A 57,671-nucleotide genomic window follows, 5' to 3' on the forward strand; every position below is an offset into this window, starting at 1 on the left:
CGGACGCAGAGCGTCCAGAACTGCATGCGACGCAGAGCGCCGCACGATAGTGAGGTGATCGTTCCTCACGCTCCAGCGTGGGAATGCCGTGGGTGATGCTCTGCGTCACAAATCTGCGCCGCGCCGCCCGCTCAAGATCGGACGCAGAGCGTCCAGAACTGCATGCGACGCAGAGCGCCGCACGATAGTGAGGTGATCGTTCCTCACGCTCCAGCGTGGGAATGCCGTGGGTGATGCTCTGCGTCACAAATCTGCGCCGCGCCGCCTGTTCAGGATCGGACGCAGAGCGTCCAGAACTGCATGCGACGCGGAGCGCCGCACGATAGTGAGGTGATCGTTCCTCACGCTCCAGCGTGGGAATGCCGTGGGTGACGCTCCGCGTCACAGATCTTCGTCGCGCCGCCTGTTCAGGATAGGACGCAGAGCGTCCAGAAAGGCGCTACCACGCGGAGCTTGGGAGCGATAACCCCGCTTCGTCACCGCCAGACACATCAGGTGCACCTTTTTTCACTTCGTTCAGCTGGCTTCCATCGGTAGCCGCTAGAGCATCCTGCCGGGCTCCGGTAACATGCGCGCCTGATTCAATCGCTCGCAAGGGTGTTCCAATTGAGGAGTCGCAATGCTGCCTTACCCGCAGATTGACCCGGTAGCCGTCGCTATCGGCCCGCTGCAAATTCACTGGTACGGGTTGATGTACCTGGTCGGCATCGGTGGCGCCTGGCTGCTCGCGTCGCGTCGTCTCAACAAATTCGACCCGACCTGGACCAAGGAAAAACTCTCCGACCTGATTTTCTGGCTGGCTATGGGCGTGATCGTCGGCGGGCGGCTGGGCTATGTGCTGTTCTACGACCTGTCGGCCTACATCGCCAATCCTCTATTGATATTCGAGGTCTGGAAGGGCGGCATGGCGTTCCATGGCGGCTTTGTCGGTGTGATGATTGCGGCCTGGTGGTTTGGCAAACGCAACGGCAAGAGCTTCTTCCAGCTGATGGACTTCGTCGCCCCGCTGGTGCCTATCGGCCTGGGTGCCGGGCGTATCGGCAACTTCATCAATGCTGAGCTGTGGGGCAAGCCGACCGACGTGCCGTGGGCCATGGTTTTCCCGCCGTTCAGCGACCCTGCGCAACTGGCGCGTCATCCTTCGCAGCTGTATCAGTTCGCACTGGAAGGCGTTGCGCTGTTCATCATCCTGAATCTGTACGCCCGCAAGCCGCGTCCGACCATGGCCGTTTCCGGCATGTTCGCGCTGTTCTACGGGATCTTCCGCTTTGTGGTCGAGTTCGTCCGCGTTCCTGACGCCCAGTTGGGCTACCTGGCGTGGGGCTGGGTGACCATGGGTCAGATCCTCAGCCTGCCGATGATCATTGCCGGTCTGTTCCTGATCTGGCTGGCCTACAAGCGCGAACCGTCTGCCAGCAAGGCAGCGGCTTAATACCGAAACGCCGGGTGTCAGCACCCGGCGCGTTCAACAAGGCAGGTGATTTATGAAGCAATATCTGGAACTGGTCGCACATGTGATCAAGCACGGGACCTTGCAAGCCAACCGTACCGGCGTGAACACCATCAGCTTTCCGGGTGCGATGCTGCGTTATGACTTGCAGGAAGGCTTTCCGGCCATCACCACACGGCGCATGGCCTTCAAATCGGCCATCGGCGAGATGGTCGGCTTCCTGCGTGGCGTGAACAATGCTGCCGAATTCCGCGAGCTGGGCTGCAAGGTCTGGGACCAGAACGCCAACGAAAACGCCCAGTGGCTGAACAACCCGTTCCGCAAGGGCGAGGATGACCTTGGCGAAATCTATGGCGTGCAGTGGCGCAAGTGGCCTGCCTACAAGCGTATCGATGCCGGCAATGTCGCAGCCATCGAACTGGCGCTTGGTCAGGGTTATCGCCAGATTGCCGAATCGGAAGAAGACGGTCAGTCGTTCGTAGTGCTGTACAAGGCCATCGACCAGATTCGCCAATGCGTCGACACCATCATCAATGACCCAGGCAGCCGCCGGATCCTGTTCCACGGCTGGAACTGCGCACAGCTCGATGAAATGGCCCTGCCGCCGTGCCACCTGCTGTACCAGCTGCACCCGAACCCGCAGACCCGCGAAATCTCGCTGACGCTGTACATCCGCTCCAACGACCTGGGTCTCGGGACGCCGTTCAACCTGACCGAAGGCGCCGCGCTGCTCAGCCTCATCGGCCGCCTTACCGGCTACACACCGCGCTGGTTCACCTACTTCATCGGTGACGCCCACGTTTACGAAAACCATCTGGACATGCTCAACGAGCAGATGACCCGCGAGCCGTACCCGATGCCGAAACTGGTCATTTCCGATCGTGTACCCGAGTTCGCCAAGACCGGTGTGTATCAACCTGAATGGCTGGAACTGATCGAGCCTTCGGACTTTTCACTGGAAGGCTATCAGCATCACCCGGCAATGACGGCGCCGATGGCGGTTTGAGCCCGTAAGAGAGCGAATTTAGCGCTGTGCTATAGTTTTGGCGTAAGTCCCCTGACCCTGTTCAATGGAATCGACTATGTTTTTCAATCGGATTGGACATCGTAGCGATACGAAGAAGGCTGAAGACGAGGCCTTCATGCAGGCAATCAAGAGCATCGACTCTCTGGTGGTAAGGGGTGGCCGCATGTCCATGGACGCCAAAGAAATCGAAGGCTTGGTTCGCTCCTCTCGCGACAAGGCTAAAAAACTGGTCACACCGCAAGCTGAATCCTGATAAATGGCTTTTTTACTTCTTCTGCCATTACTCGTCAGTGGCTTTTTGGTGTGCCTGAAGGATCCCACCGTTTACTGCAGGCTGCATCGCTATGAAGGCCAGATGCTTTACTTGCAGGTGGGGCGATACGGTATTTACTGCTTTGTAGCGGCCATGTGTATCACCGCAGTCCTTGCAGGACTGTTCTCGCATGACTGGGGTGTGTTGTGTCCCGAATGGCTGCAAACGGCAAACGCTGCCTCGCCAGTCTGTTTTGCCGTGAACACCGATTTCATGGGTGCTTTAAGTCAAGTAGGGCAGGATTTTGACATCGCTGGCAGGAATTTTAGCCAAGTGGGTGTGTTCCTTGCATTATCAGGTTTACTGACCTTTGTAATGCCAGACCTGGGGGCTTTTTTTACTGTCAGGATTCTCAAGTGGCAACTGGGCGCCAGTAAAAAAGAAGAAATTGTGGCCTATCTGCTGGGCGAGTCTGTAGATCACAGCCCTATCTGCTCGACTCTTTTCGATGCATTTGTCGAAAAGGATGAAGTGATGATCACGATGGCAGATCGAAAGGTCTACGTCGGCTACATCATGGATGTCGGAGCCCCTACCGAAGTGACGGGTGTGAATCAGGAGATTCTGCTCATTCCCACCGTCAGTGGCTATCGGGATAAAGACACCCTCAGAGTGGTGTACACGACCGATTATCCAAGCGACACACCGCTCAGGCCTATTGGTTTTCGGCAGGAAAATATCGTATCGATCAGCGTCTTCAGCGAGGAAGTACGCGAAGCGTTCAAGCGCGCTGATTCTGGGCGGGCGCGTGAAGAGGCAGCGAAAGAGAAAGCTGCCAAGGATCAGCTCGTAAAGGCGATCACTGAGCTTGTGGCGGTGGTGCAGGCTGCGCAGCGCTGAACCAGAGATTTCAAACCTGTCTCAATGCCCATGACTCCTCCCCACATGTGAAGCCTCGCCCTCTGGCGCTGCAACAGCGCCCGTCACTTCCAGTCTTTCCAGTATCGCGCAGTGCTCTGCCGCGCCATCGCTGCAGCGGCGGCGCAGGTCGAGTAGTTGTTCCTGAAGCGCTTGCAGGCTCGCGACCCGGGCGTTGACGTGTTCGATGTGTTCGTCGATCAGCGCGTTGACGCTTTCGCACTGGTCCTGCGGGCTGTCGCGCAGGCTGAGCAGGTTGCGGATTTCCTCCAGGGTCATGTCCAGGCTGCGGCAGTTGCGGATAAACGACAGGCGCTCCATGTGTGCCTGAGTGTACAGCCGGTAGTTGCCATCGCTGCGAGCAGGGGCGGGCAGCAGGCCTTCGCGCTCGTAATAGCGGATGGTTTCGACCTGTGTGTCAGTCAGTTTTGCCAGTTCGCCGATTTTCATTTGGACTCATCTCGTTTGAGTGCTTGACCCTATAGTGGCTACAGGGTGTTCACTTGGCAACAAGCAGAATCCTGGAGCGCAAAGAATGGGTACGACGGTCAAGACTTCCCCCGCACACGGCCATGATCACGACCATGATCACGGCGCACATACGCCTGAGCAAAAGCCCGTGGAGCATGCTCATGCGTGCTGCTCCAGCGATGCACAACCTGCTGTGGTGACCTTTAACGATGCGCCTGCATCAGGTAGTCGCTTGAGCAGCTTTCGTATCGAAGCCATGGATTGCCCGACCGAGCAAACGCTGATCCAGAACAAGCTGGGCAAGCTTGCCGGGGTGCAGAAGCTTGAGTTCAACCTGATCAATCGCCTGCTGGGCGTCTGGCACGATCTGCCGTCTACCGACCCGATTCGTGACGCCATCAGTTCGCTGGGCATGCAGGCCGAGCCGGTCGAGGAGGGCGCAGCGTCTGACCAGCCGGCTCCGGTCGTGAAGAAACACTGGTGGCCGCTGGCATTGTCCGGCGTTACTGCGCTGGGTGCTGAAGTGGTCCATCTGGCGTCACTCGGCCCTACCTGGGTCGTTGCGCTGCTGGCACTGGTGTCGATCTTCAGTTGTGGGCTGACGACCTACAAGAAGGGCTGGATCGCGCTCAAGAACTTCAACCTGAATATCAATGCCCTGATGAGCATTGCGGTGACCGGTGCAATTCTGATCGGGCAGTGGCCTGAAGCGGCAATGGTGATGTTTCTGTTCACCGTGGCCGAGTTGATCGAAGCCAAGTCCCTCGACCGTGCGCGCAACGCAATCAGCGGGCTGATGCAGTTAACGCCGGAACTGGCCACCGTTAAACAGGCGGATGGCAGTTGGCAGGAAATTGAAGCCAAAAACGTCGAAATTGGCGCTATTGTCAGAATCAAGCCAGGTGAGCGCGTCGGGCTCGACGGTGAGGTAGTGTCCGGTAACTCGACCATCGATCAAGCGTCGATCACAGGTGAAAGCCTGCCCGTCGAGAAGACTGTCGGCGACAAGGTCTTCGCGGGCACTATCAATCAGGCGGGATCGCTGGAATACCGTGTAACCGCTGCGGCGAACAATTCGACGTTGGCGCGCATCATCCATGCGGTTGAGGCGGCCCAGGGTTCACGCGCGCCGACCCAGCGCTTTGTCGACAGCTTCTCGCGCATCTATACGCCGGTGGTGTTCGTTGTCGCCTTGGGCGTGGCGCTGATTGCGCCGCTGTTTTTTGGCGGTGAGTGGTTTGACTGGGTCTACCGCGCGTTGGTGTTGTTGGTCGTCGCTTGCCCCTGTGCGCTGGTGATTTCTACGCCGGTGACCATCGTCAGTGGTCTGGCGGCAGCGGCGCGCAAAGGCATCCTGATCAAGGGCGGCGTTTATCTGGAAATGGGCGAGAAGCTTGATTACCTGGCCCTCGACAAGACCGGCACGCTGACCCACGGCAAGCCGGTGCAGACCGACTACGTACCGCTGGACCCGACGGTCGCCGACAGTGCGCCGGCTATTGCTGCGAGTCTTGCGGGTCGCTCCGATCACCCGGTTTCCCAGGCGATTGCCAAGGCGGCCGACGGCAGCCTGAAGCTGCATGAGGTCACGGCGTTTGAAGCCTTGGGTGGACGCGGTGTGAAGGGCGCAATCAACGGCCAGATGTACCACCTGGGCAACCATCGGCTGGTTGAAGAGCTGGGTCTGTGTTCGCCGGAGCTGGAGGCGAAGCTCGATGTTCTGGAAATGCAGGGCAAGACCGTGGTGCTGTTGCTGGACACCTCCGGTCCTATCGCGCTGTTTGCGGTGGCTGACACTGTCAAGGAAACCAGCCGTGAAGCCATCGCTCAGTTGCATGAACTGGGTATCAAGACCGTCATGCTGACTGGCGACAATCCGCACACCGCCAAGGCGATTGCCGACCAGGTCGGTATCGACGAAGCGCAAGGCAACTTGTTGCCTGCCGACAAGCTGAGTGCCATTGAGGCCCTTTATGCTCGCAACCATCGTGTGGGCATGGTGGGTGACGGCATCAATGATGCGCCCGCGCTGGCTCGGGCCGAGATTGGTTTTGCGATGGCGGCGGCAGGTACTGATACTGCCATCGAGACGGCAGATGTCGCCCTGATGGACGATGACCTGCGCAAGATACCGACGTTCATTCGCTTGTCCCGTCGGACCGCGGCAGTGCTCAAGCAGAACATCGTTCTGGCAATCGCGACCAAGGTGTTGTTTATCGGCATCACGTTTGCGGGCATGGCGACCATGTGGATGGCCGTGTTTGCCGACATGGGCGTGAGTTTGCTGGTGGTGTTCAACGGGCTGCGGTTGCTCAAGAAGTGATCAGTCGGCAGCGTTGAAGGGCGGACGCGGAGCGTCCAGAACGGCATTCCCACGCGGAGCATGGGAACGATAATCGGTGTTGCTATCGGCCGTCTTCGTGAGCAAGCTCACTCCCACAGAGGCATGGCTATCGCTCCCACGCTCCGCGTGGTAGCGCTTTTCTGGACGCTCTGCGTCCGACGTTGTCAGCCAAAGCGCTCCTGTCCCCAGGCGATGAAGGTTTCCAGCAACGGTTTCAGCACCGCGCGGGTCGGCTCGGCCAGGTCCGGGCGGTAGTGGAAGGGCACGAATTCGTCCATGTAGGTGCTTTGCGCCAGCTCCAGCTGTACTGCGTGGATGTTGTTGGCCGGGTTGCCGTAGTGGCGGGTGATGTGGCCGCCCTTGAAGCGTCCGTTCAACACATGGCTGTAGTCCTTGGCCGCTGCGCAGACCTGCTCCAGTCGGCTGGCCAGTTCCGGGTCGCAGCTCAGACCATTGAAGGTGCCCAGGTTGAAGTCCGGCAGGCGGCCGTCGAACAGGTGCGGGATGTGGCCGCGAATCGAGTGGGCGTCGAACAGCAGCGCATAACCGAACTCGTCACGCATGCGCTGCAGTTCCTGCTCCAGCGTCTGGTGATAGGGCGTCCAGATCTGTTGCAGATACCGCGCTCGTTCCTCGGCGCTGGGCGTCTGGCCGTCCTTGAACAGTGGCACGCCATCGAACAGGATCGACGGAAACAGGCCGGTGGTCGCACCGGCGTACATGGGCTTGTCGTCAGACGGCCTGTTGAGGTCGATGACAAAGCGCGAGTATTCGGCGGCCAGGGTGCTGGCGCCCAATTCAGCGGCGAAGTCATACAAACGCGGAATGTGCCAGTCGGTGTCCGGCAGGCTCAAGGCTTCGTCCACCAGCGCGGCTTCGACCACCGGGGTCAGTTTCAGACCGGCATGCGGCATGCTGATCAGCAGCGGAACGCGGCCACGTTTGAATGTCAGAACGTTATCCACAGGGCTCTCCTTCAGATCGATGATTCGACGCCGTGGCGCACGATACGTTTGTCCAGATCGCCGCCCAGCCAGTAGGCCAGATCAGCCGGCCGTTCAATGTTCCAGGCGATGAAATCCGCCACCTTGCCGACCTCCAGCGAGCCGTGGGTCGCGCTCATGCCCAACGCCCTGGCGGCATTGAACGTCACCCCCGCCAGTGCTTCTTCGGGCGTCATGCGAAACAGCGTGCAGGCCATGTTGAGCATCAGACGCAACGACAGCCCTGGCGAGGTGCCGGGGTTCAGGTCGGTGGAAATCGCAATCGGCACGCCGTGCTTGCGCAGCGCTTCCATCGGCGGCAGCTGTGTTTCACGGAGGAAGTAAAACGCCCCCGGCAGCAGCACTGCGACGGTCCCGGCAGCGGCCATGGCGACGGCATCGTCTTCGGTCATGAACTCCAGATGATCCGCCGACAGCGCCTTGTAACGTGCCGCGAGGCTTGACCCGCCCAGCGAAGAAAGCTGCTCGGCATGCAGTTTGACCGGCAGTGCCAGTTGCCCTGCGCTGATGAACACCTGCTCGACCTGCGCAGGTGAAAACGCCAGGTACTCGCAGAACGCATCCACGGCATCCACCAGCCCTTCGGCAGCCAGTGCTGGCAGCATGTCGTTGCAGATGTGATTGATATAGTCGTCGGCGCGATCGGCGTATTCCGGTGGCAGGGCGTGGGCGGCCAGACAGGTGGCGCGTACGGTGACCGGTTGGGTATTGCCCAGACGACGAATCACCCGCAGGATCTTGCGCTCGTTTTCCAGGTCCAGCCCATAACCTGACTTCATCTCGACGGTAGTCACGCCGTCCTTGAGTAAGTGCCGCAAGCGCCGCTCGGCACTGGCGTACAGCTCGTCTTCACTGGCCGCACGAGTAGCGCGCACCGTGCTTGCAATACCGCCGCCTGCTGCGGCGATCTCGGCGTAGCTCACACCCTGCAGACGCTGTTCGAACTCACCGCTGCGGTTGCCGCCAAACACGGTGTGCGTGTGGCAGTCGATCAGGCCGGGCGTCACCCATGCGCCGCCCAGATCGATGCAGTTGTCATGCTCCTGCTCGGCCAGCTCGGTTTCAGGCCCGATCCACTCGATGAGCGCTCCGGAGGTCACGATGGCGGCATCCTCGATGATCGAGTATTTGCCGTGCGCCATGCTTGCGATGTGACAGTGTTTCCAGAGCGTTTTCATTCCGGGCCTCTTTGGTCAGTGGGGTTTGTTGAGCGCCTTTGGCTTGACCCACACCCCGTAGGCGATGAGCAGCAGCACAATCCAGATTGCGCCGACGATCAAGGCTGCACGGTTGTCCGGGAAATAACCCAGCACGCCGAAGATGAACAGCATGAAGACGATGGCGGCGGCCGGCCCGTAAGGCCAGAACGGCACCGCGAATTTCAGTTGTGCGGCCTCTTCGCGGCTCATCGAACGGCGCATGGCAACCTGCGTCAGCAGAATCATCAGCCAGACCCAGACCGTGGCAAATGTTGCCAGCGAAGCGATCAGCAGGAACACGTCTTTGGGAATCAGGTAGTTGAGCAGCACGCCGCCCAGCAACGCGATGCCCATGACCAGCACGGTCATCCACGGCACGCCATGCCGCGACACGCGGGCAAAGCTCGCGGGTGCCTGACCGTCACGGGCCAGGCCATACATCATGCGCCCGGCGCCGAAGATGTCGCTGTTGATGGCCGACACCGCAGCAGAGATGACCACGATATTGAGGATAGTCGCCGCCGACGCAATGCCCAGATTGTCGAAAATCTGCACGAACGGGCTGCCTTGGGTGCCGATCTGCGGCCACGGGTAAATGCACATCAGCACAAACAGTGTCAGCACATAGAACAGCAGAATGCGCAGCGGTACGGCGTTGATCGCCTGTGGCAGGCTGCGTTGCGGGTCTTTGGCTTCGCCTGCAGTGATGCCGATGATTTCGATGCCGCCGAAGGCAAACATCACCACCGCAAACGAGGCGATCAGGCCAGTGACGCCGTTGGGCATGAAGCCGCCGTGCGCCCACAGGTTGCTGATGCCGATTTCGGTGCCGCTGGTCGAGCTGCCGATGCCGAAGATCATGATGCCGAAGCCGGCGACGATCATGGCCACGATGGCGCTGACCTTGAGGATCGACAGCCAGAATTCGGTTTCGCCGAAGACTTTCACATTACACAGGTTGAGCGCGCCGATGAGAAAGACGATGCCCAGCACCCAGATCCAGCGCGGCACCTCCGGAAACCAGAAGCCCATGTAGATGCCGAATGCGGTCACGTCGGCGAGGCAGACGATGATCATTTCGAACGCGTAGGTCCAGCCGAGCACGAAGCCGGCCAGCGGGCCCATGTAGCGCGTGGCGTAATGGCTGAACGAACCGGACACCGGGTCGTGGACCGCCATTTCGCCGAGCGCGCGCATCACCATGTACACCGCCGCGCCGCCGATCAGGTACGCCAGCAGTACGGCAGGCCCGGCCTGTTGAATCGCCGAGGCCGAGCCGTAGAACAACCCTGTGCCGATGGCAGAGCCCAGGGCCATGAAGCGTATGTGGCGGGCGGATAACCCGCGTTTCAAACCATCTTGTGACGTCATTTCAGGTCCATTTCATTACATACAGGTATGGCAAAAGCCGCGAAAACGCCTGCAACCGGCTTCCCGCAGCAATGACCAAAGCGAGCCCTGCCAGGCTCGCGGTACATCACAAACTCGGTAGCAGACGTGCAGGAACCAGCGGGTTCAGGCAAGTGGAGGACAACAGCTGACTGGCAGCTTCGATGTCCGGTGCAAAAAAACGGTCCTTTTCATAGAACGGGACCTTGCTGCGCAACAGGCTGCGGGCTTGCTCCAGCTTCGGAGAGGTTTTCAGACCCTCACGCAAGTCCAGACCCTGGCAGGCAGCCAACCATTCTACGGCAAGAATCCCACGAACGTTTTCTGCCATTTCCCATAACCGCTTGCCAGCGGCCGGGGCCATCGACACATGGTCTTCCTGATTGGCTGATGTCGGCAGGCTGTCGACGCTGTGCGGATGAGCCAGCGCCTTGTTTTCACTGGCCAGCGCGGCGGCCGTGACCTGCGCGATCATGAAGCCGGAATTGACGCCTCCGTTGGCGACCAGGAAGGGCGGCAGTTGCGACATGTGCTTGTCCATCATCAGCGAAATACGCCGTTCGCTAAGCGAGCCGATCTCGGCAATGGCCAGTGCCAGATTGTCTGCGGCCATGGCGACCGGCTCGGCGTGAAAATTGCCACCGGATATGACGTCGTTCTCGGCGGCGAACACCAGCGGGTTGTCGGACACCGCATTGGCTTCGATTTCCAGCACTTCGGCGGCCTGCCGCAACTGGGTCAGGCATGCGCCCATGACCTGCGGCTGGCAGCGCAGCGAGTAGGGGTCCTGAACCTTGTCGCAGTTGCGGTGCGACTCGGACACGCCACTGCTTTCGCCGAGCAAATCGCGGTAGCAGGCAGCGGCATCGATCTGCCCGCGCTGACCGCGTGCGGCGTGAATGCGTGCGTCGAACGGCGAGCGTGAGCCGAGCACGGCTTCGACGGTCAGCGAGCCACAGGTCAACGCCGCAGCGAACAGGTCTTCGCCCTCGAACAAGCCGCGCAGTGCATACGCGGTGGACACTTGCGTACCGTTGAGCAGCGCCAGTCCTTCCTTGGCGGCAAGGGTGAGCGGTTGTAGTCCCGCGACAGCCAATGCATCGACAGCATTCAGCCATTCGCTCTTGTAACGCGCCTTGCCTTCGCCCAACAGCACCAGCGACATGTGCGCCAGTGGAGCCAGGTCACCCGAAGCGCCGACCGAACCCTTGAGCGGAATATGCGGATAGACCTCGGCATTGATCAGCGCGATCAACGCATCGATCACCACCCGACGAATACCCGAGAAGCCACGGCTCAGGCTGTTGACCTTGAGCACCATGATCAAGCGCACCAGATCATCGCTGATCGGCTGACCGACACCGGCTGCATGCGACAGCACCAGCGAACGCTGCAGGTTTTCCAGGTCCTCGCTGGCGATTCGCGTCGAGGCCAGCAAGCCGAAACCGGTGTTGATGCCGTAGGCGGTGCGGTTCTCGGCCAGAATGCGTTCGACACAGGCGACGCTGTCGTCGATCTGCTGGTCTGCGCTGCTGTCCAGCGTCAGGCTGACCGGCTGCTGATGAATGGCGCGCAATTGCGCCAGGGTCAGTTGGCCGGGGATCAGGTTCAGCGTCTTGGCAGATAAGGTGGTCACGATGCAGCTACTCCTTGATTGATGTCAGCAACGGCGTGTGGCCGTCAGCCGCTTTTTATAGGTTTGCCGCATGATCGCGGCAGTGCTGGAAAACCCTTTCCAGCGATGTTGCATCTTTGAGCAGGGCCGCGCTGCTGGCGATATCAGGGGCCAGCCAGCGGTCTTCATCGTAGGCCGGGATGCGCTCGCGCAGCAGTCGCCACGCAGCCGCCGTACCCACGCCAAACCCTTGCGCCTTGAGGAATTCGAATGCCTGGGCCGCCAGCAAATACTCGATGGCGAGAATCTGTGTGACGTTACCCAGCACCTTGTGCAGCTTCAGTGCGGCGCTGGTGCCCAGGCTCAGATGGTCTTCCTGCAGGCCGGAGGTGACGTAGTTGTCGACCACCGCCGGTTGCGCCATCTGGCGATTTTCCGCGCACAGCGAGGCGGCGACGTACTGAACGATCATCATCCCCGAATTGACCCCCGGCTGACTGACCAGAAACGCCGGCAGGCCGCTGACCATCGGGTTGATCAGGCGGTCGAGACGTCGCTCGGCGATGGAGCCCAGTTCTGCCAGCGCCATGCACAGCAAGTCTGCCGCCATCGCCACCGACTGGCCATGCGGGTTGGCCTGGGACACCACGCGCCAGTCATCGGGCGTGCCGAGAAGCATGGGGTTGTCGGTGACCGAGTTCAGTTCGGTCTCGATCTGGCGGGTGGCATGAGCCAGTTGGTCACGGGTTGCGCCATGCACTTGGGGAATCGAGCGGATGCTCAGCGCGTCCTGAGTACGAATGCCCTGGCTGCTGGCAAGCACTTCGCTGCCCGCCAACACACTGCGCAGGTTCTTGCCCACCTGCTGCATACCGGGATGCGGCTTGAGGGCAAGAATGCTTTCATCGAATGCATCCAGCTGACCGCCCAGGGCTTCGAAGGTCATCGCACCGATCACGTCGGCCCATTGGCTCAGGCGCTCGGCATCGGCGATGGCCAGGCAGCTCAGGCCGGTCATGCACGGCGTGCCATTGACCAGACACAAGCCGTCTTTGGCACCGAGCCGCACCGGGCGCAGACCTTCCTCGTCCAGCGCTTGCTGCGCCGCGACGATTTGCCCGCGATAACTGACCTGACCGACGCCCAGCAAGGCGATGCCGACGTGCGCCATGTGGGTCAGGTAACCCACCGAACCCTGCGATGGCACGTGTGGCGTAATACCCCGGTTGAGCAGGGCCAGCAGTGCTTCGACCACTTGCCGGTGAATGCCGGATTTGCCCTGGCTGTAATTGAGGATTGCGGCGCAGATGATTGCGCGAGTCTGCTCGTCGGCCAGCGGCGCACCGACGCCGCAGGCATGGCTGAGCAGGGTATTGCGTGACAGGCGACTGAGCTGTTCGCCTTGCAGCGACACGTTGCACAGCGCGCCAAGCCCGGTGTTCACACCATAGGCGCGTTCGCCGCTGGCGACGATCTGCTGCACGATGGCCTGCGCGTTATCGATCCGCGCCCAGGCGGCATCCGACAGCACCAGTTGCGCGCCATGCCGGGCCACGGCGACCACGTCCTGCCAGCCTGCAGGTGCTTCACCGATGACGATCTTTTCTGCTCGCGACATCTGCAACGGTCCTTAAAGGGTGGCCACGCGGCGCTGAACGAAACGGTCCACGTAATCGTCGGCGGGCGAGTGAAGGATTTCTTTCGGTGTACCGACCTGAATCAATCGGCCGTCCTTGAGGATCGCGATGCGATTGCCGATGCGTACCGCTTCGTCCAGGTCGTGGGTAATGAACACGATGGTCTTGTGCAGGCTGGCTTGCAGTTCCAGCAACTGGTCCTGCATTTCGGCGCGAATCAACGGGTCGAGGGCGCTGAAGGCTTCGTCCATGAGGATGATGTCGGTGTCGGCGGCCAGTGCTCGTGCCAGACCGACGCGCTGGCGCATGCCACCGGAAAGCTGGTGCGGGTATTTGTTTTCGTAGCCCTTCAGGCCAACGGTCGTGACCCAGTGCTGCGCGCGTTCCTGGCATAGCGCCTTGCTCTCGCCGCGCACTTTCAGGCCGTATGCGACGTTGGCCAGCACGGTCTTGTGCGGCAGCAGGCCGAAGCTCTGGAACACCATGCTGATCTTGTGCCTACGGAATTGGCGCAGCGCCTCCATGTCGTAGCGCAGGATGTCTTCACCATCAACCAGAATCTCGCCGCTGGTAGGGTCGATCAGGCGGTTGAAGTGGCGTACCAGCGTCGATTTGCCGGAACCGGACAGGCCCATGATGACGAAGATTTCGCCACTGCCGATCGACAGCGACAGGTCGTTGACCCCGACCACGCAACCGGTTTGCGCCAGTACCTGATCCTTGCTCTGGTTCTGCTTGATCAGCGCCAGTGCTTCCTTTGAGCGGTTGCCAAAAATCTTGAATACGTTTTTAACGACGATCTTGTTCGGTTCCACGCTGCTCATTTGTGCGCCTCATGCCGTGGGCGGCCATAGGCCTGCGTGATTCGGTCGATGACGACCGCCAGAATGACAATGGCCAGACCCGCTTCCAGCCCGCGTCCGACGTTGAGCGTCTGAATGCCCACCAGCACGTCTTCACCCAGCCCGCGTGCGCCGATCATCGAGGCGATGACCACCATCGACAGCGCCATCATGGTGGTCTGGTTGATACCGGCCATGATGCTCGGCATCGCCAGCGGCAGTTGCACGCCGAACAGTTGCTGCCAACGGTTGGCGCCGAAGGCGTTGATGGCTTCCATCACTTCACCGTCAACCTGACGAATGCCCAGGTCGGTCAGACGAATCAGCGGCGGTGCGGCGTAAATCACGGTGGCGAAGATGGCCGGGACCTTGCCCAGGCCGAACAGCATAAGCACCGGAATCAGGTAAACGAAGCTGGGCATGGTCTGCATGATGTCCAGCAACGGCATCAGCACCGAGCGCAGGCGATTGCTGCGCGCGGAGAGAATGCCCAGTGGAATGCCGATCAGTACCGCAATGATCGTGGCGACCAGCATCAGCGCCAATGTCTGCATCAGCTTGTCCCACAACCCGACCGCGCCGACCAGAAACAGCAGGCCGACGATCACCACCGTGGTGACGATTTTGCGCGTCGCGTGCCAGGCGATACCGCCGACGATCATCAGCATCAGCCACCACGGAGCCATGCGCAGCAGGCTTTCGAGGTTGACGATGGCCCATAGCAGGGTGTCGGAGATGTGCCGGAACACATCGCCATACTGCGTGACCAGTGAGTCGACGCCATCGTTGACCCAGTTGGCGATCGAGAAAGTGAAGCTTTCAGGAAACATAAGCGGCTCTCAAATGAGGTGTGTCGGGTCAACGTCAGGGCAGTCGGACTTGTCAGTCCGACTGCCCTTTCGTTTACAGCGAAGCGTCCACCTTTTTCGCGGCGTCTTCGCTGACCCATTTGTGCCAGACTTCGGGGTGCTCTTTCAGGAAAATCTTCGCCAGCTTCGGCGATTCGATGCGTTCCTTGGCCATGCGCCCCAGGTTCTGGTTGAGCAGGTCGATAGGCAGGTTGACCTTTTCCAGGATGGCGACCAGTTCAGGGGCCTCATCGTGGAACACTTTGGATACGCCAACCTTGATATCGATGGTCTTGTTGACCCCGGCTTTCTCCTCCAGACGCACCAGATCCACCTGGCCCATGAGTGGGGTCGGCGACCAGTAGTAGGTCAGGATCGGTTCGCCACGTTTGTAGCTGGACAGAATAGCCGCATCCAGCGCAGGGCCGGTGCCCGGGCGGAAGTTGGTGTATTTGCTTTCCAGGCCATAGCTCTTGAGCATTTCGCTGTTTTCCAGCTCGCAGGTCCAGCCAGCCGGGCAGTTGTAGAAGCGGCCTTTGCCGGGTTCTTCCTGATCCTTGAACACCGCCGAATACTGGGCCAGATCGCTGATGGATTTCAGGTTCGGCGCCTTGGCTTCAAGCTTGCGTTTGGCATCGCCTTCGATCACGTAACGCGGCACGTACCAGCCCTCGACTGCGCCGACGATGGGTGCGCCGACACCGACCACTTTTCCGGCTGCGGCTGCCTTGTTCCAGACTTCGCTACGGCCGACCCATTCTTCGGCAAAGATCTGGATATCGTTGGTGCCCAGGGCGTTTTCCATGGCGATGGAGTTACCGGGCAGGGCGTCCACGGCGCAGCCGTAACCCTTGTCCAGAACGACCTGCAGAATGTCGGTCAGCAGCATCGCGCTTTCCCAGTTGAGACCGGCGAATTTCACCGGCTTGCCTGATTCGCACCAGCCGGCAGCCTGACTTGCGCCTGCGCTGGCGAGCAGGCCAGCGGATACCAAGGTGGTCAGCAGGGCCTTTTTCATATTCATTGTCGATGCTCCTAAGCCTGAAATGGATGACGGCAGCTTCAAGTAGGCATCCGGCCCGTGGGCATGCTCATGCCCGTCCCCGACGTGTGCCGGCCTGATGGCCGGCAACGTTGTCAACGTCCGATCATTGGCAGGTTCAAGCCCTGCTCTTTGGCACAATCGATAGCGATGTCGTAACCGGCATCGGCATGACGCATCACCCCGGTGGCCGGGTCGTTGTGCAATACGCGGGCGATACGCTCGGCGGCTTCATCCGTACCGTCGCAGACGATCACCATGCCGGAATGCTGCGAGAAGCCCATGCCGACGCCGCCACCGTGGTGCAGCGAGACCCAGGTCGCACCGCTGGCGGTATTGAGCAGGGCATTGAGCAGCGGCCAGTCGGAGACGGCATCGGAGCCATCGCGCATGGATTCGGTCTCGCGGTTGGGGCTGGCGACCGAGCCGGAGTCCAGGTGGTCGCGGCCGATTACCACCGGTGCCGACAACTCGCCACTGCGGACCATTTCGTTGAAGGCCAGGCCCAGCTTGGCGCGCTGGCCCAGACCGACCCAGCAGATACGCGCTGGCAAACCCTGAAAGCTGATGCGCTCGCGGGCCATGTCCAGCCAGTTGTGCAGGTGCTCGTCATCCGGGATCAGCTCTTTGACCTTGGCGTCGGTCTTGTAGATGTCCTGCGGATCGCCCGACAGCGCGGCCCAGCGGAACGGCCCGATGCCACGGCAGAACAGCGGACGGATGTAGGCGGGCACGAAACCCGGGAAATCGAAGGCATTGGTGACGCCGACTTCCTTGGCCATCTGGCGAATGTTGTTGCCATAGTCGAAGGTCGGAATGCCGGCTTGCTGGAAGGCGAGCATGGCTTCGACGTGTTCGGCCATCGATTGCTTGGCCGCCTTGACCACACTGGCCGGCTCGCTGACCGAGCGGGCACGGTACTCGTCCCAGGTCCAGCCTTTGGGCAGGTAGCCATTGAGCGGGTCGTGGGCGCTGGTCTGGTCGGTGACCATGTCCGGGCGCACACCGCGACGGACCATTTCCGGCAGGATGTCCGCCGCGTTGCCACACAGGGCGATGGAGATGGCTTTGCCTTCGGCCGTGTATTTCGCGATACGCGCCAGTGCGTCATCGAGATCAGCGGCCTGTTCGTCGACGTAGCGGGTCTTGATGCGGAAATCGATACGGCTCTGCTGGCATTCGATGTTCAGCGAGCAGGCCCCGGCCAATGTCGCGGCCAGCGGCTGCGCGCCACCCATGCCGCCCAAACCTGCGGTCAACACCCAGCGGCCCTTGAGGTTGCCGTCATAGTGCTGGCGACCGGCTTCGACGAAGGTTTCGTAAGTGCCTTGCACGATGCCCTGGCTGCCGATGTAGATCCAGCTGCCGGCGGTCATCTGGCCATACATGGCCAGGCCCTTGGCATCCAGTTCGTTGAAGTGCTCCCAGCTGGCCCAGTGCGGCACCAGGTTGGAGTTGGCGATCAATACGCGCGGGGCGTTGCTGTGGGTCTTGAACACGCCGACCGGCTTGCCGGACTGCACCAGCAGGGTCTCATCATCGTTGAGCTGAGTGAGGCTTTCGACGATTTTGTCGTAGCACTCCCAATTACGCGCGGCGCGGCCGATGCCACCGTAAACCACCAACTCGTTGGGGTTCTCGGCAACTTCCGGGTCGAGGTTGTTCATCAACATGCGCAGAGGCGCTTCGGTCATCCAGCTTTTGGCCGTCAATTGGGTGCCGCGAGCAGCCCGTACGACGCCTTCGCGGTGGCGGGTCCAGTCCTGCTTCAGGTCTTGATTATTCTCGGTCACAAAAAAATCCTCGGCGATCAATTCGAACCAGCCCGTTGAAGGGCGAGCAGTGCCTGGCGAAGCAGGCCGATTCAGTCCGGTAGAAAGACAGAATGTCTAGCCTGTCTCTACTTGTACATACAAGCATATGCAATCAGAAGACCAACTTTACCCGGCGGCTATTCATTGATCGTTCGATGGCCCTGCGGCTCAGTATTTTCAGGGGGTAGCGGACTTTTCCGAACCGGCGAACAAATGTGTGAGGCGAGGTCAGGCCTGTTACCTGAAGCGTGATTTGCGCGCTTTTGGGGCGGGAGGTAACAGAATGGTGCGGGAAATATGCGCAGGGTCGCCGGGTCAACACCGGTTATTTATCGATGCCTGCAAAGTCCCTGTCGGGAGGGCCTGAATTGTGTCGCCTGAGGATGGGAACGATCCCGCTCAAGCATGCGTCATACCCAAGCCTGAGCGAGCATTCACTGGCCCCCGATTAGTCTTTACGGGCACTTTCATGTTTAAATTGAACGCTCGTTCAAGTTAAACCGGTGGTTCGCTGCCCGCTCACAACAGGAGGCTTACCCTTGCCGTATCCGCTTTTTGCAGTTGGTTTTATCAGTCCGGAGGCACGCAACCGATGAGTTCTCCGAGTACTTCTTCAAGCGGCAACGTCCGCATGAACGCTCCAGTGTTCTACTTCGCTGCGAGCTTTATTCTGATTTTCGGCATCGTTGTCATTGCCTTCCCGCAAGCCAGCGGAGAATGGCTGCTGGCGGCGCAAAACTGGGCGGCCAATACGGTCGGCTGGTACTACATGATGGTCATGACCCTGTATCTGGTCTTCGTGGTGGTCACCGCCTTGTCGGGCTTCGGCAAGATCAAGCTCGGTGCCGACCACGACGAACCCGAGTTCAGTTACCTGTCATGGGCCGGCATGCTGTTCGCCGCGGGGATCAGCATCACGCTGTTCTTCTTCTGCGTTTCAGAACCGCTGACACACCTTCTGCAACCGCCGCAGGGCGAAGGCGGTACGGCTGAGGCAGCGCGTCAGGGCATGCAGTTGCTGTTTCTGCACTGGGGCCTGCATGGCTGGGGCGTGTTCGCCTTTGTCGGCATGGCGCTGGCCTACTTCGCTTATCGCCACAACCTGCCGCTGGCCCTGCGTTCGGCGCTGTACCCGCTGATCGGCAAGCGCATCAATGGCCCTATAGGCTATGCAGTCGATGGCTTCGGCATCATTGCGACCATCTTCGGCTTGGGCGCAGACATGGGCTTCGGGGTACTGCACCTCAATTCCGGTCTGGATTACCTGTTTGGCGTGGCGCATACCCACTGGATTCAGGTCGGTCTGATTACCCTGATGATGGGCGCGGCGATTCTGGTCGCGATAGCTGGTGTCGACAAGGGCGTGCGCGTCATGTCCGACATCAACATGCTGCTGGCCTGTGCGCTGCTGCTGTTCGTGCTGTTTGCCGGCCCGACCCAGCACTTGCTCAACACGCTGGTGCAGAACATCGGGGACTACCTGGGTGCGTTGCCGAGCAAGAGCTTCGACGTCTACGCCTATAACGAGCCGAGTGACTGGCTGGGCGGCTGGACCGTGTTCTATTGGGCCTGGTGGATTGCCTGGGCGCCATTCGTGGGCCTGTTCATTGCGCGTATTTCCCGTGGCCGGACCATTCGCGAGTTCGTCTTCGGCGTGCTGTTGATTCCGCTGGGCTTCACCCTGGCGTGGATGTCGATCTTCGGCAACAGCGCCATCGATCAGGTGCTCAACCACGGCATGACTGCGCTGGGCCAGTCGGCCATTGATGATCCATCGATGACCCTGTATCTGCTGCTGGAAACCTATCCGTGGAGCAAGACCGTCATTGCGGTCACGGTATTTATCAGCTTTGTGTTCTTTGTCACCTCTGCCGATTCGGGCACGGTGGTGCTGTCGACACTGTCAGCCAAAGGCGGCAACCCTGACGAAGACGGTCCGAAATGGCTGCGGGTGTTCTGGGGTGTGGCGACTGCACTGATCACCAGCGGCCTGCTGTTCTCGGGCAGTATCGATGCGCTGAAATCGGCGGTGGTGCTGACGTCGCTGCCGTTCTCGCTGATCCTGCTACTGATGATGTGGGGCCTGCACAAAGCGTTCGTCATGGAATCCCAGCGCCAGATTGCGCAACTGTATTCGCTGGCACCAGTGTCCGGCTCACGACGTGGCGGCTGGCGTCAGCGTCTGAGCCAGGCCGTGCATTACCCGTCGCGAGACGAGGTGTATCGCTTTCTTGACCAGACCGTGCGTCCGGCCATTGACGAAGTGACGGCGGTGTTTGTCGAGAAGGGCTTGAGCGTGGTCAACGTACCTGACCCGTCCAACGACTCGGTGACTCTGGAAATCGGTCACGGCGAAGAGCGTCCGTTCATCTATCAGGTGCAGATGAAAGGCTTCTTCACCCCTTCGTTCGCCCGTGGCGGCATGGGCTCCAAGCAATTGAACAACCGCCGCTACTACCGTGCTGAGGTTCACTTGAGCGAAGGCAGTCAGGACTACGACCTGGTGGGCTACACCAAGGAACAGGTCATCAACGACGTGCTCGACCAGTACGAGCGGCATATGCAGTTTCTGCATCTGGTGCGGTGATAGGGGCGTTGGGGGCGGTTACAGCTATCGTCCCTCACGCTCTGCGCCGCGCCTCATGTCCAGGAGAGGACGGGAGCGTCCAGAACGGCATGCGACGCGGAGCGTCGCACGATGGCTGACGTCATCGTTCTCCACGCTCCAGCGTAGGCGCGAGATTGTTTAGGGCTCATGTACTCTCGCGCTCCACCAATCTGCACTCCAGCAAATTCAGCCGCTGTATGTCTCCCTCCACCGGCAACACGCCAAGGCTTTCAAGCACACGCGTTGCGGCCAGTACGCCGATCTCCAGCGCTGGCGGTTTGATGGTGGTCAGGCTAGGGAGCATCATTTCTGCGAAGGCGTAATCGCCAAAGCCCATCACGGCACAATCCTTCGGTATATGCAGGCCTGCGCGCTGACTGGCGAGCAGGGCGCCGGCTGCCAGGTTGTCGTTGGCGAAGAAGATGGCGTCGGGGCGCGGTGTTTGGCTCATTAGTGTTTCTATGGCCTGTTTGCCTGCTTCGAACGGCGCCCGTCCGGCGTCCGGGACAAAGACCCACGGTTTGATGCCGAGCCCTTCAAGTGTGGCGATATAGCCGTCACGCCGCTCCAGTGCGCTGAAGTCGCCTGCAATGCTGTTCTGCACGAACGCGATGCTGCGGTAGCCCTTGTCGTACAAATAGCGGGCTGCCGTCACGCCGACCTCATAGTGAGAAAAGCCAATCTGGATCGGGCTGCGTTCGGGCTGGTGGTCCCAGGTTTCGATCACCGGGACATCGGTCTGCTCGATCATTTTCTCGGTAGCCGGGCTGTGGAAACGACTGGTCAGCACCAGTGCTGCCGGTGACCAGCCCAGAAACGCCCGCACTGCGCTTTCTTCCTGTTCGGCGGAAAAGTAGCTGGAGGCCAGCAGCAACTGGAAACCGTGCTGGCTCAGCGTGTCGCTGAAACCCTGAATGGTGTTGGCGAAGATCGGCCCGGAGATGTTGGGAATCACCATCGCTACTACCCGGCTGCGCGCCGACGCCAGGCCGCCTGCCACCAGATTGGGCACATAGCCCAGCGCATTGACCACGGCTGCAATTCGCTCACGCAGTTCAGGCGAGACTTGCTCCGGCTGATTGAAATAGCGCGATACGGTAATGGCCGAGACACCGGCCTCACGCGCCACTGCCGTGATCGTCACCCGGCCTGCGCCTCGGCGTTTGCGTGTCGCGGGTTTCTCGTCGGCCATGCTCGATCACTTCGTATAAAAGTAAAAAGAATATAAAACTAATTTTTCAGTATTGGACGATCTATTCGCCATTTCCTGATACTGGCGATGTTAGCGCTAACAAAGATGGTTTGTCTGCTACTCGCCACCGCGAATGCCCGGACCCCGGTTTAGCCAGCAATCAACAGGCGCCAGTGCGTATCGCATTGTCGGATCAGGGCATATTTCAGGTAGGCACGCAGATGCACACAACACATGGGGATGGCGTCAAATACACACTTCTGGCGCAAGCCATCGATCAGGCTCATGTGGCGCGGGGGCGCCGTTATGGCTGGCTGTTGATGGGGCTTGCGGCGTTGCCATGGGTTCCGGCAATGGCAGATAACGCAGCAACGCAGAGCACTGAAACGGTAGCGCTGGAGTCCGTCACCGTAACGGCCACACGCCGTGAAGAGTCGTTGCAAAAAGTACCGGTCGCAGTTTCGGTGATTCAGGGCGAGCAACTGGAGCGGGACAATCGCAACGGCGTGGCCAGCATCGTGCAGCAAGTGCCTTCGCTGAATTTCCGTACCGGTGCGTCCAACAAGGACACCTCGCTGTTCATTCGCGGTGTCGGCACCATTTCCACCTCGCCGGGTGTCGAGCCGACGGTGGCGACAGTGATCGATGGCGTGGTGTATGCACGTCCGGGCCAGGCCACGCTGGACCTGCTCGACCTTGAGCGCATCGAAGTGCTGCGCGGCCCGCAGGGCACGTTGTTCGGCAAGAACGCCTCGGCTGGCGTGCTCAACGTCACAACCAAGGCACCGACCGAAGAGACCCACGGTTACATCGATCAGTCGTACTATAGCGGCAACGAAAGCCGCACCCGTTTCGGCATCGGCGGCAGTCTGATTCCGCAAACCCTCAAGGGCTCGATTACCACGCTGTTTGGCAGCTATGACGGCAACGTCGATAACAAGCTCAACGGTCAGGAAGTCAACGGTTACAACCGCAAGGGCGCACGCGGCAAGCTGGAATTCACACCCAACGACGACATCACCTTCACCCTTGCCGCGGACTACATGCAGTCCCATGACGACGCGCCCAATGGCGTAGTGAGCAAGGCGCTGACCCCGGCGTTCGCCAGTGCGCTGTCACCGGTACGCGCCGACAGTGACAACCGCAACGTGCTCAGTGATTACCGCAGCCATGTCGAGGACGTCAACAAGGGCCTGTCCGGCCAGCTCGACTGGCAACTGGGCGATTACACCCTGACTTCCATTACCGCCTGGCGGGGCTGGGATAACACCCAGTATCAGGATGGCGACCGTCTCGGGACCGTCACTGCTGCCTTTCCCGGCACCGAAGACAAAGGCGATCTGGAGTTCAACCAGTACTCTCAGGAGCTGCGTCTGGCGTCGCCGAAAGGCCAGTTTGTCGAATACGTGGGCGGTCTGTTTTACATGCACGGCAAGAGCGACGAGACCTATCAGCGCACGCTGATAACGCCGACGACTCAGGATCGCGGCATCGCCGACTACAGCACTACCACTGACAGCTACTCGGTATTCGGCGAAACCACGTTCAACTTCACCCCGGACGTCCGTGCGATTGCCGGGGCACGCTGGACCCACGACGATCTGGAATACGATCATCGCCGCGTATCGACATCGGCTACGACCGTCAGCGGTATTCAGCCTGCGACCAGCAGTTCCGGTTCGGTGGACGAGGACGGCAAGTCCGGACGGCTGGGTCTGCAATATGACCTGAGCGACAGTGTGATGACCTACATCACCTACTCGCGCGGCTATAAAGGCCCGGCCTACAACGTGTTCTTCAACATGCAGCCGCGTGACACCGAGGCCTTGAAACCGGAGACCTCGAACACCTGGGAAGTCGGGGTCAAGGCCACCACCTGGAACAATCGCCTGACCACCAACCTGGCGGTGTTCCACAGCGATTACGACAACTATCAGGCGAACTTTTTCGACAGCGTTGCCGGGCAGGTTGTCACGCGCCTGATCAACGCAGGCAGTGTCAGCACTGAAGGCGTCGAGCTGGATTACGCCTTGCAGGCCACCCGTAACCTGAAATTCTCCGGCGCGCTGTCCTACACCAAGGCGCGCATCGACAGCTTTGCCTGCCCGGCCGGTGCAGCGGCGTCGTGCAACGTCGATGGCAAAACCCTGCCGTATAGCCCGGACTGGAAAAGCTACGTTCGTGCCGACTACACCATCCCGCTGGACAACGGTCTGGATATCGAGCTGGGCACCGATTACAGCTGGCAGAGCGAAGTGCAGTACGACATCAGCCAGAACCCGGACACCAAGCAGGGCGCTTACGGCATCTGGAACGCCAGCGTTGCGCTGGCCGATTACAACAGTGGCTGGCGCGTGGCACTGCTCGGCAAGAACCTGGCAGACAAGTCCTATTCGCCGATGCTGGCCACGGGTGGCAGCTATGTTTACCGGTCTGTACCGCGTGATGACGAGCGTTATTTCGGCGTACAGCTACGCAAGGATTTCTGAGTCGTGGCCCGCGGTAACACAGTAAGGAGTGAAGAATGAGCACGACAGCTCGACAGATGAAACTCGGCGCTTTTCTGATGGCCACCGGGCACCATGTTGCGGCCTGGCGTCACCCGGATGTGCCTGCCGATGCAGGGCTGGATTTCAAGCACTACCGGCACGTGGCCAAGGTCGCGGAAGCGGCGAAATTCGATACGTTGTTCGTGGCCGACAGTGTGGCTGCCGCCACCGGCGATATCGCCAGCCGCATGGCCCGTTCTGATCATTTCGAGCCGCTGACCCTGCTCTCGGCGTTGAGCGCGGTGACCGATCACATCGGTCTGATCGCGACGGCGACCACCACCTACAACGAGCCGTATCACGTTGCTCGCAAGTTCGCCTCGCTGGATCACTTGTCCGGGGGGCGAGCGGGCTGGAATCTGGTGACCTCCGATGCCGCCGCCGAAGCGCAGAACTTCGGTCGCGCCGAGCATGTGGGGCATGCCGAGCGTTATAGCCGCGCACGGGAGTTTCATCAGGTGGTGACCGGCCTGTGGGACAGCTGGGCAGATGACGCGTTTACCCGCGACAAGACCAGCGGTGAATATTACGACCCGGCCAAATTACATGTGCTCAATCATCACGGTGAGCACTTCAGTGTCAAAGGCCCGCTGAACGTGGCGCGTTCGCCGCAAGGGCAGCCCGTGGTCGTGCAGGCGGGTTCCTCTGAAGTCGGCCGCGATCTGGCGGCGCAGACCGCGGAAGTGGTGTTCACCGCACAGACCTCGCTGGCCAGTGCCCAAGCGTTTTATGCGGACATCAAGGGCCGCCTTGGCGCCTACGGACGTGACGCAGATTCGCTGAAAGTCATGCCCGGCGTGTTCATTGTCGTGGCCGAAACCGAGGCGTTGGCAAAAGCGAAATTCGAGTCGTTTCAGGAGTTGGTCGAGCCCCAGGTGGGTGTCGCCCTGCTAGGCCGTATGCTGGGCAATTTCGACCTGTCGGGCTACCCGCTGGACGGCCCTTTGCCAGAGCTGCCGCTAACTGACAGCGGCCAGCGCAGCCGGCAGAAACTGCTCACCGAACTGGCCGATCAGGAAAACCTGACCCTGGCGCAACTGGGACGGCGGATTGCCGGTGGGCGAGGGCATTACAGCCTGATCGGTACGCCTGAGCAGATCGCTGATGAGCTGCAACGCTGGTTCGAGCAAGGCGCGGCGGATGGCTTCAATGTGCTGGTGCCGCATCTGCCGGGTGGTCTGGAAGATGTCGCGCAGTTGCTGGTGCCGGAGTTGCAGCGGCGCGGGCTGTTTCGTACTGAATATGAAGGCACAACGTTGCGCGAAAACCTGGGGCTGCAGCGGCCTGCTTATGGATTTTGATAATTCCCGTACCAGATACCGAGCCTGGCTGCAGAGAGGTGACGCGCAGCGTCACGGGATGCATGCCAACGCAGAGCATTGGCACGAGAGTCGACCGAGAAAGGATTACCCATGAAACCATTCACCTTCATCGCCGCCATTCTGGCTTTCAGCGGCTTGCTCAACACAGCTTCTGCCGACGAACCTGACGCGCTACGCATCGGCTATCAGAAGGGCTCGATCACGCTGGTGCTGGCCAAGGAATACGGCCTGCTGGAGAAGCGCTTTGCTGATACAAAAATCAAATGGATCGAATTCCCGGCCGGGCCGCAGATGCTTGAAGCACTGAATATCGGCAGCCTGGACATTGCCTCTACCGGTGACATTCCGCCGATCTTTGCTCAGGTTGCCGGGGCAGACCTGGTCTACATCGGCGCAGAACCGGCCAAGCCACAGGCGGAAACCATCCTGGTGCGCAACGAAAGCCCGCTGCACAGCGTGGCAGAGCTGAAAGGCCGCAAAGTGGCACTTCAGAAAGGCTCCAGCTCGCATAACGTGGTGTTGCGCTTGTTGAACAAGGCAGGGTTGACGTTCAAGGATATTCAGCCGATTTACCTGACCCCCGCCGATGCCCGCGCCGCCTTTGAAAACGGCAGTGTCGATGCCTGGGCAATCTGGGATCCGTACTACTCCATCGCCCTGAACGAAGGCCATAGCCGCCTGCTGGCCAATGGCGAAGGGCTTGGACTGTCCGGGCCGTTCTATACCGCACGCCGGGCTTTTGCCGAGAAAAATGCGGCGTTTGTGCAGCAGGTTCTCGACGAACTGACCGTCGCCGATGGGCTGTCGCGCTCGCAGCGTGCCGAGAGTATTCAGATACTGGCGCGCAGCATGGGCTTGTCCGAAGCGGTCATGACTCAGTATCTTGACCATCGGCCCGTATCACCCAGCCTGCCGATCACGCCGGAGATCGTACGCGCGCAACAGGCGACCGCTGATCTGTTTTACGACAACCACTTGATACCCAAGCGGGTCGACATTCAGCAGGTTGTCTGGCAAAAGCCATGATTCCGGCGTTGCGAACAGGCGTCGCCTGTTCGCAAACGCAATCAAGACGCCTCGAATATCCCCCAGACAAGAGAGGATTCAATGACCTACATTGCTGCCGAAAATCGTTACGAAGACATGCCTTATCGCCGTACCGGCCGCAGCGGGCTGGTGCTTCCGGCGCTGTCGCTCGGCCTGTGGCACAACTTCGGTGACAGCACGCCGATCGACACTCAGCGCGCCATGTTGCGCACGGCGTTCGATCTGGGCATCAACCATTTCGACCTGGCCAACAACTATGGCCCGCCCTACGGCAGCGCCGAGATCAACTTCGGTCGCCTGCTGCGCGAAGACTTCAAGCACTACCGCGATGAACTGATCATCTCCAGCAAGGCTGGCTGGGATATGTGGCCAGGGCCGTACGGGCAGGGCGGTGGTTCGCGCAAATACGTGCTCGCCAGCCTCGATCAGAGCCTGCAGCGCATGGGCCTGGATTACGTCGATATTTTTTACTCGCACCGCTTCGACCCGGACACCCCGCTGGAAGAAACCGCCAGCGCGCTGGCTACGGCAGTGCAGCAGGGCAAGGCTTTGTACATCGGCATCTCGTCGTATTCCGGGGCCAAGACCCGCGAAATAGCGGCGTTGCTCAAAGAGTGGAAAGTGCCGTTGCTGATTCACCAGCCGGCTTACAACCTGCTCAACCGTTGGGTTGAGAAAGACCTGCTCGACGCTACCGAAGAGCTGGGCGCGGGCGTGATCGCCTTTACCGCGCTGGCCCAGGGGCTGCTGTCGGACAAGTACCTGAACGGCGTGCCCAAGGATGCGCGGGTCAATCGTCCGGGCGGCGGCTCGTTACAGGCTTCGCACCTGTCCGAGCAGAACATCGCCCACGTGCGTGCGCTCAACGAAATCGCCCAGCGTCGTGGTCAGAGCCTGGCACAAATGGCCCTGGCCTGGACGCTGCGTGACCCGCGCGTGACGTCAGCGCTGATCGGTGCGAGCCGTCCCGAGCAGATTGTCGAAAACGTCGGCGCGCTGAAGAACCTGGCGTTCAGCCCGGAAGAACTGGCCGAGATCGACAGCTTTGCGGTGGAAGGCGGAATCAACCTGTGGGAAAAACCGTCACTGGCTGAGTGATGCGGTGCTGAGCTGCGCGTTACACGCAATTCCTGAGATGACTATCGTTCCCACGCTCTGCGTGGGAATGCAGTTCTGGACGCTCTACGTCCTGCCTTGAATAGTAGGCGCGGCGCAGAGTGTTTCGAAATGCATGCCAATGCGGAGCATTGGCACCAATGACCATCATATAACCACTCAGCCCTCATCAGCCTCGTCGTCATCCCCACCGTCGACCTTCATGCCCAGTTCCTTGATCTTGCGGGTCAAGGTGTTGCGGCCCCAGCCCAGCAGCACGGCGGCGTCGCGGCGGCGACCGGCGGTGTGCTTGAGGGCGGTTTCGATCATGATCCGCTCGAAGGTCGGCACGGCGCTGTCCAGCAGGCTGGACTGACCACGAGACAAGGCCTGATCGGCCCACTGGCGCAGCGCCTGTTCCCAGTTGGTGACCGGCGCAGCGTCCTGCGGCAGGCTCAGCAGTTCCGGTGGCAGGTCGCTGATGTGCACTTCACGACCCGACGCCATGACCGTGATCCAGCGGCAGGTGTTTTCCAGCTGACGCACGTTGCCAGGCCACGGCAGATGCTTGAGGTATTCCTCGGTCTCGGCCTTGAGCAGCTTGGGTTCGACCGCCAGTTCCTGAGCCGCGCGGCTGAGGAAGTGCTTGGCCAGGGTCGGGATGTCTTCACGACGGTCCGACATGCGCGGAATGTGGATACGGATCACGTTCAGGCGGTGGAACAAGTCTTCACGGAATTTTCCGGCCTGTACCAGGGTTTCCAGATTCTGGTGTGTCGCGGCAATGATCCGCACATCGACCTTGACCGGCGTGTGCCCGCCTACCCGGTAGAACTCGCCATCGGCCAGCACGCGCAACAGACGGGTCTGGGTGTCGGCTGGCATATCGCCAATTTCATCGAGAAACAGCGTGCCGCCGTCAGCCTGTTCAAAACGACCGCGACGCAGGTTAGCCGCGCCGGTGAATGCGCCTTTTTCGTGGCCGAAAAGCTCCGATTCCATCAAGTCCTTGGGAATCGCCGCCATGTTCAGCGCAATGAACGGCGACGCCGAGCGCGGGCTGTGGCGGTGCAGTGCATGAGCGACCAGCTCCTTGCCGGTCCCCGACTCACCGTTGATCAACACGGTGATGTTGGAATGGCTCAGGCGCCCGATGGCGCGAAACACTTCCTGCATCGCTGGCGCTTCGCCAATGATTTCAGGGGTGCGGGTCAGCGTCGGAGCGACGTCCAGGCCTTGCTGTTCCTGGGCGTGCTGATTGGCGCGTTTGACCAGCGAGACGGCTTCATCGACGTCGAACGGCTTGGGCAGGTACTCGAAAGCGCCACCCTGATAAGACGCCACGGCGCTGTCCAGATCTGAATGGGCGGTCATGATGATCACCGGCAGACGCGGATGCTGCTCGCGAATCCGCGCCAGCAGGTCCAGGCCACTGGCGCCGGGCATGCGGATGTCGGAAATGATTACGTCCGGCTGCTGACGGGCCAGACGGCTCATCACCCCGTCGGCGCTGTCGAAGCTTTGTGTGGTCATGCCTTCCTGTTGCAAGGCCTTTTCCAGTACCCAGCGGATAGAACGATCGTCGTCTACGATCCAGACAGTTTCACTACGGCTCATGTCGAAGCTGCTCCTTGTTCCAGCGGCAGGAAGATCGAGAACGTGGTGTGGCCGGGATGGCTGTCACACTCGATCAGGCCCTGGTGCTGGCTGATGATGTTCTGGGTAATGGCAAGACCTAGCCCTGTGCCATCCGGGCGGCCACTGACCATCGGGTAAAAAATGGTTTCCTGAAGTTCGGCCGGAATACCGGGGCCGTTGTCGATGATTTCGATCTTGCTGACCAGTCGATGGCGAACGTGGCCGATGGTGAACTGGCGCATGGCGCGGGTGCGCAGGGTGATCCGTCCCAGGCGCAGCTCGTTCTGGCCGCTGATGGCCTGCATGGCGTTGCGCACGATATTGAGCACGGCCTGGATCATTTGCTCGCGGTCGATCAAGACGTCGGGAATGCTTGGGTCATAGTCGCGCACCAGCGTGATGCAGCCCTGACTTTCGGCCTCGACCAGGCTGCACACTCGTTCAAGCACTTCGTGCACGTTGGTCATCGCCAGCGACGGCAGCTTGTTGGAACCCAGCATGCGGTCGACCAGATTACGCAGACGGTCGGCCTCTTCGATGATCACGTTGGTGTAATCCTTGAGGCTTTCTTCAGGCAGCTCGCGGGCCAGCAGCTGTGCGGCACCGCGAATTCCGCCCAGCGGATTCTTTATTTCGTGAGCCAGGCCACGCACCAGCATCTTGGTGGTTTCCTGCTTGGACAACTGGGCCTCTTCCTTGGTAATGCGCAGCAGCCTGTCACGTGGGTGCACTTCAAGCAGCAGCAGGGTATCGCCCTTGCTGAGGATCGGCGTCACGGCATAGTCGACAGTCAGTGTCTGACCGGTCAGTGCGGTGAGCATCGCTTCGCGCTTGGTGAAAGGATGAGCCTGTTCCACTGCCTGACGCAGCGAACTCAGTGCCTCAGCCGACTCGGTGAACAGCTCGCTGATGAATTGCCCATGGCTGCGCTGCCCGCTGATGGCGAGCAGCATTTCCGCTGCCGGGTTCATGTACTCAAGTCGCAGGTCGGCGTTGAGCAGAATGGTGGCAGTGGTCAGGTTATCCAGTAACAGTCTGTGCAGCGCGTCGCTGATAGTCATGAATCGTGTTGACCTCTTTTGGCACATTGCAGTTGCGCAATGCTGGTGCTGGTTGGTCTGCGCCAGCAGGAGCAAGGCCACCAATACGGTGCTGTCTCAGTGAAGTTGCAAAAACCAAACCAAGGCTCCGAAAAGAAGCGCTTTATCTGCAAAACCGGGCCGTTTTTCGAGCGAGTGCCCGCATACGGCGCTACTTACACCGCGTTCCTGAACCAAATTGGACTGTATTGTTGCGCAGGCGTGCAGATGGCGCACCAAAAAGGTGCTTCGACTTTGCCGAGGATCACAAGAAAGGCAGGATGCTGCTTTTAGGCTCGGGCTTGTCCTTGAGTGGGCACTCGGGACGCACGCCGTAGTCATCCTCCTTGCAGGGATGAGTCGCGCGTTTTTGCGCCAGGGAAATACGCTGCAGATGAAACGGCTGGTTCGGCGTTTTTTCCAGAACACGGCCAAGCTCGTCGAAAATCTCTACCGACAACTGGTGTGTGCCGCGATCCACATTGCTCAGCGGGAAGACAGGGCTGCGGCCAGCCTCGCCGACGGCAACGCCATCCAGCAGTAGCCGGTAGCTGTGTCCCGGCTGTAACACCGGTTCGCTGGTGACGGTAACGATCAGATCACCACTGGGATTGACCAGTGTGGCGTCCGGCTCGGGCACCAGAATTCTCAGCAGTTGATAATGAAACATCGGCTGCACGGCGGGTTTGGCAGGGTGTGCTTTCAAGGTTCGGGTTGGCGGCGTGCCGGTCATGTTGTTGCTGGGTGGAATATCGACGCGCTTGGCGTTCTTGCGCGGCTGGTCGGTAAACACCCGATTGCCTTGCGCGTCGATGTAGGTATAGACGTCGGCAGCGGCTGGCAACGCCATTAGCAGCAGCAGGCAGATCAGCGCGCTGTGCATTCTGTGTCTGTTCATGGTTTACCGAGGTGCACGCGCTGAATAGTCAGCGTAATGGTCTCGCTCTGCTGAATAATCCGCTCGCCGTCTTTTACCACTACCGCGAAGCTGTGCTCGCCACGATCGATGTTGACCACCTGAAAGCGTGGCAGGTTGGAAGGCTGCCCGTACAGATTACCGTCCAGCAGCAATTGCAGGCGATGGTTCTGTTGCAGGCGTGGCTGAATCTTCACGCCGATGATGAACGTGCCGTTGTTGGCGCGTAACGCCTCGTCGGTGGGCAGGTCCGTCAGTTCCAGCACGTCATAGGCCGTTTGTGGCTGTGATTGTGGCTGAGGTTGTGCAGGGGCCGGTTGCGGCGTGCTGTTGACGACCGGCCTGGCGGGTGTCTGCTTTTCGATGCTGTTGAGCGGCGGCAGCTCGACCACTTCGGTTTTGGTGCCGTTGGGTGGCTGATTGCTGAACGCAGTGTTGCCGTTCGCGTCGGTGTACTTATAGATCTGCGCCAAGGCAGGCAGGCTGATCAACAGCAGCAGGCAAATCAGGCTTTGACGCATGAGACTCTCGACAGCAATGGCACAATTGGCCGTCAGCATAGAACACATCGCCCTATGCTGCGCTATCCGCCTGATGTGTCAGAGGTTTGCCGAGCAAAGATCGGCGGTGGCCAGTACCAGTGCCTGATCATGAATCGGGTCGGTCTGATAGCGCTTGAGCGCCATATCCAGCTTTATTCTGCAGTCTTCGGTCTTGCGCAGTGGCTGGAAGTCGGCATATGCCTGCAGCAGCTGGGTTTGCAGCCGGTCGAGTTTCGGGCGGATATCGTCCACCAGGCTCAGCCTGGTCGTATCAGGGGCTTTGCCCGCTGCATGCCATTGGGCAAGCAGTGCATTCTGTATTTGCTTGTTGGCTTCGATCTGCGCCTTGAACAAGCGTTGAACGTCGTCAGGGTTCAGCTTGAACTCGGCAGCGCGGGCCTGCGCTGCGCTTATGACTTGCAGCTCGCGCGGCGGGTCCTCGACGGCTTTGCCGCTGTCCCATTTGCTCAGGGCAACCTGATCGGCGATGGACAGGCGCTCGCTGATGGCTTGCAACAGCGGCTCGATAGAAGAGGGCTTCTGCTCGGCGGCGAAGGCGAAGCAGGAAGACATGCACGTCAGGGTCAGCAGGGAAGTGGCCAGAAGCAGGCGCATATTCAACTCCATATTGATCGGGGCGGGTTCAGAGTTAAGCCCGATTCTTGGGTATGCAGCCAGTGCCCGGTGGTGAAAAGAATTTCACGTTGCAAGGCTGCATTCCGCGTACGTGCTGGTGAGAGCTTATTGCGACAACGGCGTTGCTTCTGTCGCGGCGTAGAAGACGATAAGTTCGACCGGTGTGTCGCCCGTCTTGCCGCGGTGCACGATATCAACCATCTCTGCGAGTGCGTCGCCTTTTTTCAGGCGGATTTCCTTGTTGCTGTCCCGTTTTTCGACGGTGATTTCTCCTGAGGCCACGTAGGCGGCGTTGGGGATCGGATGGCTATGCCATTTCAGCGCGGTGTTTGCAGGAATGTTGATTTTCAGAACGGTCAGCTCGGGCTGGCCTTTGGGGTAGGCAATGTAAGGCGTGCCATCCCAGGAAGTTTTGCTTTTCAGCAGAACACGGGATTCGACGGTGGGGCTTGCCTGTTGGGCAACGGCGTTGCCTGTCAGTGCTATCAGGGCAGCTGTGATCAGAAGTCTGTAGGGCATGTCGGGATGGCCTTGCTGGCTGAAATTCGAGCCAGAAGTTTGCCCGGTATTTTTTTTCTGATGCGGTATCCCGTTATTGCACAAAATAAAAAATCGGTCCTCAGAAACAAAGAAACCTCCCGAAGGAGGTCTCTTGTTACGCCATCAACGCTGGCGCGGCTGGATTAGCAGCTGTAATACAGCTCGTATTCCAGTGGGTGTACGAAGGTACGAACGCGGATTTCTTCTTCGCTTTTCAGTGCGATGTAAGCGTCGATGAAGTCGTCGCTGAACACGCCGCCTTTGGTCAGGAACGCACGGCCCTTGTCCAGTTCTTCCAGCGCTTCTTTCAGGCTGCCGCAAACTTGTGGGATCTCTTTGGCCTCTTCAGGTGGCAGGTCATACAGGTTCTTGTCAGCTGCGTCGCCAGGGTGGATCTTGTTCTGGATGCCGTCCAGGCCAGCCATCAACAGAGCCGCGAAGGCCAGGTACGGGTTGGCCGAAGGATCCGGGAAGCGTGCTTCGATACGACGGCCGCGAGGGCTGTTGACGTAAGGAATACGGATCGAAGCGGAACGGTTACGCGCCGAGTAGGCCAGCATGACCGGCGCTTCGAAGCCTGGAACCAGACGCTTGTACGAGTTGGTGGACGGGTTGGTGAAGCCGTTCAGCGCCTTGCCGTGCTTGATGATGCCGCCGATGAAGTACAGAGCGAGGTCGGACAGACCGGCATAGCCTTCACCTGCGAAGGTGTTCTTGCCATCTTTGGCGATGGACATGTGCACGTGCATGCCTGAACCGTTATCACCGTACAGAGGCTTTGGCATGAAGGTCGCGGTGCGGCCGTAAGCGTCAGCAACGTTGTGAACAACGTATTTCAGGGTCTGAACTTCGTCAGCCTTTTTAACCAGCGTGTTGAATTTCACGCCGATTTCGTTCTGGCCAGCGGTCGCCACTTCGTGGTGGTGAACTTCAACGGTCTGGCCCATTTCTTCCAGAGCGTTGCACATGGCGGTACGGATTTCGTGGTCATGGTCGAACGGCGGAACCGGGAAGTAACCGCCTTTGACGCCTGGGCGGTGGCCTTTGTTGCCGCCTTCCACGTCCTGGTCGGACATCCACGAACCTTGCTCAGAGAAGATCTTGAACATGGAGCCCGAGATGTCGGACTTGAATTTCACTTCGTCGAAGATGAAGAATTCTGGCTCAGGGCCTGCGAATACGGTGTCACCGATACCGGTGGACTTCAGGTATTCCTCGGCGCGACGAGCGATGGCGCGTGGGTCACGATCGTAACCTTGCATGGTCGACGGTTCGATGATGTCGCACACCAGGATCAGGGTCGGTTCTTCGGTGAACGGGTCCAGAACAGCGGTTTCGTCGTCCGGCAGCAGGATCATGTCGGAAGCTTCGATGCCTTTCCAGCCAGAGATGGAGGAGCCGTCGAACATCTTGCCGACTTCGAAGAAGTCATCTTCCAGCGCATCGCGAGCTGGCATGGTCACGTGGTGCTGCGTACCTTTAGTGTCCGTGAAGCGCAGATCAATCCACTTAACGTCATGATCTTTGATGAGTTGAACCGACTTCGACATGGTGTCCTCCGGGTGGCTAAGAACCGCCTTCTATAGGCTGGGTCCCTTGAATTTGGGTGATGCCGGCGCGAATATTCTGCCAAGGCAACCTGCCTCACAAGGGAGCAATTTGCATGCCAGTGCCCCGTGTTGGGTTTTTTGCTTCAAAAGCAGGCTTTCAGGGGATTTAAACGCGTCTGCCGAGAAAAGTACGCACTGTTATGGCGCTGCAATTTGGTGCGTCGACTCTTTTTGGTGCGTTGATGGTCGGGTGTACGATAACTGGTTAAACGTTGAGCAATTTCCGCTATAATCCGCGCCCCCCCTTTTTCAGTCGGCACCTCACGCGCTGTTTCCATGAAACTAATCGTTAAAGTTTTTCCAGAAATCACCATTAAAAGCCCGCCGGTGCGCAAGAAATTCATCCGGCAACTGGGCAAGAACATTCGTACCGTGCTCCGTGAACTGGACGCGGACATTGTCGTGGGTGGCGTATGGGACAACCTTGAGGTGGAGACCCGCCAGACCGACCCCAAAGTGCTGCAGGGCATCAGGGACCGGCTGAGTTGCATGCCGGGTATTGCCAACTTTCTGCAGGTGGCCGAGTACCCGTTGGGCGACATGGATGACATCGTCGCCAAGTGCAAACTGCACTACGCCGACCTGCTGCCCGGCAAGATGTTTTCAGTGCGTTGCAAACGCGCCGGTCGTCACGATTTCAGCTCGATGGATGTCGAGAAATACGTCGGTAGCAAGTTGCGAATGCAATGCGGCGCTGCCGGAATCGAGCTGAAAAAGCCCGATCTGGTCGTGCGGATGGAAATTCGCGACCAACGGTTGTTTGTCGTTCATGACCAGCATCAGGGCATGGGCGGCTACCCGCTGGGTGCGCTGGAGCAGACCCTGGTATTGATGTCCGGCGGGTTCGATTCGACCGTTGCGGCCTACCAGATCATGCGCCGCGGCCTTATGGCGCACTTCTGCTTCTTCAATCTGGGCGGACGTGCCCATGAACTGGGCGTGATGGAAGTCGCTCACTTCATCTGGAAGAAGTACGGCAGTTCGCAGCGGGTGCTGTTTGTCAGCGTGCCATTCGAGGAAGTTCTCGGAGAAATTCTGCAGAAAGTCGATAACAGTCATATGGGTGTAGTTTTGAAGCGTATGATGTTACGCGCTGCATCCGCCGTGGCTGATCGTCTCGAAATCGACGTGCTGGTAACTGGCGAAGCGATTTCACAGGTTGCCAGCCAGACACTGCCAAACCTGTCGCTGATCGACGCGGCGACCGACAAGCTGGTCCTGCGACCGCTGGTTGCGAGCCACAAGCAGGACATCGTGGACCTGGCGACTGAAATAGGCACTGCCGATTTTGCCCGCCACATGCCTGAGTATTGCGGGGTGATTTCGGTCAACCCGAAGACCAACGCCAAGCGAAATCGCGTTGAGTACGAAGAAAAACAGTTCGACATGGCGATTCTCGAGCAAGCGCTTGAACGCGCGAAGCTGATTTCGATCGATCGGGTTATCGACGATCTGAGCCGCAATGTCGACATTGAAGAAGTCAGCCAGGCGCTGGCCGGTCAGGTCATCATCGACATCCGTCACCCGGATGCCCAAGAGGACCAGCCGCTGCAAGTGCCTGGCGTGGAGATACAGACGTTGCCGTTCTACGCATTGAACAGCCGTTTCAAGGCACTGGATGACACGCGCCAGTACCTTTTGTATTGCGACAAAGGCGTCATGAGTCGCCTGCATGCTCACCATTTGCTCAGTGAGGGGCATGCCAATGTGCGCGTTTATCGACCGAGCTAAGTGCCCGGGGCTGTTTGCCTGTGGCTTGCGTCACCGGCCCCCCGACACCAGTCGTCATGCCGTAACGGCTTTTGCCGACTCGAAATAGTTAATCGCTGCCTTATAAACAGTCAGCAGACCGAATCCTCTGATCGAGATACACAAGTGATCGAAAATCTACGCAACATCGCCATCATTGCCCACGTTGACCATGGTAAGACCACCCTGGTAGACAAACTCCTGCGCCAGTCCGGCACCCTTGAGCGCAACGAGCTCAACGACGAGCGCGTGATGGACTCCAACGACCAGGAAAAAGAGCGCGGTATTACCATTCTCGCGAAGAACACCGCGATCAACTGGAATGGCTACCACATCAACATCGTGGACACCCCTGGCCACGCCGACTTCGGTGGTGAAGTAGAGCGCGTGATGTCGATGGTCGACTCCGTACTGCTGCTGGTTGATGCCCAGGACGGCCCTATGCCGCAAACCCGTTTTGTGACCAAGAAGGCTTTCGAAGCCGGCCTGCGTCCAATCGTGGTCATCAACAAGGTTGACCGTCCAGGCGCGCGTCCGGACTGGGTTCTGGACCAGATCTTCGACCTGTTCGACAACCTCGGTGCTACCGAAGAACAGCTGGACTTCAAAGTCGTCTACGCCTCGGCCCTGAACGGTATTGCCGGTCTGGAACACACCGACATGGCTGAAGACATGACTCCGCTGTATCAGTCGATCGTCGACCACGTTCCTGCGCCAAAAGTTGACCGTGACGGCCCGTTCCAGATGCAGATCTCGGCTCTGGACTACAACAGCTTCCTGGGCGTCATCGGTGTTGGCCGTATCGCTCGCGGTCGCGTCAAGCCAAACACCCCGGTTGTTGCTATCGATGCCGAAGGCAAGAAGCGCAACGGTCGTATCCTGAAGCTGATGGGTCACCACGGTCTGCACCGTGTGGACGTTGAAGAAGCAGCTGCCGGCGACATCGTCTGCATCAGCGGCTTCGACCAGCTGTTCATCTCCGACACCCTGTGCGATCCGCTGAATGTTGAAGCGATGAAGCCGCTGACCGTCGACGAGCCAACCGTTTCGATGACCTTCCAGGTTAACGACTCGCCGTTCTGCGGTAAGGAAGGCAAGTTCGTCACCAGCCGTAACATCAAGGAACGTCTGGACAAGGAACTGCTGTACAACGTTGCCCTGCGCGTTGAAGAAGGCGACACCGCCGACAAGTTCAAGGTCTCCGGCCGTGGTGAGCTGCACCTCTCGGTACTGATCGAAACCATGCGTCGCGAAGGCTTCGAAATGGGTGTTGGTCGTCCGGAAGTGATCATCCGTCGCGTAGGCGACGTGAAGCACGAACCGTATGAAAACGTGACCATCGACCTGCCGGAAGAATCCCAGGGCGCGATCATGGAGCAAATGGGTCTGCGTAAAGGCGACCTGACCAACATGGTTCCGGATGGCAAGGGCCGTGTTCGCCTTGAGTACAACATCCCGGCCCGTGGCCTGATCGGTTTCCGTAACGAGTTCCTGACCCTCACCTCCGGTGCTGGCATCCTGACCTCGATCTTCGACCGTTACGACGTGATGAAGTCCGGCGACATGTCCGGCCGTCAGAACGGCGTTCTGGTTTCGGTTGAAACCGGCAAGGCGTTGACCTACTCCCTGGAAACCCTGCAAGCGCGCGGCAAGCTGTTCGTCGAGCACGGTCAGGAAATCTATGGTGGTCAGATCGTTGGTCTGAACAGCCGCGACAACGACCTGGGTGTGAACCCTACCAAAGGCAAGAAGCTCGACAACATGCGTGCTTCGGGCAAAGACGAAACCATCGCTCTGGTTCCACCTGTCAAGTTCACCCTTGAACAGGCTCTGGAATTCATCCAGGACGACGAGCTGTGCGAAGTAACGCCGAAATCCATCCGTCTTCGCAAGAAGATCCTGGACGAAAGCGAGCGTACCCGCGCTGCCAAGAAAGCCAAGGCTTGATACTTAGCCCGCGCTGAATAAAAAACCCCGGTCGAGAGACCGGGGTTTTTTTATGCCTGATGGATTATCGGGACACGCAGCCGGCTGAAGCTCAGGGCGGGTATCAAGTGTCTAGCGCTTGCCACCCACCGGGGCCAGCAACAATTCGATACGCTGCTTACGGATACCATCCGCTGCCGCTTCAGCCAGTGCGGCATCGGTGATGATGGTGTCGAACTGCTCGAGCCCTGCCACCTTGTACATGCCGAAGGTGCCGTATTTCGAGCTGGTCGCGACCAATACGGTTTGCGAGGCTGACTGCATGGCGGCCTGTTTGACCTCGACTTTCAGCGCCGACGGCGTAGTCGTGCCGCGTTGCAGGTCCCACGAGCTGGTCGACATGAAGGCCACGTCGGTCGCCAGTTGCCGCAACGTCGCTGCCGCCAGCCCGCCTACGCTGGAGCGGTTCGGATGATCGAGCAGCCCGCCGGTGTGAATCACATCTACATGCGCAGCATCGGCCAGTGCGTTGACTACGCCGAAATCATTGGTCACCACTGTCATGCCTGACAGCGCGATGATATGCGGGACGATTTCCAGTGTGCTGGTGCCCGCGTCCAGGTAAATCGTCATGTCCGGATGCAGCAAACCCGCCGCGAGCCTCGCCATGCCCTGTTTGTGCGGCAGCTCTATAACCGCCTTGGACTGATGGCTGGGCTCGCTGTGCACCTGGCTGGCGATACGCACGCCACCGGTGACTGAATAGGCCCGGCCTTCCTGTTCCAGCTGGGCGATATCGCGGCGGATGGTCATGTGCGAGCAGTCGAACATCTCCATCAACTGATGAACGCTGAGCACCTGATGCTTGCGCAATTGACGCAGCATCAGCTCCCGGCGCTGATCGGGGATCATAGGTGTACCGCCGGAAATGGCGATCTCCTCTTCAGTGGACATTCGTGCTCCTTGATGAGCCGCCAAGACAACAGGCGGTCCGCGCATCTTAGCCAATCGCTCCGGCAATGGAAGCAGCGACGGGCCTTTTTGCACGGACTTGCTCATCTTTGCAGGCAGTCCACCTCAGTTCATCCAGTTGCCACCATCGACGTTATAGGTCTGCGCGACCACGTATTCACTGTCCGGCGAAGCAAGGAAAATCGCCATGCCGGTCAGGTCGTCCGCCGTGCCCATACGTCCGTATGGCACCTGCTCGCCGACCAGTTTCTTCTTCTCGCCCAGCGGGCGGTTTTCATAGCGGGCGAACATCGCATCCACGCCATCCCAGTGTTCGCCATCGACCACGCCCGGTGCGATAGCGTTGACGTTGATGCCATGCCTGATGAGGTCCAGTCCGGCCGATTGGGTCAGGCTGATCACCGCAGCCTTGGTCGCGCAGTACACCGCCACCAGCGCCTCGCCACGCCGTCCGGCCTGGCTGGCCATGTTGATGATCTTGCCGCCGTGTCCCTGGGCAATCATTTGCCTGGCTGCAGCCTGCAACGTGAAAAGGGTGCCCGCGACGTTGATCGAAAACAACCGCTCGTAACTGTCGCGGGTGATATCGACAATCGGTGCCAGATCAAACAGCGCGGCGTTATTGATCAGGATATCCAGCTTGCCGCTCTGCGCGACCACGGTGGCGATGGCCTGATCGATGGACGTCTGATCCGTCACGTCCATGCTGACCGCGTAGGCGTTGGGCCCCAGCTCGTTCGCCGTGGTTTGTGCGCGTTGCAGATTGATGTCGGCAATGGCTACGCGAGCACCTTCATGGATATACGCCTGGGCAAAAGCCCGTCCTATACCCCGCGCCGATCCGGTGATCAGCGCGCTTTTACCTTCAAGTCGTTTCATGGGTTCATCATCCGTCCAATACAGTTGAGGGCCGCAGCTTTACTTCGGATAACCGGCGCGTTTCATCTCACGCTCGGTGACGGCCTGTGCAGCGCTGAGCGCCTGTTCAGTGGTGGTCTGGCCGGTCACGGCAGCGGAGAACAACTTGCCGACCGAGGTGCCGATGGCCTGGAACTCGGGAATGGTCACGTACTGGATGCCGACGTAAGGCACAGGCTTGGCCGAGGGGTGCGCGGGGTCGGCGTGTTGCATCATCTGCAGCGTGATCTTGGCGAACGGCGCAGCTTTCAGGTAAGCCTCGCTGTAGGTGGAGGCGCGTGTGCCAGGCGGCACATTACTGATGCCGTCTTTCTCGGCGACCAACTGGATATAGGCTTTGGACGTCGCCCAAGTGATGAACGTCTTAGCCGCGTCCTTGTGCTTTGAGGTGGCCGGTATCGCCAACGACCAGGCGTAGAGCGACGAAGAGCCCTTGTCGGTCACTTCAACCGGCGCAGGTGCGAAGCCGACGCTGTCGACCACCTTGCTCTGTTCCTTGTCCGTCGTGAAGGAGCCGGCCACGCTGGCGTCGACCCACAAGGCGCATTTGCCGCTGTTGAACAGCGCTAGGGTTTCGTTGAAACCATTGCTCGACACGCCCGGCGGGCCATAGTTTTTCAGGGTGTTGACGTAGAAATTCGCAGCCTTGCTCCATTCCGGGCTGGTCAATTGCGGTTTCCATTGCTCATCGAACCAGCGCGCGCCGAATGCATTGGCCATGGTGCTGAGCAGGGCGATGTTCTCGCCCCAACCGGCCTTGCCGCGCAGGCACATGCCGTAAATACCTTTGTCGGGCTGATGCAGCTTCGCCGCGAACTCACCCAGTTGGGTCCAGGTTGGCTGCTGCGGCATGCTCAGACCTGCCTGCTTGAAAAGGTCGGTGCGGTAATAGGTGATCGTGCTTTCGCCATAAAAGGGCAGGGCATAGAGCGTGTCTTTGACCGACAAACCCTGTCGCACCGAGGGGAAGATACCTTCCAGCTCATACTCGGGCGCGAGGCCGGTGATCGGCTCCAGCCACTGCTTGGCGCCCCACAACGGGGTTTCGTAGGTGCCGATGGTCAGCACGTCGAACTGGCCGCCCTGGGTGGCAATGTCGGTGGTCAGGCGCTGGCGCAGGACGTTTTCTTCCAGCACCACCCAATTGAGTTTGATATCAGGATGCTGCTGTTCGAAGATTTTCGACAGGCGCTGCATGCGGATCATGTCGCCGTTGTTTACGGTAGCGATGGTAACGGTCTCGGCGGCCTGCGCGGCCATGCTGCTGAGGGCGACAGACACGCCCGCTGACAGGAAAAGCGCTTTGCGGATCTTCATCTCAGGGCACTCCATCCCGCGCCTTGGCTGGCGGGAGTCATTGTTTTTGTTGTTGGCCACGGCTGAATCACCATGGTGGACGGCTTGATTACAGCAGCCTGTTGCGGCCTGAACAAACGCACGGCGAACGATCGGCTGATACTTTTTTAACCGCTTGCCATGCGGCGCTCTGAAAGCAAAAAAGTACCGGTGGCGGATTAATTGTGAGCTAGCACTGGCCGAGCCGTAGGGCGTATGTTTAGGTGTCCATAGAGCATTTATAACGATAAAAGGGGCATCCAGTGCCTGATAGCCGAGCGGCCTTGTTCGAGCAGCGTCCCGCCGAGCTTGAGGTTATTCTCCCGCAACCAGACCACTGCTTTCGCTGGTACGAGCACGACTATCCCTACTCGCTGGCCCGCTGGAACCACCATCCAGAATTTGAAATCCACCTGATCCGCCAGGGCAGTGGCAAGCTGGTGGCCGGTGATTACATCGGTGAGTTCGGTGCCGGTCATGTGGCCCTGATCGGTCCCGATCTGCCCCACGACTGGATCGGCGATCTTGCCCCCGGCGAGCACCTGGCCGGGCGTGACGTGGTGTTGCAGTTCGATGGCGCGGCGTTGCTGGCGCTACGTGGCACGCTGCCGGAACTGGGCGATTTGCAGCGTCTGTTCGAACAGGCACGTCGCGGGTTGGAGTTCACCGGCGAAACGGCCATGCAGGCTGCGCAACTGCTGGAGCAGATCGGCCCGGCACAAGGCCTGGAACGGCTGATTCTGTTTCTACAACTGGTCAATACACTGATGAAGGCACCTGCGCAGGAGGCTCGTCTGCTGGCCAGCGCCTGGTATGCCCCGACCCTGGATGCGCGCAGTTCCGAGCGGATCAACAAGGCGTTCGATTATCTGCTGACTGAATTGACCAGCGATATTCGCCTGTCCGTCATCGCGCAGCGGCTGGACATGAGCGATCCGGGTTTTTCACGCTTCTTCAAGCGCACCACGGGCCATTGTTTTATCGATCTGATGCGCAAGCTGCGGGTTCAGCGGGCTTGCCGGTTGCTGCTGCACAGCGAGATGTCGGTGTCGGACATCTGCTTTGAAGTGGGTTACGCCAACCTGTCCAACTTCAACCGGCATTTCCGCGTGGAGATGCAGCAGACGCCCAGTGAGTACCGGCGAGCCGCTGCATCACTCTGATCAATGCTCTGCCGGCTCTTTCGCCTGTGGCGAGCGGGTGACGGCATGCACCAGCTTGCCGATCGTCAGGCCCTGCAAGAGGATCGACAGCAACACCACGATATAGGTGATGCTCAGCAGCAGGTCACGCTCCGGCCCGGTGGGCAAGGCCAGCGCCAGTGCCACCGAAACACCGCCGCGCAAGCCGCCCCAGGTCAGGATGCGGATCGTACCGTGTGGCACCTTGCGCCAGCGCCGCAGCAGCAGAATCGCAGGGGCCACGGTGACAAAGCGCGACAGCAGAATTGCCACGGCCAACAGGCTGGCGGCAATCAGGTGCTGCCAAGAGAACGGCAGCAGCAACAGCTCCATGCCGATCAACGCAAACAGCAACGCGTTGAGCATGTCATCCAGCAATTCCCAGAAACCGTCCATGTAACGACGGGTCATGTCGTTCATTGCCAGATTACGCCCCAGGTTGCCGATGATCAGCCCGGCCACGACCATCGCGATAGGGCCTGACACATGCAGCTCGGAGGCCATTGCCGAGCCGCCGATCACCAGTGCGAGAGTCAGCATGACTTCGATCTGATACTGCTCGATGCTTTTGATCATCAGGTACACGGCATAGCCAATCAGGCCGCCGAACAGCACACCGCCGACTGCTTCGTGGACGAACAGCAGGGCGGTTTCGCCAACCGTCGGCGTTTCGCCCAGCTGCGCGATACCCAGCAGAACGGTGAACACCACCACCGCCGTGCCATCGTTGAACAGGCTTTCACCAACGATGGTGGTTTTCAGCGGTTTCGAGGCGTTGGCGGTACGCAACACACCGAGCACGGCAATCGGGTCTGTGGGCGAGATCAGCGCACCAAACAGCAGGCAGTACAACGGGCTGACGTGCCAGCCGAACAGGGCAAAGATCCAGTAGGCCAGCGCGCCGATCACGGTGGTGGCAATCAGTACACCGAAGGTTGCCAGCAGGCCGATGGGCCAGCGATAGCTTCTCAGGTCGGCAAGGTTGACGTGCAGCGCGCCGGCGAACAGCAGGAAGGACAGCATCCAGTTCATCAGCAGGTCGCCGAAGTCGATCTGACCGATCAGCTGCTGGACGCGATCTTCCAGACCGGGATAGCCCAGAAAACTCAGCCCTTGCAGCAGCAAAGAGAACATCAGCGCGGTGACCATGACACCGATGGTGGGCGGCAGACCGATAAAGCGATAGTTCACATAGGTCAGCAGCGCAGTGAGGCAGATAAAACCAGCAGCAAGTTCAAGCATCCGTCATTCCAGAATCCGTAAGTGCAGTGTCTCGATCACCGTAACCGAGCCTGTGTTTGATGGACCGGATCCATGTCCAGACACATCGCGACACGACACAGTGGGGTTTGCGTTGACCACGCAGATGCGGTGATGTTGCAAAAAAGGCAGGAATCAGTGCATGAAGCAGGCTTGAAAGCGCAAGAAGCGGGGCATTGCAGACACAAAAAAGTCAGCCCGGATAACGGTCCGGGCTGACGGGGGATGTAACGGTGGGTGGCCTCCCTGGCAGGTTCAGAATCACTGGCTGTTTCTGCACCCGCTCAGGACCTGGTACTGCACGGTGTTCAGCTTGCCTTTGGAGTCCTCGTAGGTCATCAGTTTCGGCATCACGCTACAGGTTTGCAGATCCGGGGATTTGCGAATGACCTTGGCAACGTCGAGCTTCATTCCGTATTTGTACTCCTTGATCTCCGGCATCGGCTTGTTATGGATAGCCGCGTATTTCTGCACGCTGGCCTGGTGTTCCTTGATCACTGTGGTGGCTTTGACTTCATCCGTGGTGTAAGCGTAAGCACTCAGTGGCGAAAGAATGACCAGAGCAAGTAACAACGATTTGGCGGTACGCATTTTCTTTTGTCTCCGTTTGAATGTGGTTCAACCTTACCAAGTGCGCACTAACCGGAAAGTGGCTGAAACATTACAAATCGGTAATCTCGCAGATGTCAGCTTTCTAACAGTATTGTCATTCTCTGCTCACCTTCCTGTTAGCTACCCGGACGTAAGCTTGTTTCATCCCTGACGAGCACTGCGCTTTTAAGGAACTCCTTACACACCGAAAGAGGTAATGATGATGAAACTGATCAAGTCGATGGTTTTCGCCGTAGCTGCCTTGTCCGCCACTGCAGCCTTCGCCGACGACGGCAACGAGTACGCAAGCACAGCGGCTGACAAGATGCGTCTTGCACAGGAACTGCGCTTCAAGGAACAGAACAGCAGCAACAAAGCCGAGCGCTACGTCAACACAGACGACAACGCCAAGGCCGAGCGGTCGACCAAGTCCGAAGGCTGATGCCTTTGATGCCCGACCCGCTGCACCCCCATTCGCCCTTGGTAGCTCCCTGCTCCTTTGGTCGGGGCGAATCTTTAAGCGTCCTTCGGGGCGCTTTTTTATTCCCGCCAAAAACGTCGCTTGAAGGTGTGACACAGAGCGTCACGAACTTCATGCCAACGCGGAGCACTGGCACGACACCTATCGTTCCGCACGCTCCAGCGTGGGAATGCCGTTCTGGACGCTCTGCGTCCTATCTTGAATGTCTGATTACACCGGTCAAAGCGTATTTTGTTTTATTGAGCAACGGCGTGCTGTCATGCACTTCCTTTCATATTTGTAATCTTTCCGTCACCTCGGCGTTATCTTCGCCACTTCAAGATTGTGCCCCACTGGCAGCGCTCGGGTTAATAAAAACAGCCAGATCGACATGTTTATAACAATCTGCCGATTAGACGGAGCGCACATGACTCAACTTAAAACTCTATCACTGGCCCTGTGTTCGACCCTCGCCGGTGTCGCACCGGCTGCCGTATTCGCCGAAGAGCAAAAAGAAGGCTTCATCGAAGGCAGCACGCTGACCGTACTCAACCGCAACTTCTACATGAACCGCGACCACCGCAACGGCGAATCCAGCCCTACCGGCAATGGCTACTCCGAAGCGTGGGCGCAAGGCATCATCGGGCGATTCCAGTCAGGTTTCACTCAAGGCACCTTCGGCGTCGGGGTCGATGCATTTGCCATGATCGGTATCAAGCTCGACACCGGTGACGGCCGCAACGGCGGCCGCAGCGCATTCGACGTGCTGCCGGTCGATGGGGAAGGGCGCGCCCGTGACGAATACACCAAGGTCGGGGGCTCGCTGAAGGCCAGAGCCTTCGACACCGTCGTCAACGTGGGCGATGTGTTTCCGTCCACCCCGGTGGTTGCCTTCGGCGACTCCCGTCTGCTGCCGGAAAGCTTTCGCGGCGTTACCGCCGTCAACAACAGCATCAGCGGCCTGACCCTGCAAGGCGGTCGCCTGCACTCCATGAGCCAGCCCGTTTCCAGCAACATGCGCGACGGTTTCGTCACCTTCTACGGCGGTGCCGTGGACTCTCCATGGGTTGCCTACTTCGGCGGTGACTATCAGGCCACCGACAGGCTGAGCCTTGGCCTCTACACCAGCCGACTCAAAGACGCCTGGGATCAGAAATACGCTTCAGTGTCCTACGTGCTGCCGCTCTCTGATGAACTTTCACTGACCAGCAGCCTGAACTATTACAACGCCACTGACGAAGGCAAAAAGCTGCTCGGCGAATTCGACAACGACATCTGGAGTGCAAAAGTCGCCCTGCAATACGGCGCGCACACCCTGTCGTTTTCGCACCAGCGCAACGAAGGTGATGACGATTTCGACTACCTCCGGCAGTCCGACTCCATCTACCTGGCCAACTCCATCCAGTACAGCGACTTCAACTCACCCAAAGAACGCTCGTGGATGGTCACCTACAACCTCGACATGTTCACCTTCGGCGTGCCCGGCCTGTCATTCATGACCCGCTACGGCAAAGGCACCGACGCCGACTACTCCAACGCCAACAGCACCTACATGCGCCGCGACGCACAAGGCAACCCGCTGACCGACCAGAAACGCTGGGAGCGCGATATCGAAGCGAAATACATTGTGCAGACCGGATCACTCAAAGACCTGTCGCTGCGCGTGCGCCAGGCAACGACTCGTGCCACGGCGTTCGAATCGGATCTGGATGAGGTGCGGGTAATTGTGGAGTATCCGTTGAGTGTGCTTTGAGGAGGGATGATTGAGTGAGGCGTCCTTTGGGGCGCTTTTTTTGAAGAGGCGCGAATACTCTAACAGGCCAGGTTTTATGACGGGCATGTGCAGCGGAATTACGGCATCTATCCTTGGCTAATGTTTTGCAAATGATGATGCTTGCATTTGAAATTGTTTGATTTCTTGATAGTTGTGGGTGTTCTAGTTTTCATATCTTGTTGCAAGGCTTAGTTGTGTCGAATTCGGGTTTTTATCTTAGTGACATGCAGCCGTCAATTTCAAGGCTCTCAGAGTTTATTATAAAAATCACAATATAATTCTCTATTTCCAAGGGGACCCAGCTTCGCAACGCCTCATCCTTTGAAGCTTCAAGTGATGCTATACATAGGTCTGCGCCATTAAGTTGGCGCCCTTGGGCTGCCAGATTGTTGGCTCTGAATCCTATAATGAATTTTAGCGTGTTTTTATTTTGATCATCATAGATAGATACTTCTGGCGATAGCAAAGAGGTAATATTAGATATCTTTGATTTTTTAATTAATTCGCGTGTGATAGGGTCGCAGAGCTTCGAAGAGACGTACGATTTGAAGTCGACTTTTTCTATTATATCTTTAGCTTTCATTTAGGTGATGGTTTTCAAGATTATTAATATCGGGGCTGTGAGCTCGCTTTGATGCTGTATTCATGATTGAATTCATGGTATTAAAGTGAGCACTTGACTTCCATTTCTTTATCTCTTAATCCTCACCTAAGCCACAAGCCCTCAAAAAAAACGACAGTGGCATTTCCTGTTCACTATCCGTGCCTGAAGATAAGACATCCCCTAAAGTAGCAGTGGCACGCTCAAAGTCTAACAGAACATCGAAACAGTTGAGCTCCAAACCTATTATGGCGAGCTGGGCTCCTGGCTTTATAGATTCCTTCACAGCAGTCGCAAGCAACTCTCGGACAGAATCGTTAAACTCCTGCTCCCAAAAGGCATTAAGTAAATCATTAGTCATAGCGCAATCTCATTTTGGAAATCAGAAAATAATTGAGTCTAAAATAGACTGTAGTTTCACAGGGTCCGCAGCATTCCCAAAATAATATTCATTTCCTCCATCATCGAGCAGCTCAGGGGGTGTCGATTTCCAATACAGCACGAAATATTTCTCGTCCAACAAATCCTCTAATGCGCCAGCGTCATCATACGTTGATACTCTAATGTAAGGTCCATATTCCGAGTGAATAGATACCATCACTCTCTCTCCGACTTTTGAATCAATCATATTCCACCTACCAATTAATGCTGTTAAACCAGTCCAGCTCCTGCTGAGTAGGAGCTCGTTTGATACCTTTAGTATCTAGAGGGTTATCATATCGTATTGGGCGTGTTGCTCCAGGTACATAAGGGTTAAGTTCTGTTTCTTTGACTCGAGTACTGGTCATATCGAATTCCGTGCCATCTTTATAGGTTATTTTCACTCCCGGCTCACCAGCCTTACCTCCTAGTCGAGTGGTGTTCTTTGTTGTTCTGGTAGTAATTGTTCCGATTTCTTTTGCAGTACCCGAAAATATATTGCATAGACCTAACGGATCAACCCACCCATAAGGATTAGGCGCATATTGATAGAGATTATCCCCCCCACTCAACCCAATCGGATCCTGCGTAATAAACCGCCCAATCTCCGGATCGTAATACCGAAACGTGTTGTAGTGAAGCCCTGTCTCGACATCGAAATACTGCCCCTGAAACCTCAGGTTCTGCTCGACCTCGTTCACCACCAGCTTCTCAATCGCCCCCCACGGCCGGTATTTGGCCTGCCAGACGATCTGCCCTTCGGCGTCGGTCATCTCCAGCGGTGTACCAATCTGGTCGGTGTGGAAGTAGTAGATCTTGTTCTCTAACTCGCCCTTTTTCTCATCAACACGGGCGAGCGGGGCATAGCTGCCAGGCTCATAGAGATACAAGCTGCTGTGCTCGGGACCCTCTTCACGCAGCATCCTGAGACCTTGCCAAAGAAAGCGCTTCTCGTCGCTCTTGCCTTTGATCTCCGACTTTTTAGCGACCCGCCTACCCAGGCTGTCGTACTGGTAGCGGCTGGTGCTTTCCACCTGGCTGTTGGCCATGGTCTCGGTTTTGACCAGGCGGTTTTCGCTGTCGTAGGTGAAGGTTTGCCAACGGACGATGCCGACGATTTTCTCAACCAGATTGCCCCACGCGTCGTACTTGTATTCGTGGTTGCTCCATTGTTTGAGGCGGTTGTCTTTGACGCGGTCGAAGCGGCTGGTGTTGAAGTTCAGGCGGTTGCCCGCGGCGTCGTAGCGAAAGGCTTCGCCTTCGAAGCGTTTTTCGGGGTTGTGTTCAAGCAGGCGGCCGTTGGCTTCGTATTCGTAGGTGACCTCGCCGCGCAGTTTGTCGAGGGTGCGGCTCAGTTCGCCGGCAGGGTCGTATTCGTAGCGGCGGTGGATCGGGTTGTAGGCGTGTTCGACGTAGCGCTCTGGTTTTATGAGCGGGTTCTGGATCTGTGAGAGTTTTTCAGCGGGCAGTGTGGTTGCGTACTGCCAGGTCTTGCGGCCAAGGGCGTCGTAGCCGAAGCAACTGGTGAGTTTTCCCTGCGTGCGGTAGATCTCGCGGTGCAGGTCGTCGCGCTCCATGTCGCTGATCAGTTGGCCATCGAGATTCAGTTGATGCAGGTGACCGCTGCCGTAATACAGATGGTTCAGGTGCTGGCCGGTAGGAAGGGTCAGCGTGGTCAGGTTGCTGAGTGGATCGTAGTCGTAGGCCAGCGTGCCCTGGGGCGACGATTCCTGTGTCAGGCGGCCCAGAATGTCGTAGGCGAATTCCAGTTTTTCGGCCGTGACACCGAGTTTTCTGCCACCGTCGGTGGGTGTGCGCTGAATGGACAGCAGGCGATCGCTGTCGTCGTAGGTGAAATCCTGACGGGCGTCGTCGTTGAGTCTGGCCAGCAAGCGGCCAATCGGGTCGCGCTCGAAATGCGTGCTGCGCTGTGGTCGCTCACCTTTCTCGCTGTAGCCGATTTCCTCGACCTGAGTCAGGTTTCCGCCGAGGTTGTAGCTGAAACGGCGGGTCAGTTGGTCGATGCGCTTTTCTTCGATCAACCGGTCGGAGTCGTCGTAGGCGAACGTGTAGGTGGCGTCGTTTTCATTGATTAGCGCGGCAAGGCGCAGGGCTTTGTCGTACTGGTAGCCTACGATAAAACCCTTGGGGTCCTGGCGTCTGATCGGCAGGCCACGGGCGTTGCGTGCCAGATGCGTGGTCTGGTCCTTGTCGTTGGTGTGCGTCAGGACCTGGCCGTGGGCGTTGTAGGTGAAGCTCTCGCGGGTGCCGTCCGGATGGTTGATGCTCAGCACTTCGCCGCCGGGTTTGCGTTCCAGTGTGGTGGTGTTGTTCAGGGCATCAGTGACGGCGACCAGTTGATCGCGCTCGTCGTAACGGTACCAGGTGCTCTTGCCCGAGCAGTCCTGGAAGCGCTCGACCTGCGCCAGGTTGTTCCACCACAGGTATTTGGATTTATAGGTCGCATCGATGATGGTGTGCGGCAGGCCATCTTCGCTGTTGAGGTATTCGGTCTTTTGACCCAGCGCATCAATCTCGGCAACCAGATTGCCTTTCGAATCGTAGCGGGCCGTCCAGATGGCGCCGTCAGGGTAAGTGATCTGTTTGACCAGTGTGGTCTTGTAGTGATGCTGATAACGCGTGGTTCGGCCCAGCGGGTCGGCTTCTGCGGTCAGGCGTGACAGATCGTCGTACTCGAAGCCCAGCTGGTTGCCATCGGGCAGCGTCAGGCCGGTGATATTGCCAGTGTTGTCCAGCGCGATACGGTACTGCTCACCGCCGAAATCAGTGCTGGCGATGACGCGACGGTCCTTGTTGTAGGTCACCTCGGCGCGACGTCCCAGCACATCGGTTACGCGCGTCCGGCGCGCCTCGAAATCATAATCGAAATGAAAGTGCTCGCCGTCGCTGGTCCAGTGCTCGACCACGCGCGGCTTGCCGTCGAGAACTTCCCAGCGGTATTCGCAACTGAGCCCCAGCGCATTGGCGTGGCGGGTCATCAGGCCGTCGGTGTAGCTGAAGTTGCGCACCGAGTCGCCATTGCGGTTGTATACACTGTTCAACTGGCCATTGTTGTCGTAGCCATAGCGCACCAGTGTCTCGACGGCCTGGTCGCCGACGATTCGCTTGACGGTGCTCAGACGGTTGGTCACCTCGTCGTAGTGCAGGTGCACGCGATGCCCGCCGGTGGAGCAAATGTCGGTCAGAACGCCGTCTTCGCTGCGTACGAAATGCAGAAAATGACCGAGGGCGTTTTCGACGCGTTGCAGGGGAACTGGCTGGTTGTCGTCGGGTACTTCACCGAAGTAGTAAAAGACGTTATCCAGCGTTTGCAGCAGGTAATGACCACCCTCGGTACGCACCAGGTACAGCTGTTCCTGTGCGTTGTAGATGCGCTGGTTGTAGTCCAGTGTCACGAAGGGCACGCTGCGGCCCTGATTGTCGCTGAGGTACAGAAAGCTGCCCTTGCGCCGCAGGCTTTGTTCCCAGGGCAGCACCCAGCCCTTGCCCAGCGCGCTGTCGACATCAAGGTCGCTGGCGTAGAAGCGTGTCCACTCGATCGGCATCAGGCCGGGCAGGCTGAAATCGGACTCGTCGATCAGCAGTTTGCGTCCGGTGGTGGTGTCGACCGGGTTGCCGTGCAGGCCGCCCAGCACTTTTTCGGCCACGGGGGCGACGCCGAAGCGAAAAATGGCGTCCCCGAGAAAGACACCGCCCATAAACTGCAGCGCGCAAGGGCCTGCCGCTTTCAGACCGGCCTGCATGCCCAGCTTGGCAATGCTGAGCACGGCCTTGGCGCCGCCGGCCACGACCAACAGAATGTCCACGGTGTAACGGGCCATCGCCGAGACTTCGTCGTCCACCGGCAGGTAGCGTTGGGTACCGCCGCCGATGAAGACGTTGGGCGAGCCGGTGCCTATCTTCGCGCCGCAGGTCAGCTTGTCGCCCTTGCGCGCAGCGGGCTGGCCGTTGATGAAGACGTTGCTGGAGCCTTCGGCCACCTTGACGATCGGCGAGTGCTTGTCACACACGGCGGTGCTTTCGATGGCAAAGGCAGCAGGGCGGCCATTGATGAACACGTTGGGCGAGGCAGATTCGATCTGCCCCGCGGGAGAGCTGAAGGCGCTGCCGATACTCTCCCCGATACTGGCGATGGCATTACCGGCCAGGCCGACTGCCATGGCCAGTAAAAAACCGCCGAACCCGCACGTGGCGACGGTGAGCGAGACATACGCCACTGCCGCGATGCCCACGATCGCTCCGAGCACAAAGCCCGCCATCGCTCCGGTGTGTTCGATATCATCCAGTAACCGCGCGGCCTCGAACATCGCCGTTACTCCTGCGGGCTGCGAGTAGTGGAGGTGCGATCACCTGGCGTGACGCTGATGTTCTGCAGCGGATAGTCCATTAAAGCGTGTCCTGTCGGCGATGAAATAGAGTTCAGGGGGCGGTCAGGCCTTCAAGCATGCTGTCGAAATCCAGCAACCAGGTTTTCAGCGCGGGCTTTTCGGAGTCAATCACGCAGCCCACGCTCAGCCATTGGCGTTCGTTGTGATCGGCACACGGCACGATGGCACCGATCAGGCGTCCATGCCGCTCTTCAAGGCCTGCGCGAAAATGAAAATCCAGCGCCAGCGCTGCATTGCCCGCCAACAGCGTTTCGTAGTGGCGAATGACCTGGACTTCGCCATGCAGTGGCTGCAGCGCCTTGACGGCTTCGGCGAACGCTTCGGCAAGCGTTGCCTCTTCAGGTACATCGCGACGTTGAATGGAGACGACGACAGGCTCTCCGCCCACTTGAACGGTGGCTTCAATCGCGTTGCACTGGAAATCTTCAGGGAAGCCGAAGTGGAACCCGCCGAAATTGAAACTGCAGGTTGCGTCGCGCAAGGCTTGTGGGACGGGGATAGCCGCTTGAATGATGTCGAGCGCCTGTTGCGCGGCAGCCCGCTCGGCTTCCTCGCGCGCCAGTGCTTCGTCAGCCAGTCGGCGTTCAGAGATACGGTCGTAGAGACTGGTGCGCGTCATGCGGCTTGAACCTTGTTCATCAACTGCTACATCTCCTTATGCAGGCAACGTACTGCCCCGCGGCCCATTTGTAACAGGACGATAAGCACATTAACGGGACCGGCCTATATCTCTGAGCCGACTGATGAGCAGGAAAACCCTGAAAATCCTGTGGGATAAAAGCTACGGACGAACTCTACTTTCAATGGCGAGTGTTTCGACCTTCCTCTAACTGAAAGTTCATTGCGGGCAGGTGAAAGCTTCAGGATGCTCTAGCACTAGCCTCCTGAAGCTTTGGCGGTTACTTGAAACCCTATTTCAACGCCTCGACCTCATCCTCCCGCCGATGCGCCCACTGATACAACGCCGGCAACACCAGCAACGTCAGCGCTGTCGACGACAGAATCCCGCCAATCACCACCGTCGCCAGCGGTCGCTGCACTTCGGCACCAGTCCCGGTAGCGAGGGCCATGGGGATGAAGCCCAGCGAGGCGACCAGTGCGGTCATCAGCACCGGGCGCAGGCGGGTGAGGGCTCCTTCGGTGATGGCGTCGTGCAGCGAGCGGCCTTCTTCGCGCAGGCTGCGGATGAAGGCGATCATCACCAGGCCGTTCAGCACCGCCACACCCGACAGGGCGATGAAGCCCACGCCTGCGGAGATCGACAGCGGAATGTCGCGCAGCCACAGGGCCATGACGCCGCCGGTCAGGGCGAACGGGATGCCGGTGAACACCAGAAGGCCGTCCTTGAGGTTGTTGAACATCATGAACAGCAGCGCCAGCACCAGCAGCAGCGCCACCGGCACGACGATTTGCAGGCGTTTGGCGGCCGATTGCAGTTGCTCGAACTGGCCGCCCCAGTTGGTCCAGTAGCCGGCCGGGATCTGCACGCCGTTATCGATAGTGGTGCCTGCTTCTTCGACAAACGAGCCAAGGTCGCGACCGCGCACGTTGGCGCTGACGATGACCACACGCTTGCCGTTCTCGCGGCTGATCTGGTTCGGCCCGAGCACCAGGTCGAGGCTGGCGACCTGGGACAGCGAGATGAAGCTGATCTGCTGGTTGCTGTTGGCACTCGCAGGCACCGGAATGAGCAGGCTGGAGAGCCCGTTCACATCGGTGCGCAGTTGCTCGGACAGGCGCACCACCATGTCGAAGCGGCGATCACCTTCATACAACGTTCCCGCCTGACGACCGCCCAGCGCAATGGCGATGGCGTCCTGCACATCGGCCACGTTGAGGCCGTAGCGCGCGGCCTTGTCGCGATCGATGTTGATGGTCAGTACCGGCAGGCCGGTGGTCTGTTCCACTTTCACTTCTGAAGCGCCTGGCACTTTTTGCAGGGTGGCGGCAATTTTTGCGGCGGTCTGGTTGAGCACGTTCATGTCGTCGCCGAACACTTTCACCGCGACGTCACTGCGTACACCGGAAACCAGCTCGTTGAAGCGCAACTGGATCGGCTGGGACAGTTCGTAGTTGCTGCCCGGCACACTGGCGGCGGCCTTTTGCAGGTCGGCTATCAGTGCCTCGCGGGACTTGTCCGGGTCCGGCCATTCACTTTGCGGCTTGAGCATCACGTAGCTGTCAGAGATGTTGGGCGGCATCGGGTCGGCGGCGATCTCTGCGGTGCCGGTGCGGGCGAACACGCGCTGCACTTCCGGGACCTTGTCGATGATGGCTTTTTCCAGACGTTGCTGCATGTCCACCGACTGGGTCAGGCTGGTGCCGGGAACCCGTAGCGCCTGCAAGGCGAAGTCGCCTTCGCTCAGGCTCGGGATGAACTCGCTGCCCATGCGGCTGGCGGTGAACCCCGACAAGACAATCAGCACGAAGGCCAAGCCGAACGCTATCGAGCGATGCCCCAATACCCAGCTCAGTATCGGCGCGTAACGGTGGCGAGCGGTGCGCATCACCAGGCCTTCTTCTTCCTTGACCTTGCCGGTGACGAACATGGCGATGGCGGCAGGCACGAAGGTCACCGAAAGGATCATGGCACCGAGCAGGGCGATCACCACAGTGAACGCCATAGGGTGGAACATTTTGCCTTCCACACCGGTGAGGGCGAAGATCGGCAGGTACACGACCATGATGATCAACTGACCGAAAATCAGCGGCCGACGGGCTTCTCTGGCGGCGGCGAAGACCTCGTGGAAACGCTCGGAGCGGGTCAGCATGCGGCCGTATTTTTTCTGGGCATGCGCCAGCCTGCGGATGGCGTTTTCGACGATCACCACCGCGCCGTCGACGATAATGCCGAAGTCCAGCGCGCCCAGGCTCATCAGGTTGGCGCTGACCTTGTTGGTGAACATGCCGGTGAAGGTAAACAGCATGGCTAGCGGAATCACCATGGCGGTGATCAGCGCAGCACGGATGTTGCCCAGAAACAGGAACAGAATCACGATGACCAGAATTGCGCCTTCGATCAGGTTCTTTTTCACTGTTGCGATGGCTTTTTCGACCAGGTTGGTGCGGTCGTAAACCGTTACCGCTTCGACGCCTTCGGGCAGTGTGCGATTGATGTCGGCGAGTTTGGCGGCCACGGCCTGTGACACCGTCCGGCTGTTTTCACCGATCAGCATGAACACGGTGCCAAGCACGACTTCACGGCCGTTTTCGGTGGCTGCGCCGGAGCGCATTTCCTTGCCGATACCGACCTCGGCCACGCTGCTGATTCTGATAGGCGTGCCCTGCACATTGGCGATGACGATGTTGGCGATGTCGTCCACGGTGCCCAGCTGACCCGGTGCGCGTATCAGCAGTTGCTCACCGCCGCGTTCGATGTAGCCTGCGCCGACGTTGGCGTTGTTGCGCTCAAGCGCAGCCACCAGGTCGTTCAGCGTCAGCTTGTAGGCCGCCAGCTTCTTCGGATCGGGCGCAATCTGATACTGCTTGGCAAAACCGCCGATGGTGTTGATCTCGGCCACGCCTGGTACGTTGCGTAATTGCGGCTTGATGATCCAGTCCTGAATCACTCGCAGGTCGGTCGGCGTGTAAGGCGTGCCGTCTTCTTTCAGTGCGCCCTCTCGGGCCTCGACCGTCCACAGAAATATCTCGCCAAGGCCGGTGGAAATCGGCCCCATCATCGCGTCGACGCCTTCAGGCAGCTGGTCCTTGGCAATCTGCAGGCGCTCGCCCACCAACTGCCTGGCAAAGAACAGGTCAGTGCCGTCTTCGAAAATCACTGTGACCTGAGACAGGCCCGAGCGCGACAGCGAGCGCGTCTGTTGCAGACCGGGCAGGCCTGCCATGTTGGTCTCGATGGCGAACGTGATGCGCTGTTCGGTTTCCAGCGGCGAGAAGCCGGGTGCCGACGTGTTGATCTGCACTTGTACGTTTGTGATGTCGGGGACGGCATCGATAGGCAGTTTCTGGTAACTGGCAATGCCCAGCCCAGCCATGAGCAGCACAGCAAGCATCACGACGATGCGCTGTTCAATCGCGAATTGAATCAACCGTTCAAACATGGAGGTGTACTCGTGTGACGCAGATCAATGGGCGTGCTCGGCGGAGCCTTTGCCCAGCTCCGACTTGAGGATGAAACTGCCCGCGGCAGCCACTTGTGTGCCGTCAGCCAGGCCTTTGACGATTTCCACGTAGCCGCCATCGCGGCGACCGAGCGTTACCGGTGTCAGTTGAAAACCTTCAGCGTTGCGTACGAAGACCGAGGGTTTGTCCTCAATCGACTGAATCGCAGACTCGGGAACGCTGACCGCCACGCTGGTCTGCTCGGCGGCGACTTCCACCGACACGAACAGGCCGGGACGCCAGGCACCCTGCGGGTTGGCAAGGGTCACGCGCACGGCGGCAGCTCGGGTCTGCTCGCCCAGCAGGCTGCCGATGTAACCAATCTTGCCTTCGACCCGCGCATTCAGATCGGGCGCGCTGACGATGACCGGACGACCGACCACCACCTTGTCCAGATCCTTGGGCGCTACGCCGAAGGTGGCCCAGACACGCGACAGGTCGGACAGCGTGAAAGCATTGCTCGCTTCGCTGACCATCTCGCCGATGCCGAGGTGTTTCTCCACGACCATGGCGTCAAATGGCGCGATCAATTCGTAGCGATTGCCCGCGGATGGGTTCAGGCTGGCACCGATGGCGCTGATCTTCTGTCGGGCGTTGGCCAGGTTGATGTCGGCCTCCTGAAACTCCTGGCGCGCTTGCAAGTAGTCCTGCTCGGCGGAAATCTTGTCTTCCCAGAGTTTTTTCTCGCGCTGCAGCGTCAGGCGGGCCAGTTCCTGGCGGCGTTGTGCGGCGTTCAGTTCGCTGCGCTGATCGGAGATTTGCTGGCTGGCAATCACCGCCAGCACCTGGCCCTTTTTCACGGCTTGACCCAGATCGACCTTCACTGATTCGACCACACCGCTGACCCGAGGCACGACATGCGCGGTGCGGTCCTCATCAAAGCGGATTTCGCCGGGGAAGGTCACAGTGGTGCTCATCTGTCGAGGTTCTGCACTTGCCAGCTCGATGCCGGCAGTCTTGATCTGCTCGGCGCTCAGTTCGATGTGTCCTTCTTCCTCTTCTTTATGGGAAGACTCGGAGGCTGCGGCGTCCGGTTTTTTCGCCTCGTTGCCGTGGTCTGGCTCTTCAGCATGGCCCTGCTCGGATTCATGCGCGTGCTCATCGGCTGACGGCTCTGTTCCAGTTGCGAATGGCAGCATCTGCGGGTTCAGCGTCAGACTGCCCAGACCAATGATGGCCACCACCGCCAGCGTGATGGCAATGCTTCGTTTGTTGTTCATAAATGCTCCCGGCGATCAGGTGCTTGCGGCACCTTGCGATACGCTCGATACAGGCGGAAAAGGAAAGTCAGGGGTTGAAGCTGAACCGGTTGAGATCACCGTGAAT

Annotated in this window: 45 protein-coding genes (1 of these 45 running past the window's edge); 15 read left to right on the forward strand and 30 right to left on the reverse strand. The window is 59.1% G+C overall.

Translation table 11 applies throughout. From position 1 onward, the window contains the following. Positions 1–619 precede the first annotated feature (619 nt). The 4 genes from lgt to RYC17_RS24380 all read left to right on the forward strand — a co-directional run bounded on the left by lgt (position 620) and on the right by RYC17_RS24380 (position 3,630). Entirely contained in the window at positions 620–1,432 is an 813-nt protein-coding gene (gene lgt / locus RYC17_RS24365) for a prolipoprotein diacylglyceryl transferase (protein ID WP_003432384.1), read from the forward strand. A gap of 52 nt (positions 1,433–1,484) precedes the next feature. Further along, positions 1,485–2,456 (forward strand): thymidylate synthase, encoded by a 972-nt coding sequence (locus RYC17_RS24370; protein WP_003405274.1) that lies wholly within the window; start codon positions 1,485–1,487, stop codon positions 2,454–2,456. Positions 2,457–2,532: 76 nt separating this feature from the next. Further along, entirely contained in the window at positions 2,533–2,730 is a 198-nt protein-coding gene (locus RYC17_RS24375) for a hypothetical protein (protein ID WP_316904617.1), read from the forward strand. Between the two features lie 3 nt (positions 2,731–2,733). Further along, positions 2,734–3,630, forward strand: coding sequence for a hypothetical protein (locus RYC17_RS24380; protein ID WP_316904618.1), 897 nt, complete (start codon positions 2,734–2,736; stop codon positions 3,628–3,630). A gap of 21 nt (positions 3,631–3,651) precedes the next feature. Here RYC17_RS24380 and cadR read toward each other — a convergent pair whose 3' ends face one another. Then, a complete protein-coding gene (cadR, locus tag RYC17_RS24385; protein ID WP_004654994.1) occupies positions 3,652–4,098 on the reverse strand; it encodes a Cd(II)/Pb(II)-responsive transcriptional regulator in 447 nt (148 codons plus the stop codon). An 85-nt stretch (positions 4,099–4,183) separates the two neighbouring features. Here cadR and RYC17_RS24390 point away from each other — a divergent pair, with 85 nt between their 5' ends. Continuing rightward, complete coding sequence (locus RYC17_RS24390; RefSeq protein ID WP_316904619.1) at positions 4,184–6,442, forward strand: heavy metal translocating P-type ATPase; 2,259 nt, start codon at positions 4,184–4,186, stop codon at positions 6,440–6,442. A gap of 185 nt (positions 6,443–6,627) precedes the next feature. Here RYC17_RS24390 and hutG read toward each other — a convergent pair whose 3' ends face one another. The 9 genes from hutG to hutU all read right to left on the reverse strand — a co-directional run bounded on the left by hutG (position 6,628) and on the right by hutU (position 17,832). Continuing rightward, entirely contained in the window at positions 6,628–7,428 is an 801-nt protein-coding gene (gene hutG, locus RYC17_RS24395) for an N-formylglutamate deformylase (protein ID WP_058401824.1), read from the reverse strand. Positions 7,429–7,439: 11 nt separating this feature from the next. Next, positions 7,440–8,645, reverse strand: a complete 1,206-nt coding sequence (hutI, locus tag RYC17_RS24400) for an imidazolonepropionase (RefSeq protein ID WP_058401825.1) — start codon at positions 8,643–8,645, stop codon at positions 7,440–7,442. Between the two features lie 15 nt (positions 8,646–8,660). Then, on the reverse strand, positions 8,661–10,037 hold the full coding sequence (locus tag RYC17_RS24405; protein ID WP_058401826.1) for an amino acid permease: 1,377 nt from the start codon (positions 10,035–10,037) through the stop codon (positions 8,661–8,663). Positions 10,038–10,143: 106 nt separating this feature from the next. Further along, on the reverse strand, positions 10,144–11,691 hold the full coding sequence (gene hutH / locus RYC17_RS24410) for a histidine ammonia-lyase (protein ID WP_058401827.1): 1,548 nt from the start codon (positions 11,689–11,691) through the stop codon (positions 10,144–10,146). 55 nt (positions 11,692–11,746) lie between these two features. After that, a complete protein-coding gene (gene hutH / locus RYC17_RS24415) occupies positions 11,747–13,288 on the reverse strand; it encodes a histidine ammonia-lyase (protein WP_316904620.1) in 1,542 nt (513 codons plus the stop codon). Positions 13,289–13,300: 12 nt separating this feature from the next. Then, a complete protein-coding gene (locus RYC17_RS24420; protein WP_007247035.1) occupies positions 13,301–14,131 on the reverse strand; it encodes a glycine betaine/L-proline ABC transporter ATP-binding protein in 831 nt (276 codons plus the stop codon). After that, entirely contained in the window at positions 14,128–14,979 is an 852-nt protein-coding gene (locus RYC17_RS24425; RefSeq protein ID WP_058401829.1) for an ABC transporter permease, read from the reverse strand. The genes RYC17_RS24420 and RYC17_RS24425 overlap by 4 nt, the downstream gene beginning before the upstream one ends. 73 nt (positions 14,980–15,052) lie before the next feature. Then, positions 15,053–16,021 (reverse strand): ABC transporter substrate-binding protein, encoded by a 969-nt coding sequence (locus RYC17_RS24430; protein ID WP_316904621.1) that lies wholly within the window; start codon positions 16,019–16,021, stop codon positions 15,053–15,055. Between the two features lie 113 nt (positions 16,022–16,134). After that, the gene (hutU, locus tag RYC17_RS24435; RefSeq protein ID WP_058401845.1) at positions 16,135–17,832 is read right to left on the reverse strand and encodes a urocanate hydratase; all 1,698 of its coding nucleotides are present in this window, start codon (positions 17,830–17,832) and stop codon (positions 16,135–16,137) included. 652 nt (positions 17,833–18,484) lie between these two features. Here hutU and betT point away from each other — a divergent pair. Beyond that, on the forward strand, positions 18,485–20,440 hold the full coding sequence (gene betT / locus RYC17_RS24440; RefSeq protein WP_206743391.1) for a choline BCCT transporter BetT: 1,956 nt from the start codon (positions 18,485–18,487) through the stop codon (positions 20,438–20,440). Positions 20,441–20,606: 166 nt separating this feature from the next. Here betT and RYC17_RS24445 read toward each other — a convergent pair whose 3' ends face one another. After that, positions 20,607–21,653 carry a LacI family DNA-binding transcriptional regulator gene (locus RYC17_RS24445; RefSeq protein ID WP_316904622.1) on the reverse strand — a complete coding sequence of 349 codons (1,047 nt, stop codon included), beginning with the start codon at positions 21,651–21,653 and terminating at the stop codon, positions 20,607–20,609. 173 nt (positions 21,654–21,826) lie between these two features. Between RYC17_RS24445 and RYC17_RS24450 the strand changes: the two genes are divergently transcribed. From RYC17_RS24450 to mgrA, 4 genes are all read left to right on the forward strand, one after another. Further along, complete coding sequence (locus RYC17_RS24450; protein WP_316890782.1) at positions 21,827–24,142, forward strand: TonB-dependent receptor; 2,316 nt, start codon at positions 21,827–21,829, stop codon at positions 24,140–24,142. A 35-nt stretch (positions 24,143–24,177) separates the two neighbouring features. Beyond that, positions 24,178–25,503 (forward strand): LLM class flavin-dependent oxidoreductase, encoded by a 1,326-nt coding sequence (locus RYC17_RS24455; RefSeq protein WP_122258819.1) that lies wholly within the window; start codon positions 24,178–24,180, stop codon positions 25,501–25,503. A 111-nt stretch (positions 25,504–25,614) separates the two neighbouring features. After that, the gene (locus RYC17_RS24460; protein ID WP_122258820.1) at positions 25,615–26,550 is read left to right on the forward strand and encodes a sulfonate ABC transporter substrate-binding protein; all 936 of its coding nucleotides are present in this window, start codon (positions 25,615–25,617) and stop codon (positions 26,548–26,550) included. An 81-nt stretch (positions 26,551–26,631) separates the two neighbouring features. Then, complete coding sequence (gene mgrA / locus RYC17_RS24465; RefSeq protein WP_004654952.1) at positions 26,632–27,669, forward strand: L-glyceraldehyde 3-phosphate reductase; 1,038 nt, start codon at positions 26,632–26,634, stop codon at positions 27,667–27,669. A 177-nt stretch (positions 27,670–27,846) separates the two neighbouring features. On the opposite strand, the gene ntrC is transcribed toward mgrA, so the two are convergent. The 7 genes from ntrC to glnA form a co-directional block, all read right to left on the reverse strand. Next, positions 27,847–29,283, reverse strand: coding sequence for a nitrogen regulation protein NR(I) (ntrC, locus tag RYC17_RS24470; protein ID WP_002555721.1), 1,437 nt, complete (start codon positions 29,281–29,283; stop codon positions 27,847–27,849). Continuing rightward, positions 29,280–30,365 carry a nitrogen regulation protein NR(II) gene (gene glnL, locus RYC17_RS24475; RefSeq protein ID WP_002555720.1) on the reverse strand — a complete coding sequence of 362 codons (1,086 nt, stop codon included), beginning with the start codon at positions 30,363–30,365 and terminating at the stop codon, positions 29,280–29,282. Before glnL ends, ntrC begins: the two co-directional genes overlap by 4 nt. Positions 30,366–30,648: 283 nt before the next feature. Further along, entirely contained in the window at positions 30,649–31,266 is a 618-nt protein-coding gene (locus tag RYC17_RS24480; protein WP_058401836.1) for a DUF4124 domain-containing protein, read from the reverse strand. An 11-nt stretch (positions 31,267–31,277) separates the two neighbouring features. Next, complete coding sequence (locus RYC17_RS24485; RefSeq protein ID WP_080394988.1) at positions 31,278–31,820, reverse strand: DUF4124 domain-containing protein; 543 nt, start codon at positions 31,818–31,820, stop codon at positions 31,278–31,280. A 78-nt stretch (positions 31,821–31,898) separates the two neighbouring features. Next, positions 31,899–32,456 (reverse strand): chorismate mutase, encoded by a 558-nt coding sequence (locus tag RYC17_RS24490; RefSeq protein ID WP_230017058.1) that lies wholly within the window; start codon positions 32,454–32,456, stop codon positions 31,899–31,901. 126 nt (positions 32,457–32,582) lie between these two features. After that, complete coding sequence (locus RYC17_RS24495; RefSeq protein WP_004654943.1) at positions 32,583–32,996, reverse strand: cupin domain-containing protein; 414 nt, start codon at positions 32,994–32,996, stop codon at positions 32,583–32,585. A gap of 164 nt (positions 32,997–33,160) precedes the next feature. After that, on the reverse strand, positions 33,161–34,567 hold the full coding sequence (gene glnA / locus RYC17_RS24500) for a glutamate--ammonia ligase (protein ID WP_002555716.1): 1,407 nt from the start codon (positions 34,565–34,567) through the stop codon (positions 33,161–33,163). A 336-nt stretch (positions 34,568–34,903) separates the two neighbouring features. Between glnA and thiI the strand changes: the two genes are divergently transcribed. Together thiI and typA are read left to right on the forward strand one after the other, a co-directional pair. Further along, positions 34,904–36,358 (forward strand): tRNA uracil 4-sulfurtransferase ThiI, encoded by a 1,455-nt coding sequence (gene thiI / locus RYC17_RS24505; RefSeq protein ID WP_004654939.1) that lies wholly within the window; start codon positions 34,904–34,906, stop codon positions 36,356–36,358. A gap of 144 nt (positions 36,359–36,502) precedes the next feature. Next, positions 36,503–38,323: a translational GTPase TypA gene (typA, locus tag RYC17_RS24510; RefSeq protein ID WP_002555714.1), complete on the forward strand. Its 1,821-nt coding sequence runs from the start codon at positions 36,503–36,505 to the stop codon at positions 38,321–38,323. 111 nt (positions 38,324–38,434) lie between these two features. Here the strand turns inward: typA and RYC17_RS24515 are convergent, their stop codons facing one another. The 3 genes from RYC17_RS24515 to RYC17_RS24525 all read right to left on the reverse strand — a co-directional run bounded on the left by RYC17_RS24515 (position 38,435) and on the right by RYC17_RS24525 (position 41,509). Then, positions 38,435–39,256, reverse strand: a complete 822-nt coding sequence (locus RYC17_RS24515) for a DeoR/GlpR family DNA-binding transcription regulator (RefSeq protein WP_002555713.1) — start codon at positions 39,254–39,256, stop codon at positions 38,435–38,437. A 123-nt stretch (positions 39,257–39,379) separates the two neighbouring features. Continuing rightward, on the reverse strand, positions 39,380–40,153 hold the full coding sequence (locus RYC17_RS24520) for an L-iditol 2-dehydrogenase (protein WP_122280914.1): 774 nt from the start codon (positions 40,151–40,153) through the stop codon (positions 39,380–39,382). Between the two features lie 39 nt (positions 40,154–40,192). After that, on the reverse strand, positions 40,193–41,509 hold the full coding sequence (locus RYC17_RS24525; RefSeq protein WP_316904623.1) for a sugar ABC transporter substrate-binding protein: 1,317 nt from the start codon (positions 41,507–41,509) through the stop codon (positions 40,193–40,195). Between the two features lie 281 nt (positions 41,510–41,790). On the opposite strand from RYC17_RS24525, the gene RYC17_RS24530 reads away from it, so the two are divergent. Continuing rightward, on the forward strand, positions 41,791–42,690 hold the full coding sequence (locus RYC17_RS24530; protein WP_122258828.1) for an AraC family transcriptional regulator: 900 nt from the start codon (positions 41,791–41,793) through the stop codon (positions 42,688–42,690). Here the strand turns inward: RYC17_RS24530 and RYC17_RS24535 are convergent, their stop codons facing one another. Then, entirely contained in the window at positions 42,691–43,950 is a 1,260-nt protein-coding gene (locus RYC17_RS24535; protein WP_005733888.1) for a cation:proton antiporter, read from the reverse strand. Between the two features lie 279 nt (positions 43,951–44,229). Next, positions 44,230–44,559, reverse strand: a complete 330-nt coding sequence (locus RYC17_RS24540; protein WP_004663292.1) for a DUF2790 domain-containing protein — start codon at positions 44,557–44,559, stop codon at positions 44,230–44,232. Between the two features lie 217 nt (positions 44,560–44,776). Between RYC17_RS24540 and RYC17_RS24545 the strand changes: the two genes are divergently transcribed. Further along, positions 44,777–45,001, forward strand: coding sequence for a hypothetical protein (locus RYC17_RS24545; RefSeq protein ID WP_004663296.1), 225 nt, complete (start codon positions 44,777–44,779; stop codon positions 44,999–45,001). A 445-nt stretch (positions 45,002–45,446) separates the two neighbouring features. After that, the gene (locus RYC17_RS24550) at positions 45,447–46,772 is read left to right on the forward strand and encodes an OprD family porin (RefSeq protein WP_316904624.1); all 1,326 of its coding nucleotides are present in this window, start codon (positions 45,447–45,449) and stop codon (positions 46,770–46,772) included. Positions 46,773–47,491: 719 nt separating this feature from the next. Here RYC17_RS24550 and RYC17_RS24555 read toward each other — a convergent pair. The 7 genes from RYC17_RS24555 to RYC17_RS24585 all read right to left on the reverse strand — a co-directional run. Beyond that, entirely contained in the window at positions 47,492–47,755 is a 264-nt protein-coding gene (locus RYC17_RS24555; RefSeq protein WP_219170504.1) for a hypothetical protein, read from the reverse strand. Positions 47,756–47,776: 21 nt separating this feature from the next. Beyond that, complete coding sequence (locus RYC17_RS24560; RefSeq protein WP_219170502.1) at positions 47,777–48,022, reverse strand: hypothetical protein; 246 nt, start codon at positions 48,020–48,022, stop codon at positions 47,777–47,779. Between the two features lie 7 nt (positions 48,023–48,029). Continuing rightward, positions 48,030–52,142, reverse strand: coding sequence for an RHS repeat-associated core domain-containing protein (locus RYC17_RS24565; RefSeq protein WP_257605723.1), 4,113 nt, complete (start codon positions 52,140–52,142; stop codon positions 48,030–48,032). 112 nt (positions 52,143–52,254) lie between these two features. Then, the gene (locus tag RYC17_RS24570; protein ID WP_219170498.1) at positions 52,255–52,842 is read right to left on the reverse strand and encodes a hypothetical protein; all 588 of its coding nucleotides are present in this window, start codon (positions 52,840–52,842) and stop codon (positions 52,255–52,257) included. 292 nt (positions 52,843–53,134) lie between these two features. Further along, the gene (locus RYC17_RS24575; protein WP_316904625.1) at positions 53,135–56,284 is read right to left on the reverse strand and encodes a CusA/CzcA family heavy metal efflux RND transporter; all 3,150 of its coding nucleotides are present in this window, start codon (positions 56,282–56,284) and stop codon (positions 53,135–53,137) included. A 24-nt stretch (positions 56,285–56,308) separates the two neighbouring features. Further along, positions 56,309–57,565, reverse strand: coding sequence for an efflux RND transporter periplasmic adaptor subunit (locus tag RYC17_RS24580; protein WP_316904626.1), 1,257 nt, complete (start codon positions 57,563–57,565; stop codon positions 56,309–56,311). Positions 57,566–57,632: 67 nt separating this feature from the next. Continuing rightward, positions 57,633–57,671, reverse strand: the 3' end of a protein-coding gene (locus tag RYC17_RS24585) for a TolC family protein (RefSeq protein WP_057402865.1). 1,188 nt of this gene lie beyond the right edge of the window; only the last 39 of its 1,227 coding nucleotides appear in the window; the start codon falls outside the window, past its right edge; the stop codon is at positions 57,633–57,635.

Origin of the sequence: Pseudomonas syringae group sp. J248-6, assembly GCF_032586995.1 — a bacterium.
GTDB lineage: Bacteria > Pseudomonadota > Gammaproteobacteria > Pseudomonadales > Pseudomonadaceae > Aquipseudomonas > Aquipseudomonas amygdali.

Excerpts from the sequence above, each read along its gene's own strand:
- lgt (WP_003432384.1), top strand. The coding sequence starts at position 620 with ATGCTGCCTTACCCGCAGATTGACCCGGTAGCCGTCGCTATCGGCCCG.
- RYC17_RS24370 (WP_003405274.1), top strand. The coding sequence starts at position 1,485 with ATGAAGCAATATCTGGAACTGGTCGCACATGTGATCAAGCACGGGACC.
- RYC17_RS24375 (WP_316904617.1), top strand. The coding sequence starts at position 2,533 with ATGTTTTTCAATCGGATTGGACATCGTAGCGATACGAAGAAGGCTGAA.
- RYC17_RS24380 (WP_316904618.1), top strand. The coding sequence starts at position 2,734 with ATGGCTTTTTTACTTCTTCTGCCATTACTCGTCAGTGGCTTTTTGGTG.
- cadR (WP_004654994.1), bottom strand. The coding sequence starts at position 4,098 with ATGAAAATCGGCGAACTGGCAAAACTGACTGACACACAGGTCGAAACC.
- RYC17_RS24390 (WP_316904619.1), top strand. The coding sequence starts at position 4,184 with ATGGGTACGACGGTCAAGACTTCCCCCGCACACGGCCATGATCACGAC.
- hutI (WP_058401825.1), bottom strand. The coding sequence starts at position 8,645 with ATGAAAACGCTCTGGAAACACTGTCACATCGCAAGCATGGCGCACGGC.
- RYC17_RS24405 (WP_058401826.1), bottom strand. The coding sequence starts at position 10,037 with ATGACGTCACAAGATGGTTTGAAACGCGGGTTATCCGCCCGCCACATA.
- hutH (WP_316904620.1), bottom strand. The coding sequence starts at position 13,288 with ATGTCGCGAGCAGAAAAGATCGTCATCGGTGAAGCACCTGCAGGCTGG.
- RYC17_RS24420 (WP_007247035.1), bottom strand. The coding sequence starts at position 14,131 with ATGAGCAGCGTGGAACCGAACAAGATCGTCGTTAAAAACGTATTCAAG.
- RYC17_RS24425 (WP_058401829.1), bottom strand. The coding sequence starts at position 14,979 with ATGTTTCCTGAAAGCTTCACTTTCTCGATCGCCAACTGGGTCAACGAT.
- RYC17_RS24430 (WP_316904621.1), bottom strand. The coding sequence starts at position 16,021 with ATGAATATGAAAAAGGCCCTGCTGACCACCTTGGTATCCGCTGGCCTG.
- betT (WP_206743391.1), top strand. The coding sequence starts at position 18,485 with ATGAACGCTCCAGTGTTCTACTTCGCTGCGAGCTTTATTCTGATTTTC.
- RYC17_RS24445 (WP_316904622.1), bottom strand. The coding sequence starts at position 21,653 with ATGGCCGACGAGAAACCCGCGACACGCAAACGCCGAGGCGCAGGCCGG.
- RYC17_RS24455 (WP_122258819.1), top strand. The coding sequence starts at position 24,178 with ATGAGCACGACAGCTCGACAGATGAAACTCGGCGCTTTTCTGATGGCC.
- RYC17_RS24460 (WP_122258820.1), top strand. The coding sequence starts at position 25,615 with ATGAAACCATTCACCTTCATCGCCGCCATTCTGGCTTTCAGCGGCTTG.
- mgrA (WP_004654952.1), top strand. The coding sequence starts at position 26,632 with ATGACCTACATTGCTGCCGAAAATCGTTACGAAGACATGCCTTATCGC.
- ntrC (WP_002555721.1), bottom strand. The coding sequence starts at position 29,283 with ATGAGCCGTAGTGAAACTGTCTGGATCGTAGACGACGATCGTTCTATC.
- glnL (WP_002555720.1), bottom strand. The coding sequence starts at position 30,365 with ATGACTATCAGCGACGCGCTGCACAGACTGTTACTGGATAACCTGACC.
- RYC17_RS24480 (WP_058401836.1), bottom strand. The coding sequence starts at position 31,266 with ATGCACAGCGCGCTGATCTGCCTGCTGCTGCTAATGGCGTTGCCAGCC.
- RYC17_RS24485 (WP_080394988.1), bottom strand. The coding sequence starts at position 31,820 with ATGCGTCAAAGCCTGATTTGCCTGCTGCTGTTGATCAGCCTGCCTGCC.
- RYC17_RS24490 (WP_230017058.1), bottom strand. The coding sequence starts at position 32,456 with ATGCGCCTGCTTCTGGCCACTTCCCTGCTGACCCTGACGTGCATGTCT.
- RYC17_RS24495 (WP_004654943.1), bottom strand. The coding sequence starts at position 32,996 with ATGCCCTACAGACTTCTGATCACAGCTGCCCTGATAGCACTGACAGGC.
- glnA (WP_002555716.1), bottom strand. The coding sequence starts at position 34,567 with ATGTCGAAGTCGGTTCAACTCATCAAAGATCATGACGTTAAGTGGATT.
- thiI (WP_004654939.1), top strand. The coding sequence starts at position 34,904 with ATGAAACTAATCGTTAAAGTTTTTCCAGAAATCACCATTAAAAGCCCG.
- RYC17_RS24515 (WP_002555713.1), bottom strand. The coding sequence starts at position 39,256 with ATGTCCACTGAAGAGGAGATCGCCATTTCCGGCGGTACACCTATGATC.
- RYC17_RS24520 (WP_122280914.1), bottom strand. The coding sequence starts at position 40,153 with ATGAAACGACTTGAAGGTAAAAGCGCGCTGATCACCGGATCGGCGCGG.
- RYC17_RS24525 (WP_316904623.1), bottom strand. The coding sequence starts at position 41,509 with ATGAAGATCCGCAAAGCGCTTTTCCTGTCAGCGGGCGTGTCTGTCGCC.
- RYC17_RS24535 (WP_005733888.1), bottom strand. The coding sequence starts at position 43,950 with ATGCTTGAACTTGCTGCTGGTTTTATCTGCCTCACTGCGCTGCTGACC.
- RYC17_RS24540 (WP_004663292.1), bottom strand. The coding sequence starts at position 44,559 with ATGCGTACCGCCAAATCGTTGTTACTTGCTCTGGTCATTCTTTCGCCA.
- RYC17_RS24545 (WP_004663296.1), top strand. The coding sequence starts at position 44,777 with ATGATGATGAAACTGATCAAGTCGATGGTTTTCGCCGTAGCTGCCTTG.
- RYC17_RS24550 (WP_316904624.1), top strand. The coding sequence starts at position 45,447 with ATGACTCAACTTAAAACTCTATCACTGGCCCTGTGTTCGACCCTCGCC.
- RYC17_RS24555 (WP_219170504.1), bottom strand. The coding sequence starts at position 47,755 with ATGACTAATGATTTACTTAATGCCTTTTGGGAGCAGGAGTTTAACGAT.
- RYC17_RS24560 (WP_219170502.1), bottom strand. The coding sequence starts at position 48,022 with ATGATTGATTCAAAAGTCGGAGAGAGAGTGATGGTATCTATTCACTCG.
- RYC17_RS24565 (WP_257605723.1), bottom strand. The coding sequence starts at position 52,142 with ATGTTCGAGGCCGCGCGGTTACTGGATGATATCGAACACACCGGAGCG.
- RYC17_RS24570 (WP_219170498.1), bottom strand. The coding sequence starts at position 52,842 with ATGACGCGCACCAGTCTCTACGACCGTATCTCTGAACGCCGACTGGCT.
- RYC17_RS24575 (WP_316904625.1), bottom strand. The coding sequence starts at position 56,284 with ATGTTTGAACGGTTGATTCAATTCGCGATTGAACAGCGCATCGTCGTG.
- RYC17_RS24580 (WP_316904626.1), bottom strand. The coding sequence starts at position 57,565 with ATGAACAACAAACGAAGCATTGCCATCACGCTGGCGGTGGTGGCCATC.